Raw genomic sequence first — 56,726 nt, forward strand, 5'->3', positions numbered from 1 at the left:
GTATTGCTCGAGCTTGCGAATGTCGACCTTGCCGACGAGCGAGGAGATGTCCTGATTGTTCTCGTCGCCCGGCTCCGTTTGGCGATGCCGATTTGCCGCAGGATGGACGGATAGCGCCGCACCACGCGGAACTTGCGGATGTCGCCGTTGTACTCGTGCAGGCGCTTGACCGCCCACGGGCTCAGAATGCTTTTCAGGTAGCGGCGTGGTATGCCGTATTGCTCTTCGAGGATCGGACCGTCCTCGTCGTAATCGAACAAACCGAGCGGCGATTCGTTCACAGGCGAGCCCTTGATCGCGTAGAACGGCACGCGCTCCATGAGCTGCTTCAGACGCTCGGCGATGGACGATTTACCGCCGCCGACCGGGCCCAACAGATACAGAATCTGCTTCTTTTCTTCGAGCCCCTGGGCCGAGTGCCGGAAGTAGGCGACCACCTGCTCGATCACCTCCTCCATTCCGTAGAACTCACGGAATGCGGGGTATACCTTGATGACCTTGTTCGCGAAGATGCGCGACAGGCGCGGATCGTTGCGAGTGTCGATCTGTTCGGGTTCTCCGATTGCCGTCAACATGCGTTCGCCAGCCGTGGCGTACGCGGCGGGATTGTCTTTGCAGAGCGCGAGGTACTCCTCGAGCGAGAGTTCGTCCTCTCGCGTTTTCTCGAAGCGGGTCGCGAAACTGCTGTAGATATCCATGCTACCTCCTCGCCGAAGTCTAGACCGATGTCGTGCGCGGCGCGCTATTCGGAAACGACATCGCTCGAATTCATCCTAAACCCTTTTAAATTTTTTTTCACGAACTACGTTGCGAAAATCGCGCCGTGCGGGCCTCCCGACATTCATCACTTGGAAACACCGTTTCGACCACCTACAATCTTGCGCGTCGAACAGTGCCGCGAGCGTTGCTTCGCGACCTCGCTTCACAGTGTCGCTTCACACTTCTTTGACGGCACTCATCAGCAGTTACATTCACGCGTTGCCTGCACACGCACGTCGCGTACCTTGAAGCCTGGCATCAGCCGCACATCGCGCATTTTCGCGCTACGTCCCCACTCTTTTCTGCTTTCGCCTCTTGCTTCCTTAACGCTTTGACACGCATTTGGTCTACCTGTGTGCGCATCTGTTACACGTCGATCGACCAAAGTTGCAAGCAGCGTTCGGCGTCGCACGTTCATGCAGTTCGTCCATGCACGCGAGCTTTTGTTCCATCACATCGCTGCGCATGCTTTGCTATCAATGCGATGCTTCACATGCTTTGCATAACCGCGTCGACGGCATGGTCGGCTTTGCTTCGCTTTACGTTGTCGATGCCTCGTTGAACTGTCGTTCAACTTTGTTAACTGGATAACGGCGCGGCGCGTAACCGCTTCAATAGGGTATACGGCTAAGGAGTCCTCGGCGACGCGTCAAATGTAAAACGGCCGCCCCTGGGCAGCCGCTTGTTGATGAGTTTGTAATGCGCCGTTACAAGAACGGCGTCGAAAGAAATGCAGCGCTGTGTCACATGACACAATGTCGCGCAATCAGGTCAGTTCGATCTCGACCTCTCCGAGTCCGTCGATGTGACCGCGCACGATGCCCGGCTTTCCCACTTTATGCGCACCGACGTAAGAGCCGGTGGTCAGCGTCCATTCCGGTTCGATCGTGATGCCCATGGCGGCGCAATGGTTGACGAACCACACCAGCAATTCGCGTGGATCGCCGGCCGGATTGCCGGTGGCGTCGGGCACGAGCGACTCGCCGTCGAAGCTCAGTTCCAGTTCCGGCGACACGAAGTCGAAGCCGCGCGCGAGCCCCGCATACGGGACCGGATGACCGGTGACGAGCGCGCCGTTGTTTTGCGCGTCGGCGAGTTGAGCGAGCGGCGCGATGTTCGGCCATTCGGCGAAGCGGCTATCGACGATTTCAATGGCCGGCAGCACCACGCCGACGAGCGCGAGCACCTCGTCGCGCGTATAGGCGCGGCTGCGCGGCTCGATGACCTCGGTGAAACGGAACGCGATCTCCAGCTCGACGAGTACGCGAAAGAAGCCCGCATGCTCGACGCGCGCCGGCGAAGACCGCACCAGGGAAGCCGGGATCGGCGCGCCCGAGGTCGATCCGCCGGGCGCCTTCGCGCCGATCTTCCACGCGCCGGTGGAGTCGCCGAGCCCTGCTATGACCGCCTGCTGGATCGCATACGCGGTCGCGGCGTCGGGCGGGAGCTGTTCGGAGGGCAGCCCGTCGATCGGGCGATGCTGCCGGCGTGCTTCGACGAGGCGATGCGCGAGGTCGTGTGGCGTCATGTCGGTCCTTTGTGGCTGGCGCATTGAACGTGCGTTTGAAGCATGAGAAGCGTGAGGGCGAGCGGCTGGCCGGCCTGACGCTGACCGGCAAGCGGTGACGTGACGTGGAGCGCGATGCACCGGTCGGGCGCGGCGCCGACTTACACACTGCCGCTTTGCCAACCCGTGCTTCGCCCGCGATCCGGTTACGAATTACCGTCACCCGCCCGTCAATGTACCGGATCGCGAGGCTCGCCAGGGCGCCCACCGCTTCGCAAATGCGACTTAATGCGCACGCCATAAAAAAAGACCGCGGCTGCGTCAGCAGGCGCGGTCTTTTCGTTGCTGTCTTCAATATAGGCGGCTCGGGCGTCGCGGCGTCGATTCAGATGCCGTCGCGCCGGGAACGCCGGTTGCACGGCGCCTGGCCGGCGCTCGTGCAGCCGTGCGGCAAACGCCGCGGATGCCCGTCAGAACGTTTCCCAGTCCTGATCGCTGCCGGCGCTGACGACGGCGGCGGACTTCGCCGGCGCGCGCGGAGCCGGCGCGGCTTTCGGTGCCGCAGGCGCCGAGGCGGCCATAGCCGCGGCCGGCGCATGAGCAGCCGTCACAGGCTGCGCGGCGGTTGCTGCGGCCGCGCGCGGCGCGGCGGCTGAGCGTGCGTGGGCGACGGTCCTGGAAACTGCCCGCGGCGCAGCAGACACGGCGCGCGCAGGCGTCGGCGTGTGCTTCGCCAACGAACCGCCCGACACCTTGCCTTCGTCGCTGAGCTGGAACACGGCGACCGCGCCGCGCAGCTTGTCCGCCTGGTCTTCGAGCGACGACGCTGCTGCCGCCGCTTCCTCGACGAGTGCGGCGTTTTGCTGCGTGACTTCGTCCATCTGCGTGACGGCGCGCGCAACCTGGTCGATGCCGCTGCTCTGCTCTTCCGACGCCGCGGCGATTTCGCCCATGATGTCGGTCACGCGCTGCACCGCGCCGATGATTTCGTTCATCGTGCGGCCGGCCTGATCGACGAGCGCCGAGCCCGATTGCACGCGGTCGACCGAGGTGTCGATCAATTCCTTGATTTCCTTCGCCGCCGCCGACGATCGCTGCGCGAGGCTGCGCACTTCGCCCGCCACGACCGCGAAGCCGCGCCCTTCCTCGCCGGCCCGCGCCGCTTCCACGGCCGCGTTGAGCGCGAGGATGTTGGTCTGGAACGCGATGCCTTCAATGATCGAAATGATGTCGGCGATCTTCGCCGAGCTCTGGTTGATCTCGCCCATCGTACCGACGACCTGGCCGACCACCGCGCTGCCCTTGTTGGCGATTTCCGACGCATTGGCCGCGAGCGCGCTCGCCTGACGCGCGTTGTCCGCGTTCTGCTTCACGGTGCCGGTCAGTTCTTCCATGCTCGACGCGGTTTCCTGCAACGCCGACGCCTGCTCTTCGGTGCGCGAGGACAGGTCGATGTTGCCGGCGGCGATCTCGCGCGTGGCAGTCGCAATCGATTCGCTGCCGCCGCGCACCGCGCGTACCGTTTCGATGAGACTGCGCTGCATCTTCGAAATGCCTTCCAGTATCTGGCCCATCTCGTCGCGTGAGCTGACGACGACCTGGCGGCGCAGATCGCCCGCGGCGATCGCGTCGAAATGGTCGAGCGCCTCGGCGAGAGGCCGTGCGATCGCGCGGCTGAGCGCCACGTACGACAGCAACGCGGCGAGGATACCGGCAATCAGCGCGCCGATGCTGACCATGCGGAACATATGGAAGTTCGATTGCGCGTCATCGTAGCCGGCTTGCGCCAGCTCGAACTGATATTTGCGCAGTGCGTCGTCGGAGGTCGCCAGTTCGTTGTAGGCGCTTTGCAGAAGCTTGGCACCGTCGATCAGCTTGCTCTGGTCGCTCGCCGCGACCACCGCGGCGAACGCGTCGGCCCGCTGGTGCAGCGCGTCGCGCTTGCTGACCACGTCGCGCGCGAGACGGTCCTCGTCGGCGTCGCGCGGCAGATCCATATACTTTTTCCACCACATGTCGGAGGTCGTGCGCATCGAGCGCGCGCGCTCCAGCGTCGGCGCGCCTTCCGGCGTGCCGATCATGAAGGCCGCGCGATCGAGCGCGAGACGCTCGCGCGCCGCATAGAGTTCGGCGTTGCCGATGTTCACGGCGCTCGGCATCGAATTCGTGAAGGTTTCCTGGTAGGCGTGGTTGGAACGGCTCATGCCGAACAGCCCGAACGCGCCGATGCCCAGCAGCAAGGCGGCGAGAAAAGCCATCGTGAGGCCAATGCGGGCCTTGATCGAAATGCCCTTGTTCAACATAAAGTGTCCTGTGCTTGAGAGGCTGCTTTGCAGCAATAAAAGTCCGATGACGGCCCGCGCGCGGTTGGTTGTTATTGGTTTCGTCGGCGCTCTGATAGCCGCATTAACGGCAGTTGCGATGCGGACTTGAAGTTTTTATACGTCTGAGGAAAGGCAGGAGATGAGGCGGAAAGAGTTACAAGGTGGATGGGGAGGGATGCCGCAGCGGGGGGCGGTAGTTGCAAGGCTGCGCAGGGACAAGCTGGGGAGCGACGGACGAACGCAGCTTGCCGCGAGGCGTCTGCGGCTCGAGCGGCCATGTGAGGGCTTTGAGTTGCGGGAAAGGAGACCTGCGGCTTGGGCCGCGCGTCTACGGCTCGGGCGGCAATGGCGAGTTTAAGCGGGCAAGCTGGCCCGCGCGCGCTTGGGCGCACCGCGTCTGCGCTGCGCAGCCGAACCCGAGCCTTTGAACTACCAGGAAGAGACCAGGCGAGCGCAGTTCAGCGTCGCCCCCAACAACCTACCCGCCCAACTCCGCCCGCGTCGGAATCGAAGGTTGAGCGCCGGCGCGCGTCACCGACAGCGCTGCGGCGCGCTGCGCGAAGCGGATCGCCGCATCGACGTCCACACCTTCCGCAAGCTGCGCGGCGAACCCGCCGATGAACGTGTCGCCGGCCGCCGTCGTATCGACGGCTTCGACCTTCGGCGCGTCGTACAGCACAGGCGCCGCGCCTTCGAGCGCCGCCTGCACGCCGCGCGGGCCGAGCGTCACCAGGACATTGCGCGCGCCCGCCGCGCGCAGCACGGCAGCGGCCGTCGCCGCTTCTTCGGGCGAGCCGACCGGCAAGCCGGTGAGCGTCGCGGCTTCCAGCTCGTTCGGAATCAGATAGTCGATCAGCGGCAGCCACTCGGCGGGCAGCGGCCCGGTGGCCGGCGCCGGGTTCAGAATGACCGTCTTGCCGAGCCGCCGCGCCGCGGCAAGCGCCGCGTGCACCGTGGCGAGCGGCGTTTCGAGCTGGCAGATCACCACGTCGGCCGCGGCGAGCACCGCTTCGTGACGCGCGATCGTCTCAGGCGTCACCTCGCCGTTGCTGCCGGCGACGATCACAATCGCGTTCTGACTCGCATCGTCGACGACGATCAGCGCCACGCCCGTCGCCTCGCGGCCGGTTTCGAGCGCCGCGCAGTCGATGCCTTCCGCCTCCAGCCCCGCGCGCAATTGCGCGCCGTTCGCATCGGCGCCGACGCATCCGAGCATCGACACCTGCGCGCCGAGCCTCGCCGCGGCCACCGCCTGGTTGCCGCCCTTGCCGCCCGCGACCTGCGCGAATGTGCGGCCGGCCAGCGTTTCGCCGGGATGCGGCAGACGCGGCGCGCGCGCCACCAGATCCATGTTCAGACTGCCGACCACTGCCACGCGTGAGCGCGTTTCCTTACTGGCCACTCATTTCTCCCGTTGTCCTGCTTCTAAGCTGCCGATACGCCGCGCTGCACTCCAGCCCGATCACGCGGCCAGATGACGCTTTCCCGCGCCCGCCCACGTCGCCGTCGATTCGCGCACGATCAGCCGCGGCGACACGACGCGCCTGCGCCCCCCCGGCCGCGCGTTCGCCGACGACTTGCCGGCAATCCGTTCGATCAGCGTCTGCGCGGCCATGTCGCCGAGCGCGCGCACCGACTGCCCGACCGTCGACAGCGCCGGATAGGTGAAGCGCCCGAGCTCGATGTCGTCGAAACCGATGATCGAGCAGTCGCGCGGCACGCTGATATTGCGCTCCGCGGCCGCGCGCAGCGCGCCGATGCCCATCATGTCGTTGCAGGCGAAGATCGCCGACGGCTTCACGGTATCGAACAGTTGCGCCGCCGCGCGATGGCCGCCGGTGCCCGAAAAATCGCTTTCGACGATCGCGTCCGGCGGAATCTCGATGCCGCGCTCGCTCATCGCGCGAATGAAGCCGTGCACGCGCATCGCGCTCACCGCCGTGTCGACCGGCCCGCTAATGCAGCCGATCCGCACGTGCCCGAGTTCCAGCAGATGACGCGTGGCGAGATACGCGCCCTTCTCGTGATCGATCTGCACGAGGTCGGCGTTCACGCCTTCAATATTGCGGTCGACGATCACAAGCGGCTCGCGAGCGTCGGCAAGCGTCTGCGCGAGCACCGCGTCGTCGCCGGCGGACGCGACGATCAGCCCGTCGATACGCTTTTCCTGCAGCACACGCAGATAGTTGCGCTGCTTCGCGGGGTCGTCGTCGGAATTGCAGAAAAACACGCAGTAGCCGTTGCGGGAGCAACCGTCCTCGATGCCGCGCGCCAGTTCCGCGAAATACGGGTTGGTGCTGTTCGGCACCACGAGTCCGATGGTCGCGGTGGCGCGCGCCTTCAGCGAACGGGCCACCGCCGAGGGCACATAGTGAAGCTGGCGGATGGCGAGCTCGACCTTCGCGCGCACGTCGGCCGACACCGGCCGAGAGTTGTTCACGACGTGCGATACCGTCGTGAAGGACACGCCCGCCACGGCTGCTACATCCTTGATCGTCGCCATAACCTGTTGCTCTCCCGCCTGTTTTTCCCGCCAGTCAGACTTTGCGCCGACCCCGGGACGTCCTCATCGAACACGCCGTACTCGTGAATTCTTACGCTTTACCGCAAATCGCCCTTCTGGCACCCGCCACACGTTACGCTGAACATGTCAGGCGCGTTTGCGGCGGCTGCGATACGTATCCAGCACCACCGCGACCACGATCACCGCGCCGGTGATCATCCGTTTGGTCGGCTCGTTCGCGCCGATCTGCGCGAGGCCGGCCGCCAGCACCGAAATGATCAACACGCCAAAAAACGTACTGATGACCGAACCGCGCCCGCCCATCAGACTCGTGCCGCCGATCACCACGGCCGCGATCACCTGCAGTTCCATGCCGACGCCCGCGTTCGGATCGGCCGCTTCCAGCCGCGAAATCTGGAACAGCGACGCAAGGCCCGCGAGCGCGCCCATCAACGCGAACACGATCACCTTATACGGTCGCGGATTGACGCCCGCGAGCCGCACGGCTTCCTCGTTGGTGCCGATGCCAACCAGGTAGCGGCCGAACACCGTGCGCGTGAGCACGAGCTGCGCGATGACCATCACCGCCACCGCGATCAGGAAGGCCGGCGAGATGCCGACCGCGATCGGGTTCGACAGAAAATCGAACGCATCGCCGATATAGGCGGTGCGCGAATTCGTCATCTGATACGCGAGGCCGCGCGCCGCTTCGAGCACGCCGAGCGACACGATGAACGACGGAATCCGCCAGCCGACCGTGACCGCGCCGGTGACCGTGCCGGTCAGCGCGGCGGCTGCGACGCCGAGCAGCGCGGACGGCAGCGGGCCCCAGCCCCACTTCAGCGCGGCCACGCTCACCACCGACGCGCCAAGCGCAAGCACCGACCCGACCGACAGATCGATGCCGGCGATGATCAGCACGAACGTCATGCCGACCGACATCACCACCAGATCCGGAATCTGGTTGGCGATCGTGCTGAACGTGTCGTACGTCAGAAAGTGCGAACTCAGCAGCGAGAACAGCACGATCATGGCGAGCAGCGCACCGGCGAGGCCGAGGTAGTTCGAAAAGCCGAGCCGGGTGCCCGCGGGTTTGCCGCTCGCGAGCGGCGCCGACGGATCGGCCGGCGGCGCGGCGTTTGCATTCGCATTCGCGGCGGCCTTGCTCCCATCCGCGCCATGTTTCGCGCCCGGCGCGTCGCGCAACGATTGATCGGTCATGACAAACTCCCTGCTTCATTGGCGTCGAGGTCGTGCAGCAGCGCTTCGCGGCCGCGATAGCCGGCGAAAGCGGCGGCGAGCAACGCGTCTTGCGACCACGTGCCGCGCTCGAACACACCGGTCAGGCTTCCCGCCGACATCACGCCGATCCGGTCGCAGATCAGCATCAGTTCGCGCAGATCGCTCGACACCACGACGAGCGCGCGCCCTTCACGAGCCAGCGCGCCCATCAAGCCATAAATATCGAACTTCGCGCCGACGTCGATGCCGCGCGTGGGTTCGTCGAATAACAGCACGCGGCAATCGCGCGCGAGCCAGCGGCCGATCACGACCTTCTGCTGATTGCCGCCCGACAGCTCGCCGACAATCTGCGCCGGGCCGGAGCTGCGAATCCGCATCGCGTCCATCTGCTTTTTCGCCAGCGCGTTCTCGCGCTTCGCATCGACGATGCCGTGCCGCGCCACGCTGCCGATGTTGCCGAGCGACACGTTCGCCGCGATCGGCTGCGGCAGCAGCAGACCCTCGCCTTTGCGGTCTTCGGTGATGAGCGCGATGCCCGCGCGCACCGCGTCCGACGGCGAATCGATCCTGACCGGCGCAGGCGGTGCGCCGGGCGTCGGAGCCAGCGCCACCGTGCCGCCGTCTTTCGGGTCGGCGCCGTAAATCAGCCGCATCAACTCCGTGCGGCCCGCGCCGATCAGCCCGCTGATGCCGAAGATTTCGCCCGCGCGGACTTCGAACGACACGTCGCGGACCACCTTGCCGCGCGAAAGCCGCTCGACGCGCAAGAGCGGCGCGCCGATCTTGCGCACGCCGAGATCGATCTGCTCGCCAAGCTCGCGGCCGACCATCCACGTGACGATTTCGTCGCTGGTCAGATTGGCCATTGCGTCGACGTGCACGAGGCGGCCGTCGCGCAGCACCGCGATCTGCCCGGCGACTCGCGCCAGTTCTTCGAGCCGGTGCGAGATATAGACGAGCGCGACGCCGCGCGCCTTCAGGCGCTCGATCTGCTCGAACAGCAGATCGACTTCGCGCGCGGTCAGCATCGCGGTCGGCTCGTCGAGAATCAGCACGCGGCAGTCGTCGATCAGATTGCGCGCGATCTCCACCATCTGCTGATGACCGATGCCAAGCTCGCCGACGAGCGTATCGGGGTCGATCGCGTCGAGCCCGACTTGCGCCATCGCGTGACGCGCGTCCTCGCGCAGCTTGCGGCGATCGATCCAGCCGAAGCTGAACGCGCCCGCGCGCGGCAAGCGGTTCAGGAACAGATTCTCGGCCACCGACAACGTCGGCAGCAGATTCAGCTCCTGCATCACCATGCGCACGCCGAGCGCCTCGGCTTCGGTGCGGCTCGCCGGTGCATACGGTTTCCCGGCAAGCTGCATGGTGCCGGCGGTCGGCTCGACGAGTCCGCCGATGATCTTGGACAGCGTGCTCTTGCCGGCGCCGTTCTCGCCGGTGAGCGCCAATACCTCGCCGGCGCGCAGCGACAAAGACACGTCGGCGAGCACCGGTTCGGCGTAGGTCTTGCCGATGCCGCTGACGGACAGCACGGCAGGCAAGGCGTCGTGGTCGGTTGAATCCATCGCGATCCTGTTTCGCGGCGCGAGGCGCGTCTCACACGATCTGCTCGGGCGAGACGGCGCCGGGCGCCGCGCGGTCAATGCCGGCCCAATGCGCGGAATGCGCAGGCGCTCTGGCCGCGCTCCCTCTCGCCGCACGGCCGCCGTCATGACGCTTACCTCTGAATTAACGGCGGCCCGGCGGGTTTCTTGAGCGGCTATTGAGCGTTCATTGAATAGTAGGCGCGGATTCGCGTGCTGATGCGGCGCGAATCCGCGCGCCCTGCTAGTCGGTCATGCGCTGGCGGCACTTATTTCGTCACCAGGTCGCACGGCGTTTCCACCACGCCCGACAACTGCGACTGCTTCTTGTGCTCGCTCAACGCTTTCAGCGCGGTGTCGATGCCGAACACGGCCTGCTTCGCGGCGTACTGGTCGGCAGTGGCGAGCACGCGGCCGTCCTTCAGCATCGGCTTGATCGCATTGATGTTGTCGTAGCCGACCACCATCACCTTGCCCTGCTTGCCTGCCGCGCGGATCGCGGAAACCGCGCCGATCGCCATGTTGTCGTTGCCCGCGAGCAGCGCCTTCAGGTTCGGGTACTCGTTGAGCATCGCGGAAGCGACCGCGTTGCCCTTGTCGATTTCCCATTCGCCCGACTGCACGGATACCACCTTGGCGCCGACCGCCTGCATCGCGTCCTTGAAGCCGGCCGTGCGCTGCTGCGCATTGGTCGTGGTCGACACGCCTTCGAGGATGCCGACCTCGTCGCCCGCCTTCAGCTTCTTCGCGAGATAGTCGCCGACCTTCTGCGCGCCCTTGCGGTTATCCGGTCCGACGAAGGGCACGTTCAGGTCTTTCGACTTGAGCACGTCCGGGTCGAGCCGGTTGTCGATATTCACGACGATGATGCCCGCGTCCACCGCTTTCTTCACGACCGGCACGAGCGCCTTCGAGTCGGCCGGCGCCAGCACGATCGCGTCGACCTTCGAGACGATCATCTGTTCGACGATGCGGATCTGGTTCGCCGTATCGGTCTCGTCCTTGATGCCGTTCGTGATCAGGTCGAACTGCGACGGGTTGTGCTTCTGATAGTCCTTCGCGCCGTTTTCCATCGTGAGGAAGAACTCGTTGGCGAGCGACTTCATGACGAGCGCGACTTTGGGCTTATGAGCGGGCGCCGTCTGGGCATAGGCGGCGGAAAACGGCAAGGCGGTGCTGGCGGTGGCGAGGATTGCGGCCGCCACGATGCGGCGGCGAATGCGATTGCTCATGCATATCTCCTGGGTTTGTCAGGCTCTGTCGAGCCGTATTTTTAGTTGCGCGCAAACGTTTGCGGGACTCATTCTCAGCGCATCGCGGCCAAACTGTCAACGATCCGAAGTGTTGCAGTGCATCGGCGTGCAAAAAGTGCGGCGTGTCGGGCGGCTCGCGAAAGCGCTCGCCGGCCGGGCGCCGAAACGCCTCGCAGACCGTCCGGCAGACGATGATTGGCAATGGGTCCTCGCTTGGGTCCGCGTGTGACGGTGTTGCCGCCGGCTGCAATCTCCGCCGCCAACGGGCCGCCTATGCTGGACTTTTATTGCGCCGCGTGCAAGCGGGACCGGCGCGCAAGCGCGGCTTTGCGCTCAGAGCCAGCCGGCCTTGCGAAAACGCCAGTAGAGGATGACGTCGACGGTGAGCATGATCCCCAGGCAAAGCGGATAACCGTAGCGGAAATGCAGCTCCGGGATGTTCTGAAAATTCATGCCGTAGATGCCGGCGATCATCGTCGGCACCGCGAACAGCGCGGCGAACGAACCGAGCCGCTTGGTCACTTCGTTCTCCGCGAGCGAGATCATGCCGAGGTTCACCTGCACGGCGGTTACGACCATTTCGCGCCGTCCGTCGATGATGCGCACGATCCGCTCAAGGTGGTCGTACACGTCGCGAAAGTAAGCCTGCATGCCTTCGCAGACGCTCGGAATGCGCCCGCCCGTGAGCTTGCTGATCGCTTCCTGCAGCGGCGCGATGTGATGCTGAAGAATCACGAGGCGCCGCTTCAGCGAATACAGATCCTGAATGATCGCGCGCGATGCCGCCGAATTGTTGCGCTCGAAAATGCGGTCTTCGATCGCTTCGATCTCGGTGTTCACCGCGTCGATGATCGGGAAATAACGGTCGACGATGTCGTCCGCAAGCGCATACAGCACGAACGCGGAGCCCGCCTTCAGCAACTGCGGCTCGCGCTCGCAGCGCGCCCGCACGTTCTGAAAACCCGCGCGCGTGCCGCGCCGCACCGACAGCACATAGTTCGCTCCGACGAATACGTCGACCTCGCCGAGCAGCAGTTCGCCGTCCTCGTCCATCTCGACGGTGTGCATGACCGCGAACAGCGACTCGCCGTACTCCTCGATCTTCGGCCGTTGATGACCGTTCTGCGCGTCTTCGATTGCGAGGTCGTGCAGACCGAACTCGTGCTTCATCACCGCGAGTTCGCCCGGGCCCGGATCTTTCAACGCGACCCACACGAAACACTCGGGCCGCGCGACGTAGTCGCTGATGCTATCGATGTCGATGTCTGCCAGCTTCCGGCCGTCCTGATAGGCGGCGCAATTGATCAGCATGTTGGTTACCCTGAAAGCGGAACAGAGCGGGCTGCATCGCCGCACACGCGTGCAAGCCCCTCTGCATGAATGGAACAAGTAACCGTCATGTTAAGGGCTGCGGGCTGCGCTCATGTATCGATTTGTTAAAGGCCCCGGCGCTTGCGCGCCTCTGCGTTCTTCTTCATGATCGATGCAAAGGAAGACAGTAAGGAGACTGCAATGTGGTATTTGAATTCGATGCCCGCTATTGCCGCGGCGGTTCGGATGGAGGACAGCTTGTCGTGAGCCGCCTCGTTTTTATTTGCGGTCATGCGGGCACCGGCAAGACGACGCTCGCAAAAATGCTGATCGGCAGGTTGATGAAAGCAACCGGTTCGCCGTTCTGTCTGCTCGACAAGGACACGCTGTACGGCGGCTATAGCGCGGCCGCGATGGGCATGCTGACAGGCGACCCGAACGATCGCGACAGCCCGCTGTTCCTCGAGCATCTGCGCGAGCCGGAATATCGCGGGCTCATCGACACCGCGCGCGATAATCTCGAACTCGGCGTGAGCGCACTGGTGGTCGGGCCGCTGTCACGCGAAGTCCGCGAGCGGCGGCTTTTCGATCGCGCGTGGCTCGGCGTCGGCGACGATGTCAGCGTGCGCGTGGCGTGGGTGCATGTATCGGAAGAGACGGCGCAGCAGCGAATCGTGGCGCGCGCCAATCCGAACGACGCGTACAAACTCGCTCACTGGGACGAATACCGTCAGCGGCGCTTCGTGCGGGCCGGCGACATGTGCAACGATCTGCTGATGTTCGATAACACGGCGCCGAGCGCGGCCGATTACGACGCGCTGCTCGCGCGTATTCTCGGCGAGCCGCAGTAAACGAAAAAACGCGCAAAAACGCCCCACGTGTGGGGCGTTTGCGCTTTCAGCTTCTATCGAAGATGGTTCGTCAAACCGTCGCGAGTGTTTGCAGCGAGTCCAGAGTTTGCCCTTCATAAAGCTGGCCGAAGCGGTTGCCGAGGAAGTCGCGCAGCGACACCTGCTCCTGACGCACGAAGCCGCGTTGCGGCAGCTTCTTTTCGCGGAACAGATCGAGCACCGCGCACATCGCGCCGGCCGTCGTGATCTGGATCGCGCTCATCGGCACGCCGCAGACCGTCTTCGCGAAGATCTTGCGGGTAAACACTTCCTGCACCAGTTGCCCGTCGCGCATGCCGCTCACGGTGATGAACACGAGCACCACGTCTTGCGCGGTCGACGGCACCGAGCGGCGCATGATGCTCTTGAGCGTATCGCGGTCGCTGGAAAGACGCAGGTCTTCGAGCAGGAACTGCATCAGATTGCGGTGGCCGGGATAGCGCACCGACTTGTAATCGAGCGATTCGACGCGGCCCGACAGCGTTTCGCAGAGCGTACCCAAACCGCCCGATGTATTGAACGCTTCGTACTCGGTGCCGTCGAGCGAAAAATGTTCGAGGCCTTCGAGCGGCTGCACCCACTGCGTGCGGCTATCGCGAATCGCTTCGCACGGCTGGCAATATTCGTTGATGAGGCCGTCGACGCTCCACGTCAGGTTGTACTTCAGCGCATTGGTCGGGAATTGCGGCAGCGCGCCGACCCGCATCTTCACGTCGCGAATCTCCGTGAAGCGGTTCGCGAGTTCGTGCGCGGCAATGCCGATGAAGCCCGGCGCGAGACCGCATTGCGGCATGAATGCGTGGTCGGCGTCGTCGGCGATCGCGCGGATTGCGTGGGTCGCGCGCACGTCTTCGGTTAAGTCGAAATAATGCACGCCTGCGCCCTTGGCGGCAGCGGCCACGTTCACCGCGAGATAATACGGCAGTGCATTGACGAGCGCATCGAAGCCATGAATCGCGGCGCGCAGTGCGGCGGCATCGGCGGAATCCACGCGGCGGGTCGCAATGCCTTGCGCGGCGAGTTTGTCGAGCGCGGGCTGATCGCGGTCGAATGCGACGACGTCATAGTCGCCGGTTTCGCGCAGCATATGCGCAATGGTGTGACCGATCAGACCTGCACCAACGATGGCAACTTTCATGTTCTTCTCCTTTGTCGATCGGAGCGGCGCGTGAGCACCTCGTCCGGTTCATTTCGTGCGCTGTCTCCAGCTTCAGGTGCGCCGCGATCGAGCGCGGCGCGCGGCGGGCTGAACCCTCGAACGACAGTGTAGGGAGAAGCAAAACCAGTTCATACGCGCAAAATGCTGCGTAATGACCATCAACTTCGACGTTTTGACGAGCCACGCCGACGAAACGTCAGGAACGCGTCAAAAGCGCCATAAAAGATCATCTAAAAAACGTCGGCAACGTGCGCTTCACACCATGCCGCGATCGATCTTGCGCGCGAGAATGATCGAGGTCGTGGTCCGCTCCACGCCCTCGAGTCCGCCGATCTGATCGAGCAGATCGTTCAGACGATCGGGCGAATCCGCACGCAGCCAGGCGACGTAGTCGAATTCGCCGCTCACCGCGCATAGCAGTTGCACCTCGGGCATCTTGCCGAGGCGCTTTTGCACAGCGGGCCCATGCTTCGGCGCGATGATGATCCCCACATACGCATAGATGCTCGAATCGAGCACGTCCTGGCCGAGCCGCACGCTGTAGCCCGCGATCACGTTGCTGCGCTCGAGCCGCGCGATTCTGGCGATCACGGTGGTACGCGCAACGCCGAGCTGGCGCGCGAGATTGGCGACGCTTTCTCGCGCGTTCGCCTGAAGCAGCGCCACGAGGTTGCGGTCGAGATCGTCGAGTTGGTCGAGGCGCGGAGGTCTCATCGGAGAAGGAAGAAGAAGTGGTCGGAGTGGTGCGGATTATCGCGCGTCTTCAGTGCCATGCGGCGCGTCTTCAAACGCCGAAGCGCTCGATCACGAAGTCGATGAAGCTGGTCAGCTTGGGCGTGGCGCGCCGATCGCGCGGATAGACGAGATGCACGGGCGCGCCTTGCGGCAGATGCTCTTCCAGCACCGACACCAGTTCTCCGCTCTCGATCTCGCGTGCGAGCAGCGCCTCCGGTTGCAGCACGAGGCCGAAGCCGCGCAATGCGGCGACCTTGAGCGCCTGACCGTTATTCGCGCGAAAACGTCCTGCGCGGAGCGGGTTTTCCGTTGCGCTTTCGCCGCCGAGCCTCCATGTCCCCTCGCGGCCCCAATGCAGGAAACCGAGACATTCGTGATGCGCGAGATCGGCCGGCGTGCGCGGAATGCCCGCGCGCGCAAGGTACGCCGGCGACGCGCACGCGCGCATGCGATACGGCTTCAATGGCCGCGCGACAAAACTCGAATCCGGCAGATGGCCGATGCGCACCGCTGCGTCGAAACCTTCTTCGACGAGGTCCCTCATGCGGTTCGACAGGTCGAGTTCGAGCGTGACGTCGGGCCATGCGCTCAGATAATCGGTCATCGCCGAAGAGAAGACTTCGACGCCGTAGGTGAGCGGCACCGTCACCTTCAGCACGCCGCGCGGCGCGGCGGCCATCGCTTCGGCGAGCGACTCGGCGTCCTTCACGTCCGCGAGAATGCGCCGGCACTGCTCGTAGTATTGCCGGCCGATCTCGGTCAGGCTTTGACGGCGCGTGGTGCGCGTGAGCAGCCGCGTGCCGAGCCGCGTCTCGAGCGAACGGATGTGTTTGCCGACCATCGCCGACGAAATGTCGAAGCGCTCCGCTGCCGCCGTGAGGCTGCCCGCCTCCACCACGGCCACGAAAATCTCCATGCTGACGAATTTATCCACCCGCTATTTCCTGTTCGTTTCGGTTGTAAGCGTTTGTCGCACAAGAGCCGCATTGTAGGGATATCGTGATACTAATAGCGGCGACCGTAAGGATCGAGCGATCCGCATCATGACGCCTGGCGAGTTATCCGGCGTTATGTCACGTTATGCCGCGTCATGACGCGGAACGCTCGCCGCACGCACTGGTCCAATCGTCCCAATTCGAATAGACATCAGGAGTTTCGATGAAAAAAGCACTGGTCTTGCTGGCCTCCGCAGTCGCGATGAGCGGCGCATTCGCACAACAAGCCTCGGCGCCGGCAGCGGCGCCCTCGGGCACGGCCGCGTCCGCGCCCGCCGCGAAAGCTGGACATGAACGCAATGTCGAAGACCGCATCGCCTATCTGCATTCGCAACTGAAGATTACGCCGGAGCAGGAGCCGCAATGGAAAGCGTTCGCCGACGTGATGCGCGGCAACGGCCAGACGATGGGCGAGCTGTTCAAGGAACGCCGCGCCGCGACAAACCTGTCCGCGCTCGACGACATGAAGCAGTATGCGACCATCGCGCAGGCCCATGCGGACGGCGTGAAGAAACTGGTGGACGCATTCGATCCGCTCTACAACAGCTTCTCGCCGGAACAAAAGAAGCTCGCCGATACGACGTTCCATCGCGAAGGCGGTGCTGAGGGCGGGCGTCGTCATCACGGCAAGGGCAAGAGCGGCAAAGCGGCGCCGGCTCCGGCGAGCGATGCAACGGTGAAGCCTTAACGGATTGCAGGCGCGGTGCGTGATGCAAGCGGCGCGGTTCGACGGTAGACGCCGTTTGTTTCAGTGCCGCGCCCGCATCGCGATGTGCGCCGGATTGCATCACGTCGAATCGGATCGCATCGCGTCCCGCACGTCGCACCGTAAAAGAAGCGCTCCGTAAGATGCGTCTGGCATGATGCGAGTCCGCGCTCGATCACATCGAGATCGCGGCGCCGCCGTCAACACACCTTCTGCCCCGCTTCATGAACCACCTGAAAAATCCCGACCTGAGCCAGGACCCCGCCGCCCGGCGTGTCGTCAAGGACGAAACGGTCAACGTCGAATTCGCCGCCACGCAAGGCGAACTGATGAGTCTCGAAGGCCCGAACCGCTATCTGCCAGGCGACGCGCTGATCACCGGCTCGACCGGCGACCGCTGGGTCGTGTCGCGTGAACGCTTCGACGCGAAGTATGTTCCCGCCGATGCCGCGCTCACGCACGGCGAGCCCGGCGCCTATCGCAACCGCCCGGCCGTCGTGCTCGCGAAAGAGATGCACGAAGCGTTTTCGCTGGCCCGCTCGGCGAACGGCGGCGACGTGCTGCGCGGCGCGGCCGGCGACTGGATCATGCAGTACGCGCCCGGCGATTACGGCGTCGTGCAGGCCGCGCGCTTCGCAAAGGTCTACCGTCTCGCGGACTAAAGCACGTCACGCGCGCGTTACGCAAATTCGTCGCCGAGATCCACGGTGACTTCGCGCGGCACCGCTTCGCCATTCGCATACTGTTCCTCGAGCGAGCCGATGCTCGCCTCGACATACGCGCGCAACACCGCGAAGCTGCGGCCGCGCAAGCGCGCAGGCAGCGCGCGATAACGCGCGAGCGCCGCCGGCGCGATCTGCACCGTCATCACGATGCGTCGCGCGGTCGCGCCGAAGCGCATCGCGACCCAGTGAATCGCCAGCGTGGGCGTGCCGTCTTCGGCGGCACGCTGGATGAACTGCGTCTGCTCGGGAAAGAGATCGCTGATGACGCGCGCCAATTCCTCGAACTCGGGATTCGCGCAGTCGTATTGGTAAGCTTCCATGGATGTGCCGAAGGTCATAGGCATGCGGTGGATGGCCGTCGATTGTAAAGCAGCGGCTATCGAGGCCGCTGCGGCCGCAGCGACGCCATCATCCTAGCGAGGCAGTTCCGTCACAGCGTCCGCGACGGGACGCCGCAACGTCTTGAACAGCAATCCCACGACGACGACCGCTGCGAGCGCATAGACCGCATCGACCGCGGCAAGCGGCACGAGCTGCGCCTGGAACAGCGCGGCGGGCACGTCGACGAGCGCATGCAGCGCGATCGCGAGCGGCAGGATGCCGCGCCAGCCGGCGCGCAGCCCGCGCCACATCAGCACCGACAAACCGATCTGGAAGACGAGTGCCGCGATCCGTTCGAGCGCGAAAATGCCGGCTGTTTGCGGCGTCAGACTCGCGAGTATCAGATGGATGCGCATCAACGATTCGGTCGGCAGATTGCTCAGATAGCTGTCGAGCTGGCCGCGGTTTTCGAAGACCGCGAACAGAATCCATTGAACCTGCACCATTACGCCGACGAGCCACGCTTCCGCGCCGCCATGACCGAGTCCGTACGCGAGCGCAGTGCCGTCGTCGGTGCGCGGGGTTTGGTGCGCGGACGCGGGCGTTGCAGACGCGCTTGCCGAAGCACTTGCAGCCGCCCTTGCAGACGCACGCTTAATCAGCAGGCGCATGCCGATGAACCGCCCCACTTCCTCGCAGATTCCGGCGGCCAGCGCGCCATACACGACGAAGGCCAGCGGATGCGACAGGAACGTCGCGGTCGCCTCGTTCCGATGCAGCACATAATCGTTCAGCGCGCGCTCGATGACCATCGCGAACAGCGCGAATATGGCGATGCCGGCGATCGCCGGGCGCGGCTTCAGCGCAAGCGGCCGGCGCAGGCGGCGGTAAATGACAAACGGCAAAGCGGCGACGACGAGCGTCGCGAGCGCGAGGCTCGACAGAGTGAGCGGTGCAACGACCATGAGTTTCCTTGCGATGACCGGCGCGCACCCGCTGCGCGCCGCAGCCCGAATGATCGCAGATCGGCGGGAAACGGGCGGCGAAGTTCGCGAGGATGGGAAATGCGGCGAGTGGCGGGGGCGAATGACGTCGCGCGGTGCCGCGCAGTGCCGCTGCAGTGCCGTTCAGATCGCGTGAGCCTGTCAGCGCGCCGTCGATGCCCGCACGATCAACTCCCCCGGCAGCAGACAGTCGCGCGCCGTGGTCTGCACGCCCTCGATCCGCTCATGCAGAAACTCCACCGCGCGATAGCCGATGTCATAGGTCGGCTGGCGAATCGTCGTGATGCCGGTCAGTTCGGCCCACTCGGGATCGTCGATGGAAAGCAGTGCGACGCGTGTCTGCCAGGCGTCGCCGTAACGCGCCTTCAGATGCAGCGCGAGCCGCAGCGCGACCGGCGCATTCGCCGCGAACACGGCGATGCGGGCATCAACGCCGATTCTGCCTGCGCGTTGATGCGCGGTGTCGATGGCCCGATCCAGTTCCGCGAGGCTGTGCTCTGTTTGCGCGGCGTCGGCGAGATTGAGCACGAGCGTATGACCTTGCGCAGCGCTTGCATCAGCATCGGCATGGGCACCCGCATCCGCATGTGCCCGCATCGCGTCCCGAAACGCCGCCTCGCGCAGCCGCCGCGAGCTGACCTGCTCGAACGGCTGCACGACGAACCATATTTCCCGAAAGCCTCTGTCCAGCAGATGCCGCGTGCCCAGTTCCGCCGCCGCGCGATTGTCGAGTCCGACGATGTCGGCGGCGAGGCCTTCCACGGAACGATCGACGAGCACCGCCGGAATCCCGCCGCCGCCCACCGGCCGCAGCGTTTCCTCGCGCACGCCGAGCGCATTGACGATCACGCCTTCGACGCGATACGTGGTGAGCAGTTGCAGATAGCGCCGCTCCATTTCCACTTCGTTCGCCGCGTGGCAGATGAGCGGCATCAGGCCGAGCGCGTGGCATGCGGCCTCGACGCCTTGCAGCACTTCGACGGTATAAGGATTCGTGAGGTCGGCGAGCAGCATGCCGATCAGCCGGTTGCGGCCGCGCTTCAAGCCGCGCGCCATCTGATTGGGCTGATAGTCGAGCCGCTCGATCGCCGCCTCGATACGCGCACGCAGTTCCGGCGACAACACGCTCATCTCGCCGTTCAGATAGCGCGAAATGCTGGTCTTGCCGGTGCCGGCTTCGCGCGCGACGTCGGTGATCGTCGCGCGGCGCGGGGCGCCTTGAGATGTGGGCGTGGCACTCATCGCGTGCTCGCGCTCGCTGTCATGCGACGCCCCATGCAACTCAAGATGCAACGCAAGATGCGTCGCTTAACGAACGACCCGGCCGCCGAACGCTTCATCGCGACTGCCGTCACCGTTGCAATACTTCGCGATTGACGATGTTCGTCGTCAGCGTACCGGCGAGCGCGGCGACGAGGTTTTCGGCGGCATTGCGCGCCATCGCATGACGCGTCTCGTGCGTCGCCGAGCCGATGTGCGGCAGCGCGACCACGTTCGCCATCTGCAATAGCGGCGAGTCGGCGGGCAACGGTTCCTTCTCGAACACGTCGAGACCCGCACCGTGAATCGTGCCGTTTCGCAGCGCGTCGATCAGCGCGTTTTCATCGACGATCGCGCCGCGCGACGCGTTGATGAGGATCGCGCTTTTCTTCATCGACGCGAGTTCTTTTGCGCCGATCATGTGCCGCGTTTCTTCCGTGAGCGGCACTTGCAGACAGACGAAATCGGCAGTGGCGAGCAGTTCGGCCAACTCGACGCGGCGCGCGCCGTAAGCCGCTTCGGCCTCGGGGTTCGCGCTGCGGTTCGTATAGAGCACCTGCATGTTGAAACCGAGCGCCGCACGCCGCGCGACCGCGCCGCCAATGCGTCCCAGGCCGACGATGCCAACCGTCTTGCCCTGCACGTCGACGCCGAATAGCGCGGGCCCGATGCTGTGCTGCCATTGCCCCGCCTTCACCCACGCGGCAAGCTCGACCACCCGGCGCGCGGACGCGAGGATCAGCGAGAACACCGTGTCCGCGGTGGATTCGGTCAGCACGTCCGGCGTGTGCGCGAGCACGATGCCGCGCCGCGTGAGATCGGCGACGTCGAACTGATCGAAGCCGACGGAGATCGTCGAGAGCGCTTTCAATCGCGTCGCGCCCTCGAGCATGGCCGGCGTGATCTTCACGCTCGCGCCGATGCCGCCGTCGGCCTCGCGCAACGCGGCGACGAACGCATCATGGCGGGCCGGGTCGACCGGCACCACTTCGACATGTTGTTGCAGATACGCAAGCACGTCTTCAGGCAACGACTTCCACGCGACGATCTTCTTCATCAGCTTATTTTCCTTGCAACGGTGTAGCGAGCTTGTGCCGCGGCGCTGCCGCCTGCTGTTGCGGCTTCACGATCAGCGTGAGGATGACCGCGGCGATCAGCGCGACGCTCATGAACGCATAGGATGCCGCGGGCGATCCCGTCGCGCCGTTCAGATAGCCGACCACATACGAGCCGACGAACGAACCGAGCGCGCCCATGCTGTTGATCAGCGCCATCGCGCCGCCCGCGACGTTCTTCGGCAGCAGTTCCGGCACGATCGCGAAGAACGGACCGTACGGCGCGTACATCGCGGCGCCGGCAATCACGAGCGCGGCATACGAGAGCCAGAAATGCGTGGAGCCGAGCGCATACGATGCCGCGAACGCGACCGCGCCGATCAGCAGGAACGGCCACACGAACACTTTACGGCGGTTGAGTTTATCCGATGCCCACGACGCCGCCAGCATCGCGATGGTCGCGGCGAGATACGGCAGCGCCGACAGCCAGCCGGTTTCGACCATGCCGAGCGTCGAGCTGTTCTTCAAAATGGACGGCAGCCACAGCACGAAACCATACACGCCGATGCTCCAGCAGAAGTACTGCGCACACAGCTTGATCACCGCCGACGAGCGGAACGCCTCGGCGTAATTGCGCACCGGCTTGATCGCGGCCTGCTCGGCGCGCAGCGTTTCGGCGAGCGTGTCCTTCTCCTGCTGCGTGAGCCACGACACCTGCTGCGGCTTGTCCTGCACGATGAACCACCAGCACACGGCCCACAGAATCGCGGGCACGCCCTCGGCGATGAACATATGGCGCCAGCCGAACGAGTGCACCAGATAACCGGACACGACCGACATCCACAACACCGTCACCGGATTGCCGAGAATCAGGAACGTGTTGGCGCGCGAGCGCTCGTTCTTCGTGAACCAGTTGCTGATGAAGATCAGCATCGCCGGCATCACCGCGGCCTCGACGACGCCGAGCACGAAGCGGATCACCATCAGCGACGGAATATTGCTGACCATGCCGGTCAACGCCGCGCAGCCGCCCCAGAGAACCAGGCTCCAGAACACGAGTTTCTTGACGCTGCGGCGCTCGGCGTAAATCGCGCCGGGAATCTGGAAGAAGAAATAACCGAGGAAGAACAGCGCGCCGATCAGCGACGACAATCCCTTGCTGATGCCCAGGTCCTGGTTGATGCCGGCGGCCGCCGCGAAACCGTAGTTCGCGCGGTCGAGATAAGCGAGGCTGTAGGTGATGAATACGATCGGCATGATCGTCCACCAGCGGCGGATCGCGAGAGATGAAGTCATGGGGTGTCTCCTTTTACGGCTTCCCGAAACAATGATGGACGGAGCTGGTGCGGCGCTTGTCGAGCGCTCTTGCTGTTATCGGTGCGCGGCTCGCGCCGTGCTTTGCTGGATCTGTCTTCGTTGCGCGCGGCGCTTCGATGCGTGTGCTTGCCGTTTCGATGCATGTGTGTGCCGCTGGCTGCCGGTGCGTGCGCGCGCTTGCCGGTGCGCGCCGCCTCTGCCGCCGAGGCGCCTGTGCCATGTTCGCCGCGCCTGCGTGTCATGCCGCGTGCGCGACGTTCGCCGCATCATCGCGTTCGAGCGCATCGAGTTCGGCGCGGCTCGGCAAGCCTTCCGAATCGCCGATCACCTGAATCGCCAGTGCGCCGATGCGGTTGCCGCGCGCCACCGCCTGCGGCAGCGTCTTGCCTTCCAGCAGCGCACTGATCACGCCGACGGCGAAGCCGTCGCCCGCGCCGACCGTATCCACGACGTTCGCGACCGGCTGGCCGGCGATCATCGCGGCATCGTCGGCGGTGCGGAAGTACGCGCCCTCGGCGCCGAGCTTGACGATCACGCCGCGCGCGCCCCGCTCCAGATAAAAGCTGGCGATGTCCTCGGGCTGCGTGTAGCCGGTCAGAATCTCGCCCTCGCCGATGCCGGGCAGCACCCAGTCAGCGAGCGCGGCCAACGAGTTCAAGCCTTCGACCATCGCGGCGCGCGACGGCCACAGCGTCGGGCGCAGGTTGGGATCGAACGAAATGGTCTTTCCGGCTGCGCGCATCTCACGTGCCAGATGAAACGCGAGTTCGCGGGAGCTCTCCGAGATTGCCGGCGCGACGCCGGTCAGATGCAGATGACGCGCGGGCAACACGTAGTCCGCCACGTAATCGGCAACCGACAGGTGACTCGCCGCCGAGCCGCGGCGGAAATATTCGACGGCGGGATCGCTGCCGTCGTCGTTCTTCGACTTGAGCTGGAAGCCGGTCGGATAGCGCTCGTCCGTGGTGACGCAACGCTGGTCGATGCCTTCTCTCGTCAACGTGTCGCGCACGTACTGGCCGAATGAATCGTTGCCGACGCGGCTCATCCAGCCGACCTTGAAGCCGAGCCGCGCAAGGCCGATCGCCACGTTCAGGTCGGCGCCCGCGATGCGTTTCGTGAACTGGCCGACTCGCGCGAGCGGGCCGGTTTCGGCGGCCACGAACATGGCCATGGCTTCGCCGTAGGTGATGATGTCCAGTGCTGCGCCTCGGTTGGTCATGCGTTGCTCCTGCTTGTGCGTCGGGCTGGTGGTGCGGTGGTGCGGTTGCTGCGGTTGCTGCGTTTGGTACCTTGGTGCCTTGGTGCCTTGGTGCTGTTGCTGCTGTTGCTTCTGTTGTTATGTCTTGTTTGCTGCTCGTTCTCTCAGGTTCTGGCTCTCGGCTTTCGGCTGTCGGCTTTTCGCTCTCGGCTCTTGGCTGCTCGCTCTCGGCTGCTGACTCTCGGGCCTCAGTCCTCGCCACCGCCTACGCTGCGGCCAACCAGGCGACGCGCCGCGTGGCGTCGTCGTCGATGCAGGCGGGATCGAGCGGAAACTCGATGCCGCGCGGCACGCGGCGCGGCAGCCGGTCCAGCACGGCGGCGAAGCGGACATCGTCGGCAGCCGGCGCGGCCGCGAAACGCCGCGCGCCCTCGCCCGCCGCGATCTTGCAATGCACGTACTCGACGTAGGGCGCGAGCGCCACGGCCGCGTCGAGCGCCGAGACGCCGCACCACGCCCAATTGCCGACGTCGAACGTCATGCCGAGCAGATCCGCGTGACCTTCGCGCTGCAGTCCGTCGAACAGGCCGACGAACTGATGCAGCGAACCGCCCTGCGTCAGTTGTCCGTTCTCGACGACGAGCCGAACGTTCGCGCCGTGCAATTGCGCGGCGATCGCGTCGCCGTGCGCGCGGTCCGCGAAGCCGCCGAGCTGCAGCTTGACGAAGCGCGCGCCGAGCGCCGTCGCTTCATCCACTGCGCGCCGCAGCGCGGCCGCGTCGAGCTGACCGTCTCCGGCGTACAGCGACGCCGGTGTCGAGTACACCGACCACAGGCCCAGCTCCGCAATCTGCTTGCCCAGTACCGCGAGGCACGCCGGCTCCGCGTCGGCTTCGTCGCCGAACAGCTCGCGACGCACTTCGAAACCGGTCGCCCCGGCGCGCCGGCTCGCCTCCGCCCACTTGCGATGACCCGCCGTGCGCACCGCGTCGGCGCCGAAAGCGCTGGCAACAATCGCTACTTCCACTGCATCCGTCATGTCGTCACTACCGTGTGTTTCGTCCCGCTTCCGTCTATGGAACCGGTTCCAAAGGCGGATTTCAAAAAAGCGCCGAAGCGCTTGCGATAGGCGAATAGTGCGCTTGGGTTCGTGTCGGAGACCATAGTGGAAATCCCCAGGCGGGGCTGTGGCAGTGTTGGCGCGCCGCGCCGCGGCGCTCGGTGTCTACGCCCCATCCTCCAGACACAACGCCAAAAACCGCTTGACCGCACGCGACGGCGCGCTCGCGTGCGGCACGACGATCGACAGCCGCCGCGTCAGCGGCTCGGGACTCAGCGAGAACACGCGCAGCGCGCCGTTTTCATGCCGCATCGACATTGCCGAGACGAAGCCGATGCCCATGCCCGCCCGCACCGCTTCCTTGACGCCTTCGACGCCGGCAATTTCCAGCGCCACGCGCATCGGCACGCCCGCGCGGGCAAACGCACGCTCGACGACTTGCCGCACGCCCGAGCCCGCCTCGCGCACGATCAGCGGCTCGGCGCCGAGCGCGGCAAGGTCTAGCCCGGCATTTGCCGCATTTGCCGCGTCTGCTCCCATCCCCTCCGCGAGCCGATGCGTGCGCGGCATGATCGCCACGATCTCGTCCTCGCGCCACGCGTGCACGGCCGTATCCGGCGGCAGGTCGGTGCCGACCGGCCCCTCGATCAGCGCGATGTCGACCGAGCCGAGCGCGCCGACGATGTCGGTCGTATTGCCGTCGGCGGTATGCAGCGTCACGTCCGGATACTGCCGATGAAAATCCGCGATCAGATAAGGCAGCAGATAACTGGCGGGCGTGGTGGTGGCGCCGATCCGCAGCGTGCCGTGCTCAAGGCCGCGCAGCGCGTCGCGGTACGCATGCGCCTGGCGCCAGGTGTCGCGCAGCCGCGCGGCGTACTGCGCGAGTTGCTCGCCCGCCGGCGTCAGACGCACGCCGCGCCCGTCGCGCTGATAAAGCGGCTCGCCGAATTCATCCTGAAGCTGGCGCAGTTGCCCCGACACCGCCGGCTGCGACAAATGCAGAGCCAGCGCGGCGCGGCTGATGTTCAGATGTTCGGCGACGGCGGCAAACGTTATAAGCTGATCAGGGGTCATGGCAACGAACTATCGGCAGAGCGGATAGTTTCCATTCTAAATCACGATTTTTCATATTCATATATCTAACTTAGGATTAGACCCATCGACTCAGTCAGTCCAAAGGCTGCACCCATGACCACCGCCCGCCTCACCGCCGCCACCGCCGAAGCGTCATCCGCCCGCGGCCAGCTCAACGGCATTCTGTTCGTCGCCCTGTTCGCCGCCGCCGTCACGCGCATCGCCCAGATCCCTGCGATTGCGGGGCTGGGGCTGAGCCCGCTGATCGTCGGCATCGTCGCCGGCGCGATTTACGGCAACGCGCTGCGCGACGGCATGCCGGCAAGCTGGGCAGCCGGCGTCAATTTTTCCGCGCGCAAGCTGCTGCGCATCGCCGTCGCGTTCTTCGGCCTGCGCGTGAGCCTTCAGGAAATCGCCCAGGTCGGTTTGCCGGGCCTCGCCGAATCGGTGTTGATCGTCGTGAGCACGCTGGTAATTGGCACCTGGGCCGGCATGAAAATCATGAAGCTCGACCGCGACACCGCGCTGCTCACCGCTGCGGGCAGCGCGATCTGCGGTGCTGCGGCCGTGCTCGCCTTCGAGTCGACGCTGCAATCCAAGCCGCACAAAAGCGCGATGGCGGTGGGCAGCGTCGTGCTGTTCGGCACGCTCTCCATGTTCCTCTACCCGGTTCTCTTCAAGGCGGGCTGGCTGCATCTCGACACGACGGGCGCCGGACTCTTCTTTGGCGGCACGATTCACGAAGTCGCGCAGGTGGTCGGCGCGGCGAGCAATGTGAGTCCGGAAGCGACGCATATCGCCACCATCGTCAAGATGACTCGCGTGATGCTGCTCGTGCCGGTGCTGCTCGTGGTCGGCTTGTGGGTCAACCGTGCGGCGCGCCGCGACGTTGACGCATCGTCTGCCAGCTCGCAACAAGGCGATGCGGTTCAACAGCGTCGTCCGGGCAAGCTCGCGATTCCCTGGTTCGCGCTCGGCTTCCTCGCCTTCGTCGTGATCAACTCGCTGCACGTGCTGCCGCAAGCCGCCACCAGCACGCTCAACACGCTCGACACCTTCGCGTTGACCATGGCCATGACCGCGCTCGGCATCGAAACGCGCATTTCGCAAATCCGCGAGGCAGGTCCGCGTGCGCTGACCACGGGCTTCATCCTGTACGTGTGGCTGATTGCGGGCGGACTGGGTATCACATGGGCTGTCCAGCACTTCTTCGGCTAAGCCGCACTTCGCCCGAACACACCCCGCCGCGTGCGGGGTTTCGTGCGTCTGGGAAAGCATCCGGCCGCGCCGCGCGGCATACTGGCTGGCGTGCGAGGAACGCGAACAACGCAAACGACGCGAACGACGCAAAACAGCATCGCCAGCGCCCGCAGCAGCAAGCGCGACGCGTTCCGCACACCCTTCCCGCAACCCGAATGAGGACAGATCGATGAGCCTGGAACTCTACTATTGGGACGGCCTGCAAGGCCGTGGCGAATTTGTGAGGCTCGCGCTGGAAGAAGCCGGCGCGGACTATGTCGAAGTGGCGCGCGGCGAGCCGTCCGAAGGTCTCGGCACCGGCGCGATGATGGCGGTCATGAAAAGCCGGGACGAGCCCTATCCGCCGTTCGCTCCGCCGTTTCTGAAAGACGGCGACCTGGTGATCGCGCAGACCGCGAACATCCTCTTTTATCTCGGACCGCGCCTGAATCTCGCGCCGTCCGTGGAAAGCCTGCGCTACGTCGCAAACGGCCTGCAATTGACTATCGCCGACGTGGTGACCGAAGCCCACGACACTCATCACCCGCTTGCGGCCAGCCTCTACTACGAAGACCAGAAAGACGCCGCGAAAACGCGCGCGCATGACTTCATCGACAACCGGATTCCGAAGTTCATGAAGTATTTCGAGCGCGTGCTGAAACAGAATCCGGCCGGCGACACCTTCATGGTCGGCGACTCGCTCACCTACGTCGATCTCTCGATGTTCCAGTTGATCGACGGACTGCTTTACGCCTTCCCGCGCGCGCTGAAGCGCTTCGGCGAGCAGTATCCGCGGCTCGCCGCCTTGCATGCCGCGGTGATGGAGCGGCCGAATATCGCCGCCTATCTGCAGTCCGAGCGCCGTATCGAACATAACGAGGCGTGCATCTTCAGGCGCTATCCCGAACTCGACAAGGCGGCGGCTTGAGCCGCGCCGCCCTTCCCCGTTCACGTCCGGCAGCGCGCCCGCTTCGTCCAGCGGGCGCGCTGCTGTTACCGTGCGCGCTTTTCAACGCTTCTTCCCGCTCCGTACCGCCGACGTGCTTTCATTCCTGCTGAAGCTGCGCACCCGCGCGCAAGATCTTTTCCGTCTCTCCGACGCGCACACGATGCTGGTCTGGTCGGTGGTAGTCGGCGTCGCGGGCGCCTTTGCGACGATCGCCTTTCGCCGCGGCATTGAGATCCTGCAACTGCTGGTGGCCGGCAAGGCCGGCAGCTTCGTCGAAATGGCGCGCAGCCTGCCGTGGACGGTGCGCATCTGGCTGCCGGCGGCGGGCGGCCTGATCGCCGGTTCGCTGCTGCTGATCGCCCGTCGTCACGCCGACAAATGCAATCACATCGACTACATGGAGGCCGTGGCGATCGGCGACGGCGTGGTGCCGGTCAAGCTGAGTCTGTGGCGCAGCGTCTCGTCGCTGTTCACCATTGCAAGCGGCGGCTCGATCGGCCGTGAAGGTCCGATGGTGCAGCTTGCCGCGCTCGCGGCCTCGCTGATCGGGCGCTGGGTGCACTTCGATCCGCCGCGGCTGCGCCTGCTGGTGGCCTGCGGCGCGGCGGCCGGCATCACGTCGGCGTATAACGCGCCGATCGCCGGTGCGTTCTTCGTCACCGAGATCGTGCTCGGCTCGATCGCGATGGAAAGCTTCGGGCCCGTGGTCGTCGCGGCAGTCGTCGCCAACATCACGATGCGCGAATTCGCCGGCTACAAGCCGCCGTATGAAATGCCGGTGTTTCCGCCGGTGGCGGGCGTCGAGGTGTTGCTGTTCGTCGCGCTCGGTCTGCTGTGCGGCGCAGCCGCGCCGCAGTTTCTGCGGCTGCTCGACGGCTCCAAGGCGCTGTTCGGCAAGCTGCCGTTGCCGCTGCCCGCGCGGCTCGCGCTCGGCGGGCTCGTGGTCGGCATTCTGTCCGTATGGACGCCCGAGGTGTGGGGCAACGGCTACAGCGTCGTGAACTCCATCCTGCACTCGCCGTGGACGTGGACCGCGCTCGTCGTCGTGCTGGTGTTCAAGCTCGTGGCGACCGCGGCCACTGCCGGTTCGGGCGCCGTGGGCGGCGTGTTCACGCCGACGCTGTTCGTCGGCGCGGTGGTCGGCTCGCTGTTCGGGCAGAGCATGCACGCGTTGTGGCCGCACGGCACCTCGGCGCCGTTCGCGTATGCGATGGTCGGCATGGGCGCCTTCCTCGCGGGCGCGACGCAGGCGCCGCTGATGGCGATCCTGATGATCTTCGAGATGACGCTCAGCTACCAGGTGGTGTTGCCGCTCATGCTTTCGTGCGTCGTCGCGTACTTTGTCTCGCGGGCGATCGGCAAGACGTCGATGTACGAAATCACGCTGCGCCGCAATCAGGAAGAGCAGGAACGCACGCGCCTGCGCGCGACGCAGATGCGCGAGCTGATCCGCCCCGCGCAGACCGTCGTGCCGCCCAATGCGACCGTGCACGACATGACGCGCGTGTTCCTCGAATATCCGGTCAAGTATCTGTATGTGGCGAACGAATCGGGCGCGTTTCTCGGCGTCGTCGCGCTGAAGGACATCACGTCCGATCTGCTCGACAAGCGCGATACCTCGACGCGAACCGCCGCCGACTATCTTCAGCCGCACTTCGACGTGCTCACGCCCGACATGCCGCTCGGCGTCGCGTTGCAGCACTTCATGGCGTTCCAGGGCGAGCGCCTGCCGGTTGTCGAAAGCGCCGCGCATCCGCGGCTCGCGGGCGTGGTTTATAAAACGTCGCTGCTCGATGCGTACTTCCGCATGAATCCGACGCGCTGAACACAGCGGCTCCGCACGCGGGCGGCGCGTCCGTGCAAAGCATCGCAGAATCTCTACAATGAAAAGACGCTGCGGCGGCATCGGCAGCGCGAGCTTACGCCAGGCCGGGCGAGCGCGACGCCCGCCATTCGATCGGAGGGAAGATGAGCGAACCGTCCCTTGACGCCGCGCGCCGCGACCAGGCGGGCTGGGTTTTCCTGCACATCGAAGGCGAGCCGTACGATCGCGGCGAACAGCACGGCCAACTGCTCGCAGCCGAAATCCGCAACGCAATCCGCACCGCCCGCTACCTCGCGAAGTGGGACACCGGCGAAGAGTTCGACACCTTCGTCGAGGCTGCCGTCTCGCAGTTCGCCAACAAGCTCGACACCGAATTCGCCGACGAAATCCAGGGCATCGCCGACGGCGCGAAACTGCCGTTCGCCGAAGTGCTCGCGTGGAACGGCTACATGGATCTGCTGCAAAGCTGGTGGCCCGCGCACGCGGCCCAGCAGAAGCCCGGCTTCGGACTCAAGCCCTGGCGCGGCCGGCGCGGCCATCATTGCAGCGCGTTCATCGCAACGGGCAACGCCACGCGCGACGGCCGCATCGTGATGGCGCACAACTCGTGGGACCGCTACGCCGCGGGCGACGCGTTTAACGTTATCTTCGACATCGTGCCCGACGAGGGCAACCGCATTCTGATGCAGGGCCTGCCGGGCTGCATTTCGAGCCTCACCGATTTCTGGATCACGGCCGCGGGACTGATGGTGACGGAGACGACCATCTCGAACTTCGTCGGCTACAACGCGGCGGGCGCGCCCGAGTTCTATCGCTCGCGGCGCGCATCGCAATACGCGAACAGCATCGGCGAATGGTGCGAAATGTTTGCCGTGGCGAACAACGGCGGCTACGCGAATAGCTGGCTGCTCGGCGACATCAAGACCGGCGAGATCGCGCGCTATGAACTCGGCCTGCACTACTCCGGCTTCGAAAGCACGAAGGACGGCTTCTACAGCGGCTACAACACGGCGACCGATCTGAAGATCCGCAACCAGGAATGCATCGGCGAAGGCGAGGACTATACCGACGTGCGCAAGAACGGCGCGCGGCGTCTGCGCTTCATGCAGCTCGAGGAGATGCGCCGCGGCAAGATCGACGTCGAGCTCGCGAAGGCGATGATCGCCGATCATCACGACGTCTATCTCGATCGCAACGACAACCCGTGTTCGCGCACGATCTGCGGACATCTGGAACTGGACGACGCGCGTTTCGGCGGCTCGGATCACGGGCCGTTCAATCCGTGGGGCGCGAACGACGGCAAGGTGGTCGACAGCGAGATGGCACGCGACATGGCGTTCTCGGCGCGCTGGGGACATCCGTGCGGCCGGCCGTTCGACGCCCAGGCGTTCATGAAGCGGCATCCGCAGTGGAACTGGCTGAACGGCTATATGCGCGACCGGCCGTCGTGGCCGTGGACGCGCTTCGATGTGCTGATGTAGCGGTGCGCCGCCGCGCCTCCAAACTGCTGAACACCACTGCCTTTTGACTGCCATTCCCGCGCCATCATCGGCGATTTACAATGGGGGGTCACGAGGCGCGCGGCAAGCTTGCTTTGCAGGCCGCTTGGCAAGCATTACGCGCCCCGCCCGACCAAAGCGCGCGGCCTTTGCAGCCCGGCCTCGCGCGGCTTGCGCTTTCCTTTCGACGCGGGGACGGCACAGCCCTTGCTGAATGCTTAGCGCCGCATGAGCTTAGGAGGTCGGGCATGAAAACCTCGACACTGTTGACCATGGTGACGCTGTCCGCTTCGTGCTTTGCCGCGCCGGTTCACACCGCGCAGGACGGCACGCCGGCGAGCACCCTCGCCGAACGCGCGAACGCCGCGCCAGTCGCCCCAGCAGCGCCTGACGTGGCCGTCACGGACGACAATCGTCCGCAGCAATGGCAGCATATCGTCCTGCCGAAGCCGCGACATCCGGAGCGTGGGTTTGCGGCGCGCAATGAGCGCTTGCAGACCTGACAGCAGCGCCCGTTGCGTGGCTTTGCTCGGTCCGCTTCGACCGAGGGGTCGAGTGCGGCGAACCGGCCGGCAATACGGAGTTCCGGCTCGCGGCGGTCCGCGTGCGGCTTGAGCGGCGCCGGCGGCTTGTGCGGCTCGGGCGGCGCCGCGATTCATTCCAACTTTATCTGCAGGAGCGCTTGCATGACGGCATCGTCCATCCCCGGGGAATCCATCGACTTGCAGATCTCCGACGTACTCAGCGAAATCCATTTCCCCGCCAACAAGGACGCACTCGTCGACGCGGCGCGCGAGGCAGGTGCGAGCAACGAAGTCCTGTCGATGCTCGACGGCCTGCCTGAGCAGGACTACGCGGACGTCGATTCGGTCACGCGGCTGATCGGCGGCAATTTCGGGCCGGGACTCAGTGTGTGAGTTTGTCCGCAGGTGAATGCGTGCGCAGGTGAGCGCGGCCAAAAGCCCGACCTAAGCGCGACCTAAGCGCGACCTAAGCGCGACCTAAGCGCGACCTAAGCGCGGCCGCTCGCGCCCCGCTCCCGCGCACAAACGTTCCAGACGCGCCTCGTCCGCGCGCGCTATGCTCTTTCCCGAGACAGCAACCCTCTTTGGAAGGAGCACCACATGTCCGACGTCCAGCCAGAACAACAAACCTACCGCGCGATCAATTTCGCTGAAAAACTCGCACTGTTCCAGGACCAATGGCAAGCGCGCGTCGTTGCCGAAATGAACGACTATCAGTTCAAGGTCGTGCGCATCGAAGGCGATTTCGTGTGGCACGAGCATGCCGACACCGACGAGACTTTCATCGTGCTGGACGGCCAGTTGCGCATCGACATGCGCGACGGTTTCGTGACGCTGTCGGCGGGAGAAATGTTCGTGGTGCCGAAGGGCACCGAGCACAAGCCGTTCGCGGAGCGCGAAGTGAAGCTGCTGCTGATCGAGCCGCGCGGCGTCAAGAACACTGGCGAAGCAACCAACGAACGCACGGCCGTCAACGATCTCTGGATCTAGCCCGGCGCCGTTGCGAGACCGGCGGCGGCGCCCGCTCGTGGCCGCACATGCCGGACGCCGCAACCCGCGAGCGCACCTGCACGCTTCGCATGTCGCGAATCGCGTGCCGGCGCCGTGAAGTCCGACTCGAAATGCTCGACGAGGTGATCGACGAAAGTCCGCACCTTCGCCGGCAAGTGAAGGCGGCTCGGATAGACAATCGTGATCTCGATCTCGGGCAGGCGGTAATCGCCGAGCAGTTCGACAAGCCGGCCCGATGCCAGATCGCGGCCGATCAGATAGCTCGGCAGGATCGCGACGCCCATGCCGAGCAGCGCGAACTGCCGCAGCATTTCGCTATTGTTCGCGGCAATGGCGTTAGTGGTCCTCACGCGCACGAGCCCTTCCGGTCCGCTGAACACGCGCTCCTCGCCGCCCTGCTCGGGCGCCCGGCTCAGACACGGATGACGCAACAGATCGTCGGGGCGCGTCGGCGTGCCGTGCTGCGCGAGATAGGCCGGCGTCGCACAAACGGTTAGCTGACAGGTGGTGAGCCGCCGCGTGACGATGCTCGCACTGCGCGCCGGACGCCCGACCATGATGCCCACGTCGAAACCTTCTTCAACGAGATCCGCCTGGCGGTCGGCGAGCGTCACATCGGGCACGACGTCGGGATAGCGCGCGGCGTACGACTGCACGGCCGGCGCGAGGCTTTGCAGCCCGAACACCACCGGCGCGACGATCCGTAGGGTGCCGACCGGCTCGTGATGGCGCGCGGCCAGCATCTGCTCAACGCCTTCGAGATCGTCGAGCAGATGACGCACGCGCTCCAGATAGGTCGCGCCCGACTCCGTCAGCGACAGACGGCGCGTGGTGCGATTGAGCAAACGGGCGCCGAGGCGCGCTTCCAGATCGGCCACATGGCGCGTGACGACAGCGGTGGAAAGATCCAGCGCGTTTGCCGCGCGGACGAAACTGCCGAGGTCCGCCACTTTGACGAACACGCGCATGGACTGCAATTGATTCATGGGGCGACTCCTGCGTCGAGATGCCGGGCCGGGCGCGCGCTGCCGCCTCCATCACCCCGCGCGGCAAGGCCGCGCGGATTTGCCCAACGAATCGATTGTATCGACCCGACCTGTCCCAACCCTGACCTGCACATGACAATCGCGCCAGCTTGGCCGATGCGTGCGCGCGACGTTTCACCCGTGATTGCGGAGTCAGACTAGGTATAAACCCTTAGATGCTGGTAAGATGGCGCCTGAACAATTTCACCGCTAGCTATTTCGTCAGCCTCTAGCCATGCCACACCGTTTCCAGCTTCTCGAAAAAATCGCGTTTTCTCTGGTCTGCTGGTCCGCCGCAGCCTGCTCGGCGTTCATCGCTTACGAGCGCTGCCCGGACATCAAGGTCGTTCTTCATGCGGGTAAAGAAGTCCTGCGCTACAGCGGCGAATATTCGTTCGTGTGCGCGAGCCCCGTCGTCGATACCTGCACGCAGTTCACGACAAACTGATTCCCGCAGCGGGACTTATGCGCAAAGGCGTGGGGCATCTTCAGCCCCACGCATGCTCGCGCTTCACGCGCCCTCGCGCGCTTTAAGCACCTCGCGCCCTCAGGCGCTGCGCCCGTACACCACGCGGGCGAAAAATCCCGCCAGCACCGCTTCTGCCGTTTCACTCGGCACATTCTGCGGATCGACCGTGTAGAAGAACTGCACGCCGTCGCACAAACCCATCAAGCCCAGCGCCAGCGTCGCGGCCGGCAGCGGCAGCGGCGTGCCGACCCGCTCCGAGAACTCGCTCACATACGCGGCGAGCTGTTCGAGCTTCTCGTGCATGAACGCGTTGAACCGCAGCCGGAAGCGGCCGTCGCGCACCGCCAGCAGCTTCGCCTCGACCCACAGCAAAAAGCATTTGTTCTCGCGATGCAGGTTGCTGTAGTAGCGCATCACGCGCTCTTCCATTTGCTCGCGCGTGACCGCCTCTTCGAAAATCGCGCGCAAGCCCGCCTGCATGGCCTCGTGGTCGCGCCGCAGCAGTTCCAGGAACAGTTCGTTCTTGCTGCGGAAGTTCGAATAGAACGCGCCGCGCGTGTAGCCCGCCGCCGCGGCGATGTCCTCGACACTCGCCGCGACAAAGCCCTTCTTCATAAAAGTTGCCTGCGCAGCGTCGAGCAGACGCTGCCGCGTCTGGTCTTTGCTTTGCTCGCGTGTGAGTCTTTGCCGTTTCATGGGCGCAAGTCTAGCACCGAAAAGAATTCTAATTCACATCGACATTCAGATACAGGTGTGTATTAGAATGCGAGGCATCATTGAAAATCAGATGCGTATGCCAATTGCATGACCGGGCGTGCGCTCTTCGCTGGTATGCCGCTGCGGCCTGCCATGTTCTTCGCTGTTTCCGGTTGGGGTCATTGTGAAGCGTCCCGGTTTCCGCGCATCTGAAGCGATGCGCCAGCAGTCTCCTCGCCTCGCGGGGCAACGGCGTGCGCGCCGCCTCGCCGTTGCGCTCGCGCTTGCGGGCGTCGTCGCATTGAGCGCGTGTTCAAAAAAGGAAGCCGCGGCGCCCGAGCCGCGGCCCGTCGTGGCCGTCGCGGTTCATGCGGACGGCAACGCCGCGCCCGTCGCGTCGCTGCCGGGCGAGGTGCAGGCGCGTTATTCGACGCCGCTGTCGTTTCGCGTCGGCGGAAAAATCGTCGAGCGGCGCGTGCGTCTTGGCGACGTGGTGAAGAGCGGCCAGATCGTCGCCCGCCTCGATCCCGCGGATGCGCAAAAGAACGCTGCGAGCGCGCAGGCGCAGCTCGCCGCCGCCGAGCACAGCTATCAATACGCGAAGCAGCAGCTCGACCGCGACCGGGCGCAAGCCAAGGAAAATCTGATCGCCCCCGCGCAACTTGAGCAGACCACGAACGCGTATGCGTCGGCCGCTGCGCAGCGCGATCAGGCGGCGCAGCAGGCGGCGTTGTCGAAGGATCAGTTGCAATACACGACGCTCGCCGCCGATCACGCCGGCGTGATCACCGCCGAGCAGGCCGACACAGGTCAGAACGTGTCGGCGGGCCAAGCCGTCTACAACCTCGCGTGGAGCGGCGAACTCGACGTGGTCTGCGACGTGCCGGAAAGCGCGCTCGCCGGCCTTGCGGTCGGGCAAACGGCGAACGTCACGCTCGGCGCACTGCCTGGCCGCAAGTTCACGGCGCGCGTGCGCGAACTGTCGCCCGCCGCCGATCCACAGAGCCGCACCTATCGCGCGAAACTCACGCTCGAGAATCCTGGGCCCGACGTGCGCCTCGGCATGACCGCGGACATCGCGCTGTCGGCGCGTTCGTCTTCGGCGGCGAGCAACGCCGAAGGCGAGCACGGCTTTTTCGTGCTGCCGTCCACCGCGCTCTTTCACGACGGCACGCAGCCGGCCGTGTGGGTCGTGCGAGCGGCGGACAGCGCGCTGGAGCTGCGCCGCGTCACGGTCGCGCGCTATAACGAGCGCACGATCGTCGTGAGCCAGGGCCTGAAGAACGGCGAACACGTCGTGCTGCAAGGCGTGCATACGGTCAGCGCCGGTGAGAAAGTCCGCGCGATTGCGCCACTGCATCCCGAGGACTTCGCTTCATGAGCGCGACGCACGAAGAAGGACGCTTCAATCTGTCCGCGTGGGCGCTGCGCCATCAGGCGCTGGTCGTCTTCCTGATCGCACTGGCCACCGCGTTCGGCGCCCTCGCCTACACGCGCCTCGCGCAATCCGAAGACCCGCCGTTCACGTTTCGCGTGATGGTGATCCGCACCTTCTGGCCCGGCGCGACCGCGCGCCAGGTCCAGGAACAGGTGACGGACCGCATCGGCCGCAAGCTGCAGGAAACGCCCGCCATCGACTTCGTGCGCAGCTACTCGCGCCCCGGCGAGTCGCTGATGTTCTTCACGATGAAAGACTCCGCGCCCGTGAAGGACGTGCCCGAAACCTGGTATCAGGTGCGCAAGAAAGTCGGCGACATCGCCGCGACCTTGCCGCAAGGCGTTCAGGGTCCGTTCTTCAACGACGAATTCGGCGACGTCTACACCAACATCTTCACGCTCGAAGGCGACGGCTTCTCGCCCGCGCAACTGCACGATTACGCGGACCAGTTGCGCACTGTGCTGCTGCGCGTGCCCGGCGTCGCCAAGGTGGATTACTTCGGCGATCCCGATCAGCACATCTACGTCGAGATCACGAACACGCAGCTCACGCGGCTCGGCATTTCGCCGCAACAACTCGGGCAGGCGATCAACTCGCAGAACGCGGTGTCGCAGGCGGGCACGCTGACCACGACCGACGACCGCGTGTTCGTGCGTCCCACCGGCCAGTTCAAGGACGTGAACGCGCTTGCCGACACGCTGATCCGCATCAACGGCCGCTCGTTCCGTCTCGGCGACATCGCGACGATCAAGCGCGGTTACGACGATCCCGTTGTCACGCAGATGCGCGCGGGCGGCAAGGCGGTGCTCGGCATCGGCGTGACGATGCAGCCGGGCGGCGACGTGATCCGTCTCGGCAAGGCGCTCGACGCGCAAATGGTCGGCCTGCGCAAGGCGCTGCCCGCCGGTTTGCAATTGACCGAAGTGTCGAGCATGCCGCACGCCGTCGCTCATTCCGTCGACGACTTCCTGGAAGCCGTGGCCGAAGCCATCGCGATCGTGCTGGTGGTGAGCCTCGTGTCGCTCGGCGTGCGCACCGGCATGGTGGTGGTCATCTCGATCCCGGTCGTGCTCGCCGTCACCGCGCTGTGCATGTACATGTTCGACATCGGACTGCATAAGGTATCGCTCGGCACTTTGGTGCTTGCACTCGGCCTGCTGGTCGACGACGCGATCATCGCCGTCGAAATGATGGCCGTGAAGCTCGAGCAGGGCTGGAACCGCACGCGCGCCGCGGCGTTCGCCTACACCAGCACGGCGTTTCCGATGCTGACCGGCACGCTCGTCACCGTCGCGGGCTTTCTGCCGATTGCATTGGCCAAGTCGAGCACCGGCGAATACACGCGCTCCATTTTCGAAGTCTCGGCAATCGCGTTGATCGCGTCGTGGCTCGCGGCGGTCGTGCTGATTCCGCTGCTCGGTTTTCACCTGCTGCCCGAGCGCAAGCGCGAGGCGCACCACGCCCCTGATCACGAACACGACATCTACGACACGGGCTTCTATAAGCGTCTGCGCGGCTGGATCGGCTGGTGTATCGAGCGGCGCTTCATCGTGCTCGCCATCACCATCGTGCTGTTCGTCGTGGCGATGGCCAGCTTCGCGCTGGTGCCGCAGCAGTTCTTCCCGAGTTCGGACCGGCCCGAACTGCTGGTGGACGTGCGGCTGCCCGAAGGCGCATCGTTCGACGCGACCTTGCGCGAAGCGAAACGGCTCGAAAAGGTACTTGTGGGACGCCCTGAAATCGATCACTCGGTGAACTTCGTCGGCACCGGTGCGCCGCGTTTTTATCTACCGCTGGACCAGCAACTGACGCAACCGAATTTCGCACAGTTCGTGATCACCGCAAAGTCCGTGAAAGAGCGCGAGAAGCTCGCGCAATGGCTCGAGCCCGAACTGCGCAATAACTTTCCCGCGATTCGCACGCGCCTGTCGCGCCTCGAAAACGGGCCGCCGGTCGGCTATCCCGTGCAGTTTCGCGTGAGCGGCGACGACATCGCGACCGTGCGCTCGATCGCCGAGCGAGTCGCCGCGACGCTGCGCGCCGACCGCGATACGCGCAACGTACAGTTCGATTGGGACGAGCCGGCCGAACGGTCGGTGCGCTTCGAAGTCGACCAGACAAAAGCGCGCGAACTGGGCGTGAGTTCAGACGACATTTCGAGCTTCCTCGCGATGACGCTGTCCGGTTATACCGTCACGCAGTATCGCGAGCGCGACAAGCTGATCAGCGTCGATCTGCGCGCGCCGAAAGCCGAGCGCGTGGACCCGGCGAAGCTCGTCACGCTCGCCATGCCCACGCCGAACGGCGCGGTGCCGCTCGGCACGCTCGGGCATCTGCGCAACGATCTCGAGTACGGCGTGATCTGGGAACGCGACCGTCAGCCGACCATCACCGTGCAGTCCGACGTCGCGCCGGGCGCGCAAGGCATCGACGTGACGCATGCCGTCGACAAGGCGCTCGCGCCGATTCGCGCGAGCTTGCCTGTCGGCTACCGGATCGAGATAGGCGGTTCCGTCGAAGAAAGCGGCAAAGGCCAGGCGTCGATCAATGCGCAAATGCCGATCATGATCGTCGTCGTGCTCACATTGCTGATGATCCAGTTGCAGAGCTTCGCGCGCGTGCTGATGGTGGTGCTGACGGCGCCGCTCGGATTGATCGGCGTGGTCTTCACCCTGCTGCTGTTCGGCAAGCCGTTCGGCTTTGTCGCGATGCTCGGCGTGATTGCGATGTTCGGCATCATCATGCGCAATTCGGTGATTCTGGTCGACCAGATCGAGCAGGACATCGCCTCGGGGCAAAAGCGCTTCGACGCGATTGTCGGCGCGACCGTGCGGCGCTTCCGGCCGATCACGCTGACCGCTGCCGCCGCCGTGCTCGCGCTGATTCCGCTGTTGCGCTCGAACTTTTTCGGGCCGATGGCCACCGCGCTGATGGGCGGCATCACGAGCGCGACCGTCCTCACCTTGTTCTATCTGCCGGCTCTCTACGCGCTGTCGTTCCGCGTACGCAACGACGAGCGCGAGCCGCAAACGCCGCCCGAATCCGGCGCGGCGCACACGGGGAATTGAACATGAACCAGTTCGCACATTCCCGCTTCCTGAGCAGGTTGGCGGCTTTCTCGCCGGCACGCGTCTCGCGCAACACGGCGCTTGCCGGCTTCACGTTCGCGCTCGCCGCTTCGCTTGCCGGCTGTTCGTTCGGACCGAACGGCGAGCCGCCGGCGATGCCGCAGCCGCTCCACTACGGCAGCGAGGCGCAACCGGCGCAAACCGTCGCCGCGCAAGGCGTCGCGCAGCAGTTCATGGTCGGCGGCAAACCGGTGCCCGAGTGGTGGACGTTGTATCGATCGGATGCGTTGAACGCGCTCGTCGACGAAGGGCTGCACAATAGCCCGACGCTCGCCGCCACCGAACAGACGCTTGCCGCCGCGCGCGAGCAACTGCGCGCGCAGATCGGCAGTTCGATGCTGCCCACGATCGACGCGGGCGGTCAGGCAACCCGCAATCGTGCGCTGGCGATTCCGGAGATCGGCCCGAATACGTTTCTGTACAACATCTTCGTCGGCCAATTGCAGGCGCACTATACGATCGACCTGTTCGGCGCCGCGCGTCTCGCCGATGCCGCGCTGGCCGCGCGCGTGAACGTGCAGGCCTATCAACTCGACGCCGCGCGGCGCGCGCTCGCTGCGAACATCGTGAGCGCCGCGATCACGAGCGCGGCATTGCGCGCGCAGATCGACACCACCGAGCGGCTCGTCACGCTTGCCAACGATCAGGCTCACGACACCGCGCGGCGCTATGCGCTTGGCGCCGTCTCGCATGCCGATCAGTTGAGCGCGCAACAAAGTGCGGCGAGTTTGTCGGCGAGTCTGCCGGGGCTCAGGCAGCAATGGCAAACGACGCGTCACGCGCTCGCCGTGCTGCTGGGCCGCACGCCGGACGCCGCGCCGGACGATCTCCAGCTCGTGAGCTTGCATCTGCCCGAGCAGGTGCCGGTCGTGGTGCCGAGCGAACTCTTGCGTGCGCGGCCCGACATTCAGGCCGCCGACGCCGCGTTGAAAGCCGCCGCCGCCGATGTGGGCGTGGCGACCGCGCAGATGTATCCGAGCCTGTCGCTGAGCGCGTCGATGGGACAAGGCGGCTTCAGTTGGCCGGTCGCGCTTTCGGGCGCGGGCGCGATCTGGAGCATCGGCGCGTCGCTGTCGCAGCCGCTCTTTCACGGCGGCGCGCTGATGGCGCAGCGCCGCGCGGCCATGAACACCTACGAGGCCACCGTGTCGCAATACAAGCAAACGGTGCTTGCCGCGTTCCAGAACGTCGCCGATACGCTCGCCGCGCTCGAGCATGACGCGCAGGCGCTGGATGCCGCGAGTACGGCGGCGCGTTCGGCGCAGGGTGTTTTCGATGAAACGTCGGCGCGCTATCGGCTCGGTGCCGTGCCTGTGTCGTCGACGCGTACGAGCGAGCAGCAATTCCGCAATGCGCAGCTCGATGAGATTCGCTACACGAGCGCACGGCTCACGGATACGGCGGCGCTGTTTCAGGCGATGGGGAATCCGCCGGTGGGGGGTGACGGTGGGCGGGTGAGTTTGGGGGAGGTTTCGCGGGGAGTAGAGGCGAAACCTGGTGGTACGAATTAGTCGGCCGGAGTTATCCCCAGTTGATGTTCATGAGCCTGTTGAAAACTTTCTGATAAGCAGGCTAACTCGTTGAGCGGGCTGGGGTTATCGGCAGCGGTGTGGAATGAAGCAGAAGCGGCGGGATTGCCTTCAAGGACGCAGGCCTCGCGCGACCATTAATCGAGATAGCCTTCTGCGACCTACCGATATATATAATTCGCCGCTCCATGGATACCTCGGGAATTCTTCATGCGAGTCGCCGTTATTAGCCCGTACTATAAAGAGCCGCTTGACGTTCTACGAAGGTGCCACGAGAGCGTCCTTGGACAGCAAGGGGACGTCACTCACTTCATGGTCGCCGATGGGTTCCCTGCTGCCGATGTCGATAGCTGGGAAAGCGTCGTCCACATCAAGATTCCGAACCATGCTGACTATGGAGACACTCCTCGTGGAGTAGGTGCCGCGTGCGTGGCTGCCAATGGTTTCGATGCGATCTGCTTTCTCGATGCCGACAACTGGTACGAGCCAAACCACATCGAAACGATGCGCTCAATAGTACAGATGACGGGTGCGCAGGTGGTCACGGCTACTCGCACAATAATTGCGGCAGACGGCCGCGTGCTTGGCATCTGCAAGGAATCCAACGGGATCGATTTCAACGACACGAATTGCTATTTCCTGACGCGAGCTGCGTTTCCCGCATGCGCAGTCTGGCTCTTCAAGGACTTGTCGGAGAGCATCGTCGGCGACAGGGTTTTCTGGCGTGCCGTGCAAACCGGTGGCTACACGCGAGCCCACTCAATCGTGCCAAGTGTCAACTATGTGACCACGCTTGCATTTCACTACCAGATGTTTGGAGAAACGCCACCCGACGACTCAAAGCTCATCGCCCAATTTAACGACGATCAGCATTTTCAGATAATCAGTTACGCACAACTGAAAGAGATACGCCGAGAGGCAGGCTACTGAAAGCGACCATGCACCTGGCCTATTGTCGGCGGCATTACACGCCGCAGCCGTCCGCTTAGTCTCAGCGACGACACGGCAGACCCGCGCATAAGTCCGCATTGCCTTGCGGTCTGCACAGAACACAGCGCGTGCGAGCACCGCTCGCACGCGCTTCCCATCTTCAAGGCTTATTCGACTCAAACAGATCCATGATCTGCTTCTTCTCGTTCGACGACACGCTCGGCGGCGGCACCGCCGGCGGCGTCATACCCGCAGGGCCCACGCCGCCGACCGCATCGCTCACACCGGCCGTCGGATTCGCGGAATCGAGCCCGATACTCGCCACGAAACCATTCCCCGGCGTCATATCCGAATAGAACAGCTCGCCGTCGACTGAAGTCACGCCGTCCGGTTGCGCCGGCTCGCTTTGCGGCACGCCGCGCAACGCGCGCTGCATGTACTCGACCCAGATCGGCAACGCGAGTTGCGCGCCGAACTCGCGGCTGCCGAGCGTCTTCGGCTGGTCGTAACCCATCCACGCGACCGCGACGAGCGATTGCTGATAACCGGCGAACCAGCCGTCCTTCGCGTCGTTGGTCGTACCCGTCTTGCCCTGCAAGTCCGAACGATGCAGCGCGTTGGTGCCCGCCCCCGTGCCCGCCGTCGCGACCGAATGCAACAGGCTGTTCATGATGTACGCGTTGCGCGGCTCGAGTGTGCGCGGCGCGTCGCGGCCGGCCGTCAGCGGTTGCGCTTTCGAAAGCGGCTCGCCGCGCGCGTCCGTGACTTCGCTGATCAGATACGGGTTGATCCGATAGCCGCCGTTGGCGAACACCGAATACGCGCCCGCCGATTGCAACGGCGTGACGAGCCCCGCGCCGAGCGCCATCGGCAGATACGGCGGGGTCTTGTCGGCATCGAAACCGAAACGCTGCGTGACGAAGTCTTGCGCGTACTTCGTGCCGATATACGACAGGATGCGGATCGACACCAGGTTCTTCGACTTCTGCAACGCGAGGCGCAGCGGCATCGGACCGTCGGGCTGATCGTCGTCCTTCGGCTCCCATGCGTCGCCGCCTGGCGTGCTCGACGGGAAGTACAACGGCGCGTCGTTGATGATCGTCGCCGGTCCGAGGCCCTTGTCGAGTGCGGCCGAATAGATGAACGGCTTGAAGCTCGAACCCGGCTGACGCCATGCCTGCGTCACGTGGTTGAACTTGTTCTTGTTGAAATCGAAGCCGCCGACGAGCGCGCGAATCGCGCCGTCCTGCGGCGTCAGCGACACAAGCGCGCCTTCCACTTGCGGAAGCTGCGTTATCTGCCAGTTGCCCTTGTCGTCGCTCATCACGCGCACGATCGAGCCGGGCTTGATCTTCGTCGCCGACGCGGCGCGCGCGCTCAGCGCATTCGCCACAAAGCGCAAGCCCTCGCCGCTCATCGTGACCTGCGTGCCGTCGACGAGTTGCGCCTTCACCTGCTTCGGACTCGCGTCCGTCACGACGGCGGCGACGAGTTCGCCGTTATCCGGATGATCGGTGAGCGCGTCGTCGATCGTCTGATCGCGGTCGTCGCCCGCAGCCGGCAATTGCACGAAGCCTTCCGGCCCGCGATAACCGTGGCGCCGCTCGTAATCCATCACGCCCTTGCGCACCGCGCGATACGCGGCGTCCTGGTCGGCGGAATCGATCGTGGTCGTCACGTTCAGGCCGCGCGTATAAGTTTCGTCCTTGTACTGCGCATACATCATCTGCCGAACCATTTCGGCAATGTACTCGGCGTGCACGCTGTATTCGTTGCCCGGATTGCGCGTGTGAATCTCTTCCTTCACCGCCTGGTCGTACTGCTCCTGGCTGATATAGCGAAGCTCGAACATGCGCCTCAGAATGTATTCCTGACGGATCTTCGCGCGCTTGGGGTTCACCACGGGGTTATACGCGGACGGCGCTTTCGGCAGACCCGCGAGCATCGCGGCCTGCGCGAGCGTGATGTCTTTCAGATCCTTGCCGAAGTACACGCGGGCCGCCGCCGCGAAACCATACGCGCGCTCGCCCAGATAAATCTGGTTCATGTACAGCTCGAGAATCTGGTCCTTCGTCAACGCGCGCTCGATCTTGTACGCGAGCAGCATTTCATAGACCTTGCGCGTATAGGTCTTCTCGCTCGACAGGAAGAAGTTGCGCGCGACCTGCATCGTGATCGTGCTCGCGCCCTGCGACGCGCCGCCGTGCGCGAGATCCGCGAAACCCGCGCGCAAGATGCCGAGAAAGTCGACGCCGCCGTGCTCGTAGAATCGATAGTCCTCGATCGCGAGCACGGCTTTTTTCATCTGGTCGGGAATGTCCTGGAAGCGCACGAGAGAGCGCCGCTCCTCGCCGAATTCGCCGATCAGCACATGGTCCGCCGTGTAGACGCGCAGAGGCACTTTCGGACGATAGTCGGTGAGCGCGTCGAGCGAGGGCAGGTTCGGCCCCATCACGACGAGCGCATAGCCGACGATCAGCGCGCCCACCACGGCGACAATCGCCGCGAAGCTCGCGAACCAGATCGCGATGGTCGCGCCGATCGGGCGGCCGCGTTCTTCGCGATCTCGCGAAGCGGCGTTGCGTCCCTCGGTGCGGCGGTAGGAGTCCCGGTCTTGACCGGCGGGAGAATGCGAAGAATGCGGTCGTTTGATGATTGGCATGACTGGAATAGTGGGCGCGTGAATCAATGGCGTGACTCAGTCTCATGACTCAGTGGATGACTGAATGCCATGACCGGATGCCATGATTCAACGCCTTGTTCTCGCGCTTGAAGCGCGCATGAATCCTGAGCGGGCGTTGTCCGGGACGCAAACCGCCGCGCGACCCTTTGCCCCCGCGAGTCGCCACGGCGCGCCCGAACAGTGTCCGGCGCAACGTAACAGCGCATTTTAAAGAAATCAAGCCGCGCTCAACGCAGTTTTTTTGTAAGAATTCCCTTCGCGCCGCCCCCGGCGGCGCGCGCTTGAGTAGATTCGGCAAGCTTTCGATGCGCTTGCGCACACAGCGCGAGTTATCAACAGAAAACGTTCACAAGCCTGTGGACAAGCCCACCAAAAACGCCACAAGCCGTTGATGTCACGGCATTTTCACGACGCGCCCGTTTGCGATCGGCGCAACTCGTCATATGATGGATTCGGCGCACGCCGATGCGCGCCGCGAAGCGCCACACCAACAAAAGTATGCGAGCCGATCATGACAAAGCCCAGCGAACGCATCGTCGTATTCGTTACGCCCGCGCAGAAACGCGCGATCGCCGCCACCGCCGACGAGCTCGGCATCAGCGTCAGCGAGCTCATGCGGCGCGCGGTGCTGAGTTTCGACGCGACGAGCGAGCAGGTGAAAGCGGCGAGCATCGTCGACAGGCTCAATGCGCCGCGCGCACCGGATGCGCTCGACGCCGCGCTGCGGCGCGTCGCGCAGGACACGGAGCATGCGCGCGCGGCGCTGCCGCCAGGCTTGCGCACGCGCGCGAGCAGCGAGGCGAGCGGACTCGCGAACGCCGACGCAAACCACGCACTGCCCGATGCGGCGAACCGCGCGGCGCATGAGCCGATCAGGTCGTCAGGCAAAGCGCTTGCGGGTAGCGCGCCGCACGCATCTCAACCCGCTCCTTCCGAACCCGCCCCGCTGCTGCCCGCCGATGTGCTGGCCGCGCTCACTGCCGACGTCGATGAAGACGCCGTCGCTACGGCCGAAGCCGTCGCGCGAGTCGCCGCGGCCCGAGCGGCTGCCGATCAGAAGCCGGCGCCCGCTGCCGTCACCACGCAGACGCAAGTACAGACGCACATAAAGAGCGTATTGAAGCGCCCTCGCCTCGACATCGCGCGCGATGACGACGATCCGCAAGGCGATCTGGGCCCCGAAGGCGGACGCTTCGCCTAGCGCCGGCGAAACGCAATGGAGGTGTAAGGCGGATGTACGATGCAAGCTCATCGTCTCCGCGCGCTTACGCTTTCGCAACCATCGCTCAATTCACGCCGACGACACTCGCCGCTCGCACACTGAGCGGCTCGCGCATCGTGCCCTTTAAGCGCATTTTAAGAGAGCCCGTGGTGTAATATCCGCGAGCCGCTGAAGGGACGCGCTCGCGTGTTTATCATCGAAGCTTGCCGCTTCATCACGCGACGCATGCGCGAACCGGCCGGACAATTTGCGCTCGTGCTATTGCATTCCGCACGCGCGCCCCGACCTCCGGTCCGAACGCTGCGCGGCTTGTCGCGCGGCGGCGTAAAGTAGCAGTGGCAAGCAATCGAACGCGCGTGAACTATTCAGCGCCGACACCATTCTTTGGAGGTTTTCATGTCGCTTTTTGACAGCATTTCGCGCACGCTAAAAGGTCTCCTGAACGATGCGGCCGACTCCGTGCAGGACCCGTCGCGCGACTCGCGCCAGATCGTGCGCGAACTGGACGAGAGCATCGGCAAGGCCGAAAATTCGCTGATCGAGATTCAGGCGCAGGTGGCCACGCAGCAAAGCAAGCGCGATGTTGCCGCCGACAAGGCGAAGAAGTATGAAGACGGCGCGAAGCGCGCGCTGCAATCCGGCGACGAAGCGCTCGCGCGTGAAGCGCTGAGCGCGCAAGCCACCGCCGAGGCGGAACGCGATGCACTGACGAAGGAACTCGCCACGCTCGAGCCGTCGGTCGCGCAGTTGAAGAGCCAGATCGAAGACATGCGCGCGCGCCGCAACGATCTGAACGCACGGTCCAACATTCTCCAGGCCAAGCAGCAGATCGCCGAGGCGAAAGACGTCGCTGCGACGGCGCTCGGCGGCATCGGCGGAAAAAACCTTTCCGAAGATTTTCAGAAGCTCGAGGACAAGGTCGCGCTGTCGAATGCACGGTCGGACGCACGCCTGAATTCCGCCGACGTCAAAAGCGGCAAGGCGCTCGACGACAAACTCGCGGATCTGAACCGCGGCCCGTCGGTGGAAGACCGTCTCGAAGCGCTGAAGAAGCAGCTCAATACGCCGGCCCAGTAATTGCGTGAGTAGTGTCTGACGGCAGGCCGGTGAGCGTGGATGTTTAACCGGCCGCCGGCCGCCGGCCGCCGCCGGATCGCCGGCCCGGCGCAATCGACTGAAGGAGACGGGCGTATGACGCCCGGTCCGCAAATGAAAAAACTTATCGCAAGCGCATTCGTCTCGCTCATGCTCGTTTCGGCCGCGGCGTTTGCCGTGCCGACCGTGCAGCAGATCGAATCCGCGATGTCGCAAGGCAACTGGCAGCAGGCCGACGCCGGCTTGTCCGAAGTGCTGCAGGCGCATCCGAACAATGCGCGCGCGCATTACCTGTACAGCCAGGTGCTCGACCGTGAAGGCCGCTATGGCGACGCGCTCGCGCAGCTTCAACAGGCAAAGACGCTCGACCCGCAAATCCGTTTCACCGATCCCACGCGTTTCGCACAAGTCGAGGCGCGCATTCGTCGGGACGCCGAACGGGTGGGCAACGCGAACGCCAAATCGACGAGCCGCGCGGACAACCCGTTCGCCCAGCAGAACGCGAACACACCGACCTTGCAGCAGCAGGCCGGACTCGCGCCGCAAGTGCCGCAAGCGCCTGAGCGCCACGGCCCGGGCATCGGCATGTGGGTCGGCATTCTGCTTATCGTGGGCGTAATCGCGCTCGTGTTGCGCTGGACCTTGCGTCGCGCCCGCACGCAAGACGACACGCGCGCGAACGACGATCGTCGCGTGCAACTCAAGCGTGCAACCGACCTGCTCAACACCGTGCGTTCGCTGAAACTCGACGTGAAGCTCTCCACTGCGCCCGGTCACGAAGCGCTCGAAAAGGAAGTCGAAGCAACCGAAGACCAGTTGCGCACGCTCGTCGAAGCGCTGTCGAACAGCAAGAATCCGGTGCCGCCGTATCAGCTCGATGAACTGGAGCAGCGCATCGGCAGCCTGCGCGCACGCGCCGAAGGCCGGCCCGATCCGAATGCGGCAGCCGCGGCGGGCAACGAGCAGTCGCCGTATGCGCGCGAAGCCGAGCGCTTCGGCAATCCGCCGCAAGCGCCCTATCCGCAGCAAGGTCCGTATCAGCAGCAACCGCCTGTTGTCGTGCAGCAAGGCGGCGGTTTCGGCGGCGGCATGGGCGGGCTGCTGACCGGCGTGCTGCTCGGCGAGGCGCTGAACTCGGGGCGTGAACGCGTCGTGGAGCGCGACGTCATCGTCGACGATGAAGGGCGCAGGCGCGGCAACTCAGGCGACAATGGCGGCGGGCTCGATTTCGGCCAGGGCTCGAACGACTGGAACGACAACAGCGGCGGCGGCATCGACATGGGCAGCAACGACGATTCCGGCGGCTGGAGCGACGACAATACCTGAGTCCTCGCGCTCTTTCAGTCGCGGCACTCTCCGCGTGTGCATTGAAGACAGGCTCCTACACGGAGCCTGTTTTTTTTGCCTGCACGTTCAGCGAAAATCACGCGCGCCGCGAGACAGGCGCCCGCGCCTCCTCCTGCTGCGCGAGCAGCACCGAGCCCGCAAAAAGCCTCACGATAAAACGCTCCGCATAGCCGACGAGCGCATCGCGGCGCGCGGCGTCGGCATCGAGATACTCGGCGGAGAGATGAAACAGTTGCAGCACGATCTGCGTGCAGACTTCATCGACGACATCGTGCGAAAGTGTGGGCATTAGCTGCAACTGAACGACGTCGTCGGCCATTTCCGCCGACACCGCATGAAGCGTCGCGCGCACTGCCTCACGCAATGCCGGCGACGTGCCGTGATATTCCGCTAACGCACTCAGAAACGCATCGCGGTTTTCGAGCGCAAACATGAAGAACGCGACGCACGCGCGCCGCGGCACGCTATGCGGTTCGTCATGCGCGGCGAGCCAGCGCTCGCGTCGCAGCATCGGCCGCAAACGGCGGCTGACCGAATCGACGGCCTCGCGCGCGAGTTCATCGAGCGTGCCGAAATGCCGATAAAACGTGTTCGGATTCAGTCCCGCCTCGCGTGCGAGTTCGCGCAAACCCAGACTCGCAAAGCCGCGCCCGCCCGCGGTCAAGCGCAACGCGGCTTCGATCAGTTTGCGTTTGCCGGGCGGCAGTTCCTGTTCTGCCGCAGCGTCGCGCGCGGGCTGCCGCGCCGTTTCCGATACGGATTTCATCGCGTTCATGGTGACTTTCAATCGCCGCGCGGGACGCGCGTTTGATAGACGTACTCTAAACGATCTTGACGCGAGGTGTACAGTTGTCTACCCTGCGCGTTACGTTTGGGCGGCTACGCGGCTTACCGTGTGCGCACGCAGCGCCCGACTTCCCCTTGCAGGAGATCGACGTGACGTCCGCTGCATTTGCCGCATCCGCTGCATCACCACAAGCTGTCGCGCCGCGCATCGCCATTGTGGGGAGCGGCTTCTCCGGCATCGGCATGGCCGTGCGGCTGCAAAAAATGGGCATCACGTCGTTCACCCTCTATGAAGCCGCCGCGGACATCGGCGGGACATGGCGCGACAATACCTATCCGGGCGCCGAGTGCGACGTGCCCTCGCATCTGTATTCGTTTTCGTTCGAGCCGAACCCGGCGTGGTCGCGCGCCTTCAGCGGCCAGAACGAAATTCTCGCTTATCTGAAGCATTGCGCGCGCAAGTATGGCGTGGACCGTTACGTGCGTTGCAATGCGCGCGTGGTGGCCGCGCGCTTCGACGAAGCACGTCATGTGTGGCAGATCGAGCTCGATGCCGGCGGCATGCGCGAGAGCATCGAGGCCGACGTATTGATCGCCGCGAGCGGTCCGCTGTCGCGGCCGGCGATGCCGCGCATCGCGGGACTGGAGAACTTCAAAGGCAAGCTGTTTCATTCCGCGCGCTGGGATCACGCGTATCCGCTCGAAGGCAAGCACGTCGCCGTGATCGGCACGGGTGCGAGCGCGATTCAGTTCGTGCCGCAAATCCAGCCGCGCGTCGCCCGGCTCGATCTGTTCCAGCGCACCGCGCCGTGGATCATGCCGAAGCCGGACAAGCGCATCGGCGAACGCGCGCGCTGGCTTTTCGAACATCTGCCGTTCACGCAGCGATTCGTGCGCAGCGCGATCTACTGGAAGCTCGAATCGCAGGCGATTGCTTTCGTTAGTCATCCAAAGCTAATGAAGCGCCCGATGAAGCTGTGCCTCAGCTATCTCGAGCGGCGCGTGAAAGACCCTGAGTTGCGCGCGACGCTCACGCCGAACTACCGCCTCGGCTGCAAGCGCGTGCTGCTGTCGAGCAACTACTATCGCGCGCTCATCGAGCCGAATGTGAACGTGATCACGACGGGCATCCGCGAGATCGTCGCGGACGGCATCGTGACAGAAGACGGCGCGCATCATCGTGCGGATGCGATCATTTGCGGCACCGGCTTTCAGGTCAACGACGTCGGCGCGCCGTTCGACGTGACCGGCGTCGGCGGTGCGGACCTCGGCGCGCTGTGGCTGCGCGACGGCCCCGAAGCCTATCTCGGCGTGAGCGTCGCCGACTTTCCGAACTTCTTCATGATCGTCGGCCCGAACACCGGACTGGGCCACAACTCGATGATCTACATGATCGAGTCGCAAGTGCAGTACATCGCCGATTGCCTGCGCGTGCTGCGCCGGCGCAACGCCCGCGCGATGAACCTGCGGCCCGACGTGCAGCGCGACTACAACGCGCGCCTGCAGCACGATATGCGGCGCTCGGTGTGGTCGAGCGGTTGCCATAGCTGGTATCAGACGCGAAGCGGCAAAGTGACCGCGCTGTGGCCGGGATTCAGTTTCAGCTTTCGCAAGAGGACGCGCCGCGTGCGGCCAGGCGATTACCGCTTTTTGCCTTGAGGAATGACGCTCACGCGGCGCGATTGCAAGTCACGTCGCCCGATCCGATGGCGATTATTTAGTATCCCGATTCAAATAAAAAGGGAGACGGAAAACATGACAAGCATCGATCCTCGTTCGTCGAGTTCGTCGAGTTCGTCGAGTTCGTCGAACTCGTCGAACTCGTTGCCCCGTAGTTCAGTCGCGGCGCTGCCGCCCCGCTCGCTCGCCGCGCGCCTCGGCATCACCAGCGTGCCACGCGACGAACTGCGGCGGCGCTACACCCAAAGCGGCTCGAAGTTCATCCGCATCATGGGCGCGGACGTGCATTATGTCGACGAAGGCCGCGGCGACATCATCGTGATGATTCATGGTTTCGCGTCGTCGCTGCACACATGGAATCGTGTCGCGGATGAACTGAAACACGCTTACCGCATCATTCGTCTCGACCTGCCGCCGTTCGGCGTGACTGGGCCGCTGCGCTCCAGCACAGGCGCGATCGAAACGATGGACCTCCCGACCTACCAGCGTTTCATCGACACTTTTTTGCAAGCGCTCGGCATTACGCGCGCGACTTTCATCGGCAATTCGCTTGGCGGGCTCATTTCGTGGGACTACGCGGTGCGGCATCGCGAGGCCGTCGAGCGGCTCGTGCTGATCGACTCCGCGGGCTTTCCGATGCGGCTGCCCATCTATATTGGCCTCTTCAACAGCGCGCTGGTGCGCGCGAGTTCGCCGCGCTGGCTGCCGGAAGCGATCATCAAAAGCGCGGTGCGCAACGTGTATGGCGATCCGCGCAAAATCGATGCCGTCACGCTGCGGCGCTACGTCGAGTTTTTTCACGGCGAAGGCACGCGCGCCGCGATTGGCAAGATGGTGCCGACGCTCGATTTCGCCGAACTGGATACGAATGTGCTGACGACACTCGCGCTGCCGACGCTCGTATTGTGGGGCGCGAAGGACCGCTGGATTCCGACCGCGCACGCGGCTGAATTCGCGCAGCGCATTCCGGGCGCGAAATCGGTCATGTATCCGGGCCTTGGACACATTCCGATGGAGGAAGCGCCCGAGCGCGTGCTGACCGACCTGCGGGCGTTTCTCGGCACGCATGCCGCTCCGAAAGCAGGCGCCGTCGCGCGCGCCTAGCCCCTTCCTCCGAGCAAGCGCAGCAAGTCCCAGAGAAATTTAAAGAGCATGACGATCAGCTCCCACAGATGGTAAAGCTGCTGCCAGCCGGAAGCGCGCGCGAAGGAATCGAACATCGTTAAAGTTGATCAGGAATGGCGGCGCTTGCCGCGGCGCCAAACCGGACATCATAACGACTGCGGCGTAGCGACTGCGGGATACCCCGTATCAAGTCCGCCGAAAGCCAGCCGTAAACGCGTCGAGAAGAGGCTGTGTTCGTGCTCGACGAGCGCGTGACCGGCAGCGTTGCTAGCGTCATCAAGGAGACGTTCATGTCGCGTTTCAGCTTTCGCCGGACGGGCCGACCGCAAGGGGTCGTCGGCGATATTGCCGCGCAGGCGGGCAAACTGGGTATCGAAATCTGCGATGTATCGGGCCACGTCGATGAAGTCGCCGCGCGCGTGCAGCATCAGGCACAGGTGTGCCGGGCGTTGCGCGAATCCGCCGCGCAGACGCTCGCCGGCAATCATCGGATCGCGACCGCCGCGCGGGGTATGCGCGATGTGTCGGCGCAAGCGGCGACCGGCGTGCAGGAATCGCACGACACGCTGGAGGCGTCGCTTGCCGACATCCACGGGCTGGTAGAAGGCGTGACTGTGATCGAGAGTCAGATCGGCGCGCTGCGCAGCGCGCTCGCGCATGTGAGCCGCGTCTCCGAGGAAATCTCGCTGATCGCGCGGCAAACGCATCTGCTCGCGCTGAACGCGGCGATCGAAGCCGCGCGCGCCGGCGAGTCCGGCCGAAGTTTCGCGGTGGTGGCGGCCGAGGTGAAGAATCTGTCGGCGAAGACCGCGCAGGCGACCGGCCAGATCGAGACCACGCTCGCGCAACTCACGCAGCAGACCGAGCAGTTGATCAACGAAGGCTCGGTGAATACGGAGCGGGCGCATCGGGTGCGCGAGGGCACGCGCAAGATCGGCGACGTCGTGCATTCGACGGGCGACGCGATCGCGCATCTGAACAACGAGGCCGAGCAGATCGCCGCGTTGACCGGCGAAATCGAGACGCAGTGCGGCGGACTCGAGGCGCAGGTGCTGGAAATGGCGAGCGGCGTCGAGGATTCGAGCGAGAACTTCGTGCAGGCGAAGGATCGGCTCGGCAATCTGCTCGGCGTCTCAGAGACCTTGATCGAACTGACGGCGGCGGCGGGCGTCGAGACGCCGGACACGCGTTTCATCGAAGCCGTGCAGGACGCGGCGGCGGCGGTGAGCAAGCTATTCGAGGCGGCGGTCGCACGCGGCGAGATTTCGCTCGACGATCTGTTCGATCAGCATTACGTGCCCGTGCCTGGCAGCAATCCGCAGCAGTTCATGACGCGGTTCACGGCTTTCACCGATCGCGTTCTGCCGGCGATTCAGGAGCCGCTACTTGATCTCGATCCGAGGGTTGCGTTCTCTGCCGCAATCGACGTGCGCGGTTATCTGCCGACGCACAACCTGAAGTTCTCTTTGCCGCAGCGTGACGATGTCGTGTGGAATATGGCCAATTGCCGGAACCGGCGCATTTTTAACGACCGCACTGGACTGGCTGCCGGGTCGCATACGAAGAAGTTTTTGCTGCAGACGTATCGGCGCGATATGGGCGGTGGACAGTTTGTTTTGATGAAGGATGCGTCCGCGCCGGTTTTTGTGCAGGGACGGCATTGGGGCGGGGTTCGGATTGGGTATAGGGTTTAAGCTGCAATTCGTGAAACAGGGCAAGCGCACTTGCCCCGTCACCTACCCCCTCACCTGCACCCTTCTCCTCTCCGCCCGCTGCATAAAATAATTCACCGCCACCACGCCAACCGTCACCACCGCGATAAACAACGTCGCCAACGCATTCATCTCGGGATTCAAACCCAACCTGACGCGCGAAAAAACCACCAGCGGCAACGTCGTCGACCCCGGCCCCGACAGAAACGCGGATAAAACCAGATCGTCGATCGACAACGTAAAAGACAATAACCAGCCCGACACCAGCGCCTGTGAAATCAGCGGCAACGTGATCGAGAAAAACACCCGCAGCGGCGTCGCGCCGAGGTCGAGCGCCGCTTCCTCGAGCGAAGGATGCAACTCCTTGACACGCGACTGCACGATAATCGCCACGTACGAAATACACAGCATCACGTGCCCGATCCAGATCGTGAAAATGCCGCGCCCCGCCGGCCAGCCGAGCCACTTCGCCATTTCGATAAAGAGCAGCAGCAGCGATATGCCCTGAATCACCTCAGGGATCACGAGCGGCGCGTTGATCATGCCGGTATAAAGCGTAAAGCCGCGAAAACGCCCCATGCGCGCGAGCACAAAACCCGCCCATGTGCCGATAATCACCGACGCAAACGCCGTCAGCACCGCTACTCTCAACGACAGCCACGCCGCCGCAATCAGTTCGTCGTCGTGCAATAACGCCGCATACCAGCGCGTCGAAAAACGCGTCCATACGGTGACGAGTTGCGATTCGTTGAACGAATAGACGACCAGACTGATAATCGGTATATACAGGAACAGAAAGCCCAGCGCCAACGCGGTGAACTGCAATATCCGGTTCGGCTTCATCAGCGTTTTTCCTCCATCGCCTTGGCCTGCGCGTACTGGAAAAACGCCATCGGCACCAACAGCAGCACTACCATCGCACACGTCACGGCCGAAGCCATCGGCCAATCGGCATTGTCGAAAAACTCATTCCACATCACGCGACCGATCATCAGCGTATTCGCGCCGCCGAGCAATTCCGGAATCACGTACTCGCCCACCGCCGGGATAAACACCAGCAGGCAACCGGCGATAATGCCGTTCTTCGAAAGCGGCAATGTGATCTGCCAGAACGCTTTCCAAGGTCTTGCGCCCAGGTCGTAGGCGGCTTCGAGCAAGGTCATGTCCATTTTCACGAGATGCGCGTACAACGGCATCACGAGAAACGGCAGATACGAATAGACCATGCCGATATAAACCGCCGTATTCGTGTGATACAGCTCTATCGGCGAATGAATCAGGCCGATCGACATCAGAAAGTTATTCAGCAGCCCGTTGTTTTTCAGAATCCCGATCCACGCATACACGCGAATCAGGAACGACGTCCAGAACGGCAGCATCACGGCCATCATCAGCAGATTGCGGCGCGCTGGATCCGAACGTGCGATGTAATACGCCATCGGATAACCGATCAGCAGGCACAGCAGCGTCGAAATCGCGGCCACGACAACCGAATTCACATACGTCGCGAAATACAGGCTGTCGGTGACGAGAAACGCGTAATGCGACAGATCGAGCTTGAGATTGATCGCGCCGTCCGCGAAACTCGTGAGCTCGGTATACGGCGGAATGCCGAGCTGCAAATCGGCAAAGCTGATCTTCACGACCAGCAGAAACGGCACCAGAAAAAACAGCAGCAGCCAGACGAACGGACCGGCCACCACGGCGGTGCGGCCCGTCAGGTTAAAGCGCCGCACCGGCCAGTTGAGAACCGAATGGAACTGGCGCTTCATGACGTCAGCACCACACCGGCCGATGCGCTCCAGCGCACGTACACTTCGTCGCCCCAGGTGGGCGGATCGATCTCCGTCAGCGCGAGGCTCGTCACGTTCGCGATCACGGTTTTGCCGCCGTCGAGCTTCACGTGATACAGCGAATAGCCGCCCATGTACGCGATATTCGACACGACGCCCTTGCCCCAGTTGAACGCGCCCTCGGGCGGCTTGCTCGTGAGCGCGATCCGCTCGGGCCGCACCGAGATCGTCACCGGCATGCCGAGCGGACCGGTAATGCCGTGGCTCACATACAAACGGCAAGTCAGATCGGGCGTTTCGATAAAGACGTGGTCGGGTTCGTCCTCGACCGTATGGCCTTCGAACAGATTCGTCGAGCCGATGAACTCCGCCGAGAAGCGGCTATTCGGATACTCGTACACCTCGTGCGGCGTGCCGAGCTGGACGATCTCGCCTTCGCTCATTACCGCGAGGCGCCCGGCCATCGTCATCGCTTCTTCCTGATCGTGCGTGACCATGATGCAGGTCACGCCGACCTTGTCGAGAATGTTGACGAGCTCGATCTGCGTGCGCTGGCGAATCTGCTTGTCGAGCGCGGACATCGGTTCGTCGAGCAGCAACAGCTTCGGCCGCTTCACCAGCGAACGCGCCAGCGCCACCCGCTGCTGCTGGCCGCCGGAAAGCTGATGCGGCTTGCGCTTCGCAAAGCGGCCCATCTGCACGAGTTCGAGCGCGGTCTGCACGCGGTCCTTGAGTTCGGCCTTGGCCACGCCTTCCTGCTTCAGACCGAACGCGACGTTCGACTCGACCGTCATATGCGGAAAAAGCGCATACGACTGGAACATCATGTTGACCGGCCGCCGGTACGGCGGCAGTTGCGCAAGGTCTTCGCCGTCGATAAGGATCTTGCCCGAGGTCACGGTCTCGAGCCCGGCGAGCATCCGCAACAACGTCGACTTGCCGCAGCCGGAACTGCCGAGCAGCGCGAACAGCTCGCCCTTTTTCACCGACAGATTGACCTGCTTGACCGCCACGGTCTCGCCGAATTT

The 56,726-nt window shown here is 64.4% G+C and carries 47 protein-coding genes and 1 pseudogene (1 of these 48 running past the window's edge); 21 read left to right on the forward strand and 27 right to left on the reverse strand.

What is annotated here, in order from left to right; translation table 11 throughout:
* From BGRAMDRAFT_RS25220 to corA, 9 genes and pseudogenes are all read right to left on the reverse strand, one after another.
* Window positions 1-698: pseudogene (locus BGRAMDRAFT_RS25220) on the reverse strand (PrkA family serine protein kinase); the annotation flags it as partial.
* Window positions 699-1,525: 827 nt separating this feature from the next.
* Window positions 1,526-2,287 carry a 2-keto-4-pentenoate hydratase gene (locus tag BGRAMDRAFT_RS25225; RefSeq protein WP_006051705.1) on the reverse strand — a complete coding sequence of 254 codons (762 nt, stop codon included), beginning with the start codon at window positions 2,285-2,287 and terminating at the stop codon, window positions 1,526-1,528.
* A 449-nt stretch (window positions 2,288-2,736) separates the two neighbouring features.
* Window positions 2,737-4,569, reverse strand: coding sequence for a methyl-accepting chemotaxis protein (locus BGRAMDRAFT_RS25230; RefSeq protein WP_006051706.1), 1,833 nt, complete (start codon window positions 4,567-4,569; stop codon window positions 2,737-2,739).
* 499 nt (window positions 4,570-5,068) lie between these two features.
* Window positions 5,069-5,992, reverse strand: coding sequence for a ribokinase (gene rbsK / locus BGRAMDRAFT_RS25235; protein ID WP_006051707.1), 924 nt, complete (start codon window positions 5,990-5,992; stop codon window positions 5,069-5,071).
* 60 nt (window positions 5,993-6,052) lie between these two features.
* Window positions 6,053-7,093 (reverse strand): LacI family DNA-binding transcriptional regulator, encoded by a 1,041-nt coding sequence (locus tag BGRAMDRAFT_RS25240; protein WP_006051708.1) that lies wholly within the window; start codon window positions 7,091-7,093, stop codon window positions 6,053-6,055.
* A gap of 147 nt (window positions 7,094-7,240) precedes the next feature.
* Complete coding sequence (locus BGRAMDRAFT_RS25245; protein ID WP_006051709.1) at window positions 7,241-8,314, reverse strand: ABC transporter permease; 1,074 nt, start codon at window positions 8,312-8,314, stop codon at window positions 7,241-7,243.
* Entirely contained in the window at window positions 8,311-9,906 is a 1,596-nt protein-coding gene (locus tag BGRAMDRAFT_RS25250) for a sugar ABC transporter ATP-binding protein (protein ID WP_006051710.1), read from the reverse strand. The genes BGRAMDRAFT_RS25245 and BGRAMDRAFT_RS25250 overlap by 4 nt, the downstream gene beginning before the upstream one ends.
* Window positions 9,907-10,193: 287 nt before the next feature.
* On the reverse strand, window positions 10,194-11,156 hold the full coding sequence (locus BGRAMDRAFT_RS25255; protein ID WP_006051711.1) for a sugar ABC transporter substrate-binding protein: 963 nt from the start codon (window positions 11,154-11,156) through the stop codon (window positions 10,194-10,196).
* Between the two features lie 354 nt (window positions 11,157-11,510).
* On the reverse strand, window positions 11,511-12,488 hold the full coding sequence (corA, locus tag BGRAMDRAFT_RS25260) for a magnesium/cobalt transporter CorA (protein ID WP_006051712.1): 978 nt from the start codon (window positions 12,486-12,488) through the stop codon (window positions 11,511-11,513).
* A gap of 263 nt (window positions 12,489-12,751) precedes the next feature.
* On the opposite strand from corA, the gene BGRAMDRAFT_RS25265 reads away from it, so the two are divergent.
* Window positions 12,752-13,339, forward strand: a complete 588-nt coding sequence (locus BGRAMDRAFT_RS25265; RefSeq protein ID WP_044021877.1) for a P-loop nucleotide/nucleoside kinase family protein — start codon at window positions 12,752-12,754, stop codon at window positions 13,337-13,339.
* Between the two features lie 70 nt (window positions 13,340-13,409).
* On the opposite strand, the gene BGRAMDRAFT_RS25270 is transcribed toward BGRAMDRAFT_RS25265, so the two are convergent.
* From BGRAMDRAFT_RS25270 to BGRAMDRAFT_RS25280, 3 genes are all read right to left on the reverse strand, one after another.
* Entirely contained in the window at window positions 13,410-14,516 is a 1,107-nt protein-coding gene (locus BGRAMDRAFT_RS25270; RefSeq protein WP_006051714.1) for a saccharopine dehydrogenase family protein, read from the reverse strand.
* A gap of 276 nt (window positions 14,517-14,792) precedes the next feature.
* The gene (locus tag BGRAMDRAFT_RS25275) at window positions 14,793-15,251 is read right to left on the reverse strand and encodes an Lrp/AsnC family transcriptional regulator (RefSeq protein ID WP_006051715.1); all 459 of its coding nucleotides are present in this window, start codon (window positions 15,249-15,251) and stop codon (window positions 14,793-14,795) included.
* 70 nt (window positions 15,252-15,321) lie between these two features.
* Window positions 15,322-16,206, reverse strand: a complete 885-nt coding sequence (locus BGRAMDRAFT_RS25280; RefSeq protein ID WP_006051716.1) for a LysR family transcriptional regulator — start codon at window positions 16,204-16,206, stop codon at window positions 15,322-15,324.
* Window positions 16,207-16,430: 224 nt separating this feature from the next.
* Here BGRAMDRAFT_RS25280 and BGRAMDRAFT_RS25285 point away from each other — a divergent pair, with 224 nt between their 5' ends.
* Together BGRAMDRAFT_RS25285 and BGRAMDRAFT_RS25290 are read left to right on the forward strand one after the other, a co-directional pair.
* Window positions 16,431-16,955, forward strand: a complete 525-nt coding sequence (locus BGRAMDRAFT_RS25285; protein WP_006051717.1) for a Spy/CpxP family protein refolding chaperone — start codon at window positions 16,431-16,433, stop codon at window positions 16,953-16,955.
* A 242-nt stretch (window positions 16,956-17,197) separates the two neighbouring features.
* Window positions 17,198-17,635 (forward strand): PGDYG domain-containing protein, encoded by a 438-nt coding sequence (locus BGRAMDRAFT_RS25290; RefSeq protein WP_006051718.1) that lies wholly within the window; start codon window positions 17,198-17,200, stop codon window positions 17,633-17,635.
* A 17-nt stretch (window positions 17,636-17,652) separates the two neighbouring features.
* On the opposite strand, the gene BGRAMDRAFT_RS25295 is transcribed toward BGRAMDRAFT_RS25290, so the two are convergent.
* The 8 genes from BGRAMDRAFT_RS25295 to BGRAMDRAFT_RS25330 form a co-directional block, all read right to left on the reverse strand.
* A complete protein-coding gene (locus BGRAMDRAFT_RS25295) occupies window positions 17,653-18,018 on the reverse strand; it encodes a DUF3022 domain-containing protein (RefSeq protein ID WP_029968588.1) in 366 nt (121 codons plus the stop codon).
* Between the two features lie 93 nt (window positions 18,019-18,111).
* Window positions 18,112-18,984: a YhfC family intramembrane metalloprotease gene (locus BGRAMDRAFT_RS25300; RefSeq protein WP_006051720.1), complete on the reverse strand. Its 873-nt coding sequence runs from the start codon at window positions 18,982-18,984 to the stop codon at window positions 18,112-18,114.
* A gap of 180 nt (window positions 18,985-19,164) precedes the next feature.
* A complete protein-coding gene (locus BGRAMDRAFT_RS25305) occupies window positions 19,165-20,265 on the reverse strand; it encodes a LacI family DNA-binding transcriptional regulator (protein WP_006051721.1) in 1,101 nt (366 codons plus the stop codon).
* A 109-nt stretch (window positions 20,266-20,374) separates the two neighbouring features.
* Window positions 20,375-21,340 carry a 2-hydroxyacid dehydrogenase gene (locus BGRAMDRAFT_RS25310; protein ID WP_006051722.1) on the reverse strand — a complete coding sequence of 322 codons (966 nt, stop codon included), beginning with the start codon at window positions 21,338-21,340 and terminating at the stop codon, window positions 20,375-20,377.
* Between the two features lie 4 nt (window positions 21,341-21,344).
* Window positions 21,345-22,634, reverse strand: coding sequence for an MFS transporter (locus BGRAMDRAFT_RS25315; RefSeq protein WP_006051723.1), 1,290 nt, complete (start codon window positions 22,632-22,634; stop codon window positions 21,345-21,347).
* A 259-nt stretch (window positions 22,635-22,893) separates the two neighbouring features.
* A complete protein-coding gene (locus BGRAMDRAFT_RS25320; RefSeq protein WP_006051724.1) occupies window positions 22,894-23,877 on the reverse strand; it encodes a sugar kinase in 984 nt (327 codons plus the stop codon).
* A 244-nt stretch (window positions 23,878-24,121) separates the two neighbouring features.
* On the reverse strand, window positions 24,122-24,895 hold the full coding sequence (locus BGRAMDRAFT_RS25325) for a sugar phosphate isomerase/epimerase family protein (protein ID WP_006051725.1): 774 nt from the start codon (window positions 24,893-24,895) through the stop codon (window positions 24,122-24,124).
* 186 nt (window positions 24,896-25,081) lie between these two features.
* The gene (locus tag BGRAMDRAFT_RS25330) at window positions 25,082-25,993 is read right to left on the reverse strand and encodes a LysR family transcriptional regulator (RefSeq protein WP_006051726.1); all 912 of its coding nucleotides are present in this window, start codon (window positions 25,991-25,993) and stop codon (window positions 25,082-25,084) included.
* Window positions 25,994-26,107: 114 nt separating this feature from the next.
* Here BGRAMDRAFT_RS25330 and BGRAMDRAFT_RS25335 point away from each other — a divergent pair, with 114 nt between their 5' ends.
* The 7 genes from BGRAMDRAFT_RS25335 to BGRAMDRAFT_RS25365 all read left to right on the forward strand — a co-directional run bounded on the left by BGRAMDRAFT_RS25335 (window position 26,108) and on the right by BGRAMDRAFT_RS25365 (window position 33,019).
* Window positions 26,108-27,211 (forward strand): YeiH family protein, encoded by a 1,104-nt coding sequence (locus BGRAMDRAFT_RS25335; RefSeq protein ID WP_006051727.1) that lies wholly within the window; start codon window positions 26,108-26,110, stop codon window positions 27,209-27,211.
* Window positions 27,212-27,422: 211 nt separating this feature from the next.
* Window positions 27,423-28,160 (forward strand): glutathione S-transferase, encoded by a 738-nt coding sequence (locus BGRAMDRAFT_RS25340; RefSeq protein WP_006051728.1) that lies wholly within the window; start codon window positions 27,423-27,425, stop codon window positions 28,158-28,160.
* Between the two features lie 112 nt (window positions 28,161-28,272).
* Complete coding sequence (locus BGRAMDRAFT_RS25345) at window positions 28,273-30,006, forward strand: ClcB-like voltage-gated chloride channel protein (RefSeq protein ID WP_029968599.1); 1,734 nt, start codon at window positions 28,273-28,275, stop codon at window positions 30,004-30,006.
* 143 nt (window positions 30,007-30,149) lie between these two features.
* Window positions 30,150-31,487 carry a C45 family autoproteolytic acyltransferase/hydolase gene (locus BGRAMDRAFT_RS25350; protein ID WP_006051730.1) on the forward strand — a complete coding sequence of 446 codons (1,338 nt, stop codon included), beginning with the start codon at window positions 30,150-30,152 and terminating at the stop codon, window positions 31,485-31,487.
* Window positions 31,488-31,753: 266 nt separating this feature from the next.
* The gene (locus tag BGRAMDRAFT_RS25355; RefSeq protein ID WP_006051731.1) at window positions 31,754-32,008 is read left to right on the forward strand and encodes a hypothetical protein; all 255 of its coding nucleotides are present in this window, start codon (window positions 31,754-31,756) and stop codon (window positions 32,006-32,008) included.
* A gap of 183 nt (window positions 32,009-32,191) precedes the next feature.
* Window positions 32,192-32,422 carry a DUF2795 domain-containing protein gene (locus BGRAMDRAFT_RS25360; RefSeq protein WP_006051732.1) on the forward strand — a complete coding sequence of 77 codons (231 nt, stop codon included), beginning with the start codon at window positions 32,192-32,194 and terminating at the stop codon, window positions 32,420-32,422.
* A 207-nt stretch (window positions 32,423-32,629) separates the two neighbouring features.
* Window positions 32,630-33,019: a cupin domain-containing protein gene (locus tag BGRAMDRAFT_RS25365; RefSeq protein WP_006051733.1), complete on the forward strand. Its 390-nt coding sequence runs from the start codon at window positions 32,630-32,632 to the stop codon at window positions 33,017-33,019.
* On the opposite strand, the gene BGRAMDRAFT_RS25370 is transcribed toward BGRAMDRAFT_RS25365, so the two are convergent.
* Window positions 33,016-34,026: a LysR family transcriptional regulator gene (locus BGRAMDRAFT_RS25370; protein WP_006051734.1), complete on the reverse strand. Its 1,011-nt coding sequence runs from the start codon at window positions 34,024-34,026 to the stop codon at window positions 33,016-33,018. The genes BGRAMDRAFT_RS25365 and BGRAMDRAFT_RS25370 overlap by 4 nt on opposite strands.
* A 274-nt stretch (window positions 34,027-34,300) precedes the next feature.
* Here BGRAMDRAFT_RS25370 and BGRAMDRAFT_RS25375 point away from each other — a divergent pair, with 274 nt between their 5' ends.
* Entirely contained in the window at window positions 34,301-34,513 is a 213-nt protein-coding gene (locus BGRAMDRAFT_RS25375) for a hypothetical protein (protein ID WP_006051735.1), read from the forward strand.
* A 99-nt stretch (window positions 34,514-34,612) separates the two neighbouring features.
* Here the strand turns inward: BGRAMDRAFT_RS25375 and BGRAMDRAFT_RS25380 are convergent, their stop codons facing one another.
* On the reverse strand, window positions 34,613-35,230 hold the full coding sequence (locus BGRAMDRAFT_RS25380; protein ID WP_029968608.1) for a TetR/AcrR family transcriptional regulator: 618 nt from the start codon (window positions 35,228-35,230) through the stop codon (window positions 34,613-34,615).
* A 217-nt stretch (window positions 35,231-35,447) separates the two neighbouring features.
* Here BGRAMDRAFT_RS25380 and BGRAMDRAFT_RS25385 point away from each other — a divergent pair, with 217 nt between their 5' ends.
* From BGRAMDRAFT_RS25385 to BGRAMDRAFT_RS25400, 4 genes are all read left to right on the forward strand, one after another.
* The gene (locus BGRAMDRAFT_RS25385) at window positions 35,448-36,611 is read left to right on the forward strand and encodes an efflux RND transporter periplasmic adaptor subunit (protein ID WP_006051737.1); all 1,164 of its coding nucleotides are present in this window, start codon (window positions 35,448-35,450) and stop codon (window positions 36,609-36,611) included.
* Window positions 36,608-39,736, forward strand: coding sequence for an efflux RND transporter permease subunit (locus tag BGRAMDRAFT_RS25390; protein WP_006051738.1), 3,129 nt, complete (start codon window positions 36,608-36,610; stop codon window positions 39,734-39,736). The genes BGRAMDRAFT_RS25385 and BGRAMDRAFT_RS25390 overlap by 4 nt, the downstream gene beginning before the upstream one ends.
* 2 nt (window positions 39,737-39,738) lie before the next feature.
* Window positions 39,739-41,307, forward strand: a complete 1,569-nt coding sequence (locus BGRAMDRAFT_RS25395) for an efflux transporter outer membrane subunit (protein WP_006051739.1) — start codon at window positions 39,739-39,741, stop codon at window positions 41,305-41,307.
* Between the two features lie 228 nt (window positions 41,308-41,535).
* Window positions 41,536-42,255, forward strand: a complete 720-nt coding sequence (locus tag BGRAMDRAFT_RS25400) for a glycosyltransferase (RefSeq protein ID WP_006051740.1) — start codon at window positions 41,536-41,538, stop codon at window positions 42,253-42,255.
* A 160-nt stretch (window positions 42,256-42,415) separates the two neighbouring features.
* Here BGRAMDRAFT_RS25400 and BGRAMDRAFT_RS25405 read toward each other — a convergent pair whose 3' ends face one another.
* Entirely contained in the window at window positions 42,416-44,917 is a 2,502-nt protein-coding gene (locus tag BGRAMDRAFT_RS25405; protein ID WP_006051741.1) for a penicillin-binding protein 1A, read from the reverse strand.
* Window positions 44,918-45,449: 532 nt separating this feature from the next.
* Here BGRAMDRAFT_RS25405 and BGRAMDRAFT_RS25410 point away from each other — a divergent pair.
* The 3 genes from BGRAMDRAFT_RS25410 to BGRAMDRAFT_RS25420 all read left to right on the forward strand — a co-directional run bounded on the left by BGRAMDRAFT_RS25410 (window position 45,450) and on the right by BGRAMDRAFT_RS25420 (window position 48,581).
* A complete protein-coding gene (locus tag BGRAMDRAFT_RS25410; RefSeq protein ID WP_006051742.1) occupies window positions 45,450-46,139 on the forward strand; it encodes a plasmid mobilization protein in 690 nt (229 codons plus the stop codon).
* Between the two features lie 417 nt (window positions 46,140-46,556).
* Window positions 46,557-47,237, forward strand: a complete 681-nt coding sequence (locus tag BGRAMDRAFT_RS25415; RefSeq protein ID WP_006051744.1) for a PspA/IM30 family protein — start codon at window positions 46,557-46,559, stop codon at window positions 47,235-47,237.
* A 132-nt stretch (window positions 47,238-47,369) separates the two neighbouring features.
* Window positions 47,370-48,581, forward strand: a complete 1,212-nt coding sequence (locus tag BGRAMDRAFT_RS25420; RefSeq protein WP_044021881.1) for a tetratricopeptide repeat protein — start codon at window positions 47,370-47,372, stop codon at window positions 48,579-48,581.
* A 97-nt stretch (window positions 48,582-48,678) separates the two neighbouring features.
* Here BGRAMDRAFT_RS25420 and BGRAMDRAFT_RS25425 read toward each other — a convergent pair whose 3' ends face one another.
* Window positions 48,679-49,368: a TetR family transcriptional regulator gene (locus BGRAMDRAFT_RS25425; RefSeq protein ID WP_044021882.1), complete on the reverse strand. Its 690-nt coding sequence runs from the start codon at window positions 49,366-49,368 to the stop codon at window positions 48,679-48,681.
* Window positions 49,369-49,538: 170 nt separating this feature from the next.
* Here BGRAMDRAFT_RS25425 and BGRAMDRAFT_RS25430 point away from each other — a divergent pair, with 170 nt between their 5' ends.
* From BGRAMDRAFT_RS25430 to BGRAMDRAFT_RS25440, 3 genes are all read left to right on the forward strand, one after another.
* On the forward strand, window positions 49,539-51,047 hold the full coding sequence (locus BGRAMDRAFT_RS25430) for a flavin-containing monooxygenase (RefSeq protein WP_006051747.1): 1,509 nt from the start codon (window positions 49,539-49,541) through the stop codon (window positions 51,045-51,047).
* 96 nt (window positions 51,048-51,143) lie between these two features.
* A complete protein-coding gene (locus tag BGRAMDRAFT_RS25435) occupies window positions 51,144-52,172 on the forward strand; it encodes an alpha/beta fold hydrolase (protein ID WP_006051748.1) in 1,029 nt (342 codons plus the stop codon).
* Window positions 52,173-52,483: 311 nt separating this feature from the next.
* A complete protein-coding gene (locus BGRAMDRAFT_RS25440) occupies window positions 52,484-53,887 on the forward strand; it encodes a methyl-accepting chemotaxis protein (protein ID WP_044021883.1) in 1,404 nt (467 codons plus the stop codon).
* Window positions 53,888-53,929: 42 nt separating this feature from the next.
* On the opposite strand, the gene BGRAMDRAFT_RS25445 is transcribed toward BGRAMDRAFT_RS25440, so the two are convergent.
* The 3 genes in view from BGRAMDRAFT_RS25445 to BGRAMDRAFT_RS25455 are tightly spaced (each overlapping or abutting the next) and all read right to left on the reverse strand, a layout consistent with a single transcriptional unit that may run on beyond the window.
* Entirely contained in the window at window positions 53,930-54,748 is an 819-nt protein-coding gene (locus tag BGRAMDRAFT_RS25445) for an ABC transporter permease subunit (protein WP_006051751.1), read from the reverse strand.
* Entirely contained in the window at window positions 54,748-55,677 is a 930-nt protein-coding gene (locus BGRAMDRAFT_RS25450) for an ABC transporter permease subunit (protein ID WP_006051752.1), read from the reverse strand. Before BGRAMDRAFT_RS25450 ends, BGRAMDRAFT_RS25445 begins: the two co-directional genes overlap by 1 nt.
* Window positions 55,674-56,726 carry the 3' portion of an ABC transporter ATP-binding protein gene (locus tag BGRAMDRAFT_RS25455; RefSeq protein WP_006051753.1) on the reverse strand. 114 nt of this gene lie beyond the right edge of the window, so only the last 1,053 of its 1,167 coding nucleotides appear in the window; its start codon lies beyond the right edge, outside the window; the stop codon is at window positions 55,674-55,676. The genes BGRAMDRAFT_RS25450 and BGRAMDRAFT_RS25455 overlap by 4 nt, the downstream gene beginning before the upstream one ends.

The sequence above is a fragment of the Paraburkholderia graminis C4D1M genome, from assembly GCF_000172415.1.
Classification (GTDB): Bacteria; Pseudomonadota; Gammaproteobacteria; order Burkholderiales; family Burkholderiaceae; genus Paraburkholderia; species Paraburkholderia graminis.

What these genes read in the sequence shown, in the direction of transcription:
- BGRAMDRAFT_RS25310 (WP_006051722.1), bottom strand. Translation starts at nt 21,340, where the DNA reads ATGAAGAAGATCGTCGCGTGGAAGTCGTTGCCTGAAGACGTGCTTGCG.
- BGRAMDRAFT_RS25415 (WP_006051744.1), top strand. Translation starts at nt 46,557, where the DNA reads ATGTCGCTTTTTGACAGCATTTCGCGCACGCTAAAAGGTCTCCTGAAC.
- BGRAMDRAFT_RS25320 (WP_006051724.1), bottom strand. Translation starts at nt 23,877, where the DNA reads ATGACCAACCGAGGCGCAGCACTGGACATCATCACCTACGGCGAAGCC.
- BGRAMDRAFT_RS25250 (WP_006051710.1), bottom strand. Translation starts at nt 9,906, where the DNA reads ATGGATTCAACCGACCACGACGCCTTGCCTGCCGTGCTGTCCGTCAGC.
- BGRAMDRAFT_RS25440 (WP_044021883.1), top strand. Translation starts at nt 52,484, where the DNA reads ATGTCGCGTTTCAGCTTTCGCCGGACGGGCCGACCGCAAGGGGTCGTC.
- corA (WP_006051712.1), bottom strand. Translation starts at nt 12,488, where the DNA reads ATGCTGATCAATTGCGCCGCCTATCAGGACGGCCGGAAGCTGGCAGAC.
- BGRAMDRAFT_RS25275 (WP_006051715.1), bottom strand. Translation starts at nt 15,251, where the DNA reads ATGAGACCTCCGCGCCTCGACCAACTCGACGATCTCGACCGCAACCTC.
- BGRAMDRAFT_RS25410 (WP_006051742.1), top strand. Translation starts at nt 45,450, where the DNA reads ATGACAAAGCCCAGCGAACGCATCGTCGTATTCGTTACGCCCGCGCAG.
- BGRAMDRAFT_RS25390 (WP_006051738.1), top strand. Translation starts at nt 36,608, where the DNA reads ATGAGCGCGACGCACGAAGAAGGACGCTTCAATCTGTCCGCGTGGGCG.
- BGRAMDRAFT_RS25225 (WP_006051705.1), bottom strand. Translation starts at nt 2,287, where the DNA reads ATGACGCCACACGACCTCGCGCATCGCCTCGTCGAAGCACGCCGGCAG.
- BGRAMDRAFT_RS25270 (WP_006051714.1), bottom strand. Translation starts at nt 14,516, where the DNA reads ATGAAAGTTGCCATCGTTGGTGCAGGTCTGATCGGTCACACCATTGCG.
- BGRAMDRAFT_RS25355 (WP_006051731.1), top strand. Translation starts at nt 31,754, where the DNA reads ATGAAAACCTCGACACTGTTGACCATGGTGACGCTGTCCGCTTCGTGC.
- BGRAMDRAFT_RS25405 (WP_006051741.1), bottom strand. Translation starts at nt 44,917, where the DNA reads ATGCCAATCATCAAACGACCGCATTCTTCGCATTCTCCCGCCGGTCAA.
- BGRAMDRAFT_RS25380 (WP_029968608.1), bottom strand. Translation starts at nt 35,230, where the DNA reads ATGAAACGGCAAAGACTCACACGCGAGCAAAGCAAAGACCAGACGCGG.
- BGRAMDRAFT_RS25445 (WP_006051751.1), bottom strand. Translation starts at nt 54,748, where the DNA reads ATGAAGCCGAACCGGATATTGCAGTTCACCGCGTTGGCGCTGGGCTTT.
- BGRAMDRAFT_RS25330 (WP_006051726.1), bottom strand. Translation starts at nt 25,993, where the DNA reads ATGACCCCTGATCAGCTTATAACGTTTGCCGCCGTCGCCGAACATCTG.
- BGRAMDRAFT_RS25240 (WP_006051708.1), bottom strand. Translation starts at nt 7,093, where the DNA reads ATGGCGACGATCAAGGATGTAGCAGCCGTGGCGGGCGTGTCCTTCACG.
- BGRAMDRAFT_RS25425 (WP_044021882.1), bottom strand. Translation starts at nt 49,368, where the DNA reads ATGAAATCCGTATCGGAAACGGCGCGGCAGCCCGCGCGCGACGCTGCG.
- BGRAMDRAFT_RS25375 (WP_006051735.1), top strand. Translation starts at nt 34,301, where the DNA reads ATGCCACACCGTTTCCAGCTTCTCGAAAAAATCGCGTTTTCTCTGGTC.
- BGRAMDRAFT_RS25350 (WP_006051730.1), top strand. Translation starts at nt 30,150, where the DNA reads ATGAGCGAACCGTCCCTTGACGCCGCGCGCCGCGACCAGGCGGGCTGG.
- BGRAMDRAFT_RS25290 (WP_006051718.1), top strand. Translation starts at nt 17,198, where the DNA reads ATGAACCACCTGAAAAATCCCGACCTGAGCCAGGACCCCGCCGCCCGG.
- BGRAMDRAFT_RS25255 (WP_006051711.1), bottom strand. Translation starts at nt 11,156, where the DNA reads ATGAGCAATCGCATTCGCCGCCGCATCGTGGCGGCCGCAATCCTCGCC.
- BGRAMDRAFT_RS25365 (WP_006051733.1), top strand. Translation starts at nt 32,630, where the DNA reads ATGTCCGACGTCCAGCCAGAACAACAAACCTACCGCGCGATCAATTTC.
- BGRAMDRAFT_RS25335 (WP_006051727.1), top strand. Translation starts at nt 26,108, where the DNA reads ATGACCACCGCCCGCCTCACCGCCGCCACCGCCGAAGCGTCATCCGCC.
- BGRAMDRAFT_RS25315 (WP_006051723.1), bottom strand. Translation starts at nt 22,634, where the DNA reads ATGACTTCATCTCTCGCGATCCGCCGCTGGTGGACGATCATGCCGATC.
- BGRAMDRAFT_RS25305 (WP_006051721.1), bottom strand. Translation starts at nt 20,265, where the DNA reads ATGAGTGCCACGCCCACATCTCAAGGCGCCCCGCGCCGCGCGACGATC.
- BGRAMDRAFT_RS25370 (WP_006051734.1), bottom strand. Translation starts at nt 34,026, where the DNA reads ATGAATCAATTGCAGTCCATGCGCGTGTTCGTCAAAGTGGCGGACCTC.
- BGRAMDRAFT_RS25285 (WP_006051717.1), top strand. Translation starts at nt 16,431, where the DNA reads ATGAAAAAAGCACTGGTCTTGCTGGCCTCCGCAGTCGCGATGAGCGGC.
- BGRAMDRAFT_RS25420 (WP_044021881.1), top strand. Translation starts at nt 47,370, where the DNA reads ATGAAAAAACTTATCGCAAGCGCATTCGTCTCGCTCATGCTCGTTTCG.
- BGRAMDRAFT_RS25435 (WP_006051748.1), top strand. Translation starts at nt 51,144, where the DNA reads ATGACAAGCATCGATCCTCGTTCGTCGAGTTCGTCGAGTTCGTCGAGT.
- BGRAMDRAFT_RS25230 (WP_006051706.1), bottom strand. Translation starts at nt 4,569, where the DNA reads ATGTTGAACAAGGGCATTTCGATCAAGGCCCGCATTGGCCTCACGATG.
- BGRAMDRAFT_RS25340 (WP_006051728.1), top strand. Translation starts at nt 27,423, where the DNA reads ATGAGCCTGGAACTCTACTATTGGGACGGCCTGCAAGGCCGTGGCGAA.
- BGRAMDRAFT_RS25450 (WP_006051752.1), bottom strand. Translation starts at nt 55,677, where the DNA reads ATGAAGCGCCAGTTCCATTCGGTTCTCAACTGGCCGGTGCGGCGCTTT.
- BGRAMDRAFT_RS25245 (WP_006051709.1), bottom strand. Translation starts at nt 8,314, where the DNA reads ATGACCGATCAATCGTTGCGCGACGCGCCGGGCGCGAAACATGGCGCG.
- BGRAMDRAFT_RS25400 (WP_006051740.1), top strand. Translation starts at nt 41,536, where the DNA reads ATGCGAGTCGCCGTTATTAGCCCGTACTATAAAGAGCCGCTTGACGTT.
- BGRAMDRAFT_RS25360 (WP_006051732.1), top strand. Translation starts at nt 32,192, where the DNA reads ATGACGGCATCGTCCATCCCCGGGGAATCCATCGACTTGCAGATCTCC.
- BGRAMDRAFT_RS25295 (WP_029968588.1), bottom strand. Translation starts at nt 18,018, where the DNA reads ATGGAAGCTTACCAATACGACTGCGCGAATCCCGAGTTCGAGGAATTG.
- BGRAMDRAFT_RS25300 (WP_006051720.1), bottom strand. Translation starts at nt 18,984, where the DNA reads ATGGTCGTTGCACCGCTCACTCTGTCGAGCCTCGCGCTCGCGACGCTC.
- BGRAMDRAFT_RS25385 (WP_006051737.1), top strand. Translation starts at nt 35,448, where the DNA reads ATGCGCCAGCAGTCTCCTCGCCTCGCGGGGCAACGGCGTGCGCGCCGC.
- BGRAMDRAFT_RS25325 (WP_006051725.1), bottom strand. Translation starts at nt 24,895, where the DNA reads ATGACGGATGCAGTGGAAGTAGCGATTGTTGCCAGCGCTTTCGGCGCC.
- BGRAMDRAFT_RS25395 (WP_006051739.1), top strand. Translation starts at nt 39,739, where the DNA reads ATGAACCAGTTCGCACATTCCCGCTTCCTGAGCAGGTTGGCGGCTTTC.